55 protein-coding genes and 3 tRNA genes (2 of these 58 running past the window's edge) are annotated in these 57,289 nt (G+C 36.4%); 19 read left to right on the plus strand and 39 right to left on the minus strand.

Features of this window, described 5'->3' with window-relative positions; translation table 11 throughout:
- From AC27VX_RS08835 to AC27VX_RS08850, 4 genes are all read right to left on the minus strand, one after another.
- A protein-coding gene (locus tag AC27VX_RS08835; protein ID WP_300689142.1) for a M13 family metallopeptidase crosses the window boundary here: on the minus strand, positions 1-803 show its beginning. 1,294 nt of this gene lie to the left of the window's left edge; the window shows 803 of its 2,097 coding nt (coding positions 1-803); it begins with the start codon at positions 801-803; its stop codon lies off the left edge, out of view.
- A 228-nt stretch (positions 804-1,031) separates the two neighbouring features.
- Positions 1,032-3,089, minus strand: coding sequence for a M13 family metallopeptidase (locus AC27VX_RS08840; RefSeq protein WP_236857906.1), 2,058 nt, complete (start codon positions 3,087-3,089; stop codon positions 1,032-1,034).
- Positions 3,090-3,165: 76 nt separating this feature from the next.
- Positions 3,166-6,564: a trifunctional glycoside hydrolase family 18/polysaccharide deacetylase/glycosyltransferase family 2 protein gene (locus AC27VX_RS08845; protein ID WP_488695118.1), complete on the minus strand. Its 3,399-nt coding sequence runs from the start codon at positions 6,562-6,564 to the stop codon at positions 3,166-3,168.
- A gap of 89 nt (positions 6,565-6,653) precedes the next feature.
- Complete coding sequence (locus AC27VX_RS08850; protein WP_488695120.1) at positions 6,654-7,904, minus strand: CinA family nicotinamide mononucleotide deamidase-related protein; 1,251 nt, start codon at positions 7,902-7,904, stop codon at positions 6,654-6,656.
- 116 nt (positions 7,905-8,020) lie between these two features.
- On the opposite strand from AC27VX_RS08850, the gene AC27VX_RS08855 reads away from it, so the two are divergent.
- On the plus strand, positions 8,021-8,494 hold the full coding sequence (locus AC27VX_RS08855; protein WP_236857903.1) for a DUF7832 domain-containing protein: 474 nt from the start codon (positions 8,021-8,023) through the stop codon (positions 8,492-8,494).
- A 38-nt stretch (positions 8,495-8,532) separates the two neighbouring features.
- Here AC27VX_RS08855 and AC27VX_RS08860 read toward each other — a convergent pair whose 3' ends face one another.
- The 4 genes from AC27VX_RS08860 to AC27VX_RS08875 all read right to left on the minus strand — a co-directional run bounded on the left by AC27VX_RS08860 (position 8,533) and on the right by AC27VX_RS08875 (position 11,106).
- On the minus strand, positions 8,533-9,075 hold the full coding sequence (locus tag AC27VX_RS08860; protein WP_300689131.1) for a lipocalin family protein: 543 nt from the start codon (positions 9,073-9,075) through the stop codon (positions 8,533-8,535).
- 74 nt (positions 9,076-9,149) lie between these two features.
- Positions 9,150-9,884 carry a LytR/AlgR family response regulator transcription factor gene (locus AC27VX_RS08865; protein WP_488695123.1) on the minus strand — a complete coding sequence of 245 codons (735 nt, stop codon included), beginning with the start codon at positions 9,882-9,884 and terminating at the stop codon, positions 9,150-9,152.
- 95 nt (positions 9,885-9,979) lie between these two features.
- On the minus strand, positions 9,980-10,396 hold the full coding sequence (locus AC27VX_RS08870; protein ID WP_488695125.1) for a DUF6326 family protein: 417 nt from the start codon (positions 10,394-10,396) through the stop codon (positions 9,980-9,982).
- A gap of 11 nt (positions 10,397-10,407) precedes the next feature.
- Entirely contained in the window at positions 10,408-11,106 is a 699-nt protein-coding gene (locus AC27VX_RS08875; RefSeq protein WP_488695127.1) for a DUF4386 domain-containing protein, read from the minus strand.
- Between the two features lie 192 nt (positions 11,107-11,298).
- Between AC27VX_RS08875 and AC27VX_RS08880 the strand changes: the two genes are divergently transcribed.
- Positions 11,299-11,652, plus strand: coding sequence for a WG repeat-containing protein (locus AC27VX_RS08880; RefSeq protein WP_488695129.1), 354 nt, complete (start codon positions 11,299-11,301; stop codon positions 11,650-11,652).
- Between the two features lie 40 nt (positions 11,653-11,692).
- Here the strand turns inward: AC27VX_RS08880 and AC27VX_RS08885 are convergent, their stop codons facing one another.
- Entirely contained in the window at positions 11,693-13,498 is a 1,806-nt protein-coding gene (locus tag AC27VX_RS08885; protein ID WP_488695131.1) for a tetratricopeptide repeat-containing sensor histidine kinase, read from the minus strand.
- Between the two features lie 129 nt (positions 13,499-13,627).
- Here AC27VX_RS08885 and AC27VX_RS08890 point away from each other — a divergent pair, with 129 nt between their 5' ends.
- The 3 genes from AC27VX_RS08890 to AC27VX_RS08900 all read left to right on the plus strand — a co-directional run bounded on the left by AC27VX_RS08890 (position 13,628) and on the right by AC27VX_RS08900 (position 17,267).
- Positions 13,628-14,302, plus strand: coding sequence for an SIMPL domain-containing protein (locus tag AC27VX_RS08890; RefSeq protein ID WP_300689122.1), 675 nt, complete (start codon positions 13,628-13,630; stop codon positions 14,300-14,302).
- A gap of 152 nt (positions 14,303-14,454) precedes the next feature.
- Complete coding sequence (locus AC27VX_RS08895; protein ID WP_488695133.1) at positions 14,455-16,056, plus strand: DUF4139 domain-containing protein; 1,602 nt, start codon at positions 14,455-14,457, stop codon at positions 16,054-16,056.
- A 17-nt stretch (positions 16,057-16,073) separates the two neighbouring features.
- Positions 16,074-17,267, plus strand: a complete 1,194-nt coding sequence (locus tag AC27VX_RS08900; RefSeq protein WP_300689118.1) for a vWA domain-containing protein — start codon at positions 16,074-16,076, stop codon at positions 17,265-17,267.
- A 40-nt stretch (positions 17,268-17,307) separates the two neighbouring features.
- On the opposite strand, the gene AC27VX_RS08905 is transcribed toward AC27VX_RS08900, so the two are convergent.
- Positions 17,308-18,513 (minus strand): NAD(P)/FAD-dependent oxidoreductase, encoded by a 1,206-nt coding sequence (locus AC27VX_RS08905; RefSeq protein ID WP_236857895.1) that lies wholly within the window; start codon positions 18,511-18,513, stop codon positions 17,308-17,310.
- 115 nt (positions 18,514-18,628) lie between these two features.
- Here AC27VX_RS08905 and AC27VX_RS08910 point away from each other — a divergent pair, with 115 nt between their 5' ends.
- Positions 18,629-19,009 carry a SpoIIAA family protein gene (locus AC27VX_RS08910; protein ID WP_236857894.1) on the plus strand — a complete coding sequence of 127 codons (381 nt, stop codon included), beginning with the start codon at positions 18,629-18,631 and terminating at the stop codon, positions 19,007-19,009.
- Positions 19,010-19,078: 69 nt separating this feature from the next.
- Here the strand turns inward: AC27VX_RS08910 and AC27VX_RS08915 are convergent, their stop codons facing one another.
- Complete coding sequence (locus AC27VX_RS08915) at positions 19,079-20,281, minus strand: MFS transporter (RefSeq protein WP_236857893.1); 1,203 nt, start codon at positions 20,279-20,281, stop codon at positions 19,079-19,081.
- Positions 20,282-20,463: 182 nt separating this feature from the next.
- Between AC27VX_RS08915 and AC27VX_RS08920 the strand changes: the two genes are divergently transcribed.
- Positions 20,464-21,363: an AraC family transcriptional regulator gene (locus tag AC27VX_RS08920; protein ID WP_236857892.1), complete on the plus strand. Its 900-nt coding sequence runs from the start codon at positions 20,464-20,466 to the stop codon at positions 21,361-21,363.
- A 188-nt stretch (positions 21,364-21,551) separates the two neighbouring features.
- On the opposite strand, the gene lipA is transcribed toward AC27VX_RS08920, so the two are convergent.
- On the minus strand, positions 21,552-22,418 hold the full coding sequence (gene lipA / locus AC27VX_RS08925; RefSeq protein WP_236857891.1) for a lipoyl synthase: 867 nt from the start codon (positions 22,416-22,418) through the stop codon (positions 21,552-21,554).
- A 116-nt stretch (positions 22,419-22,534) separates the two neighbouring features.
- Between lipA and AC27VX_RS08930 the strand changes: the two genes are divergently transcribed.
- Positions 22,535-23,167 carry a hypothetical protein gene (locus tag AC27VX_RS08930; RefSeq protein WP_236857890.1) on the plus strand — a complete coding sequence of 211 codons (633 nt, stop codon included), beginning with the start codon at positions 22,535-22,537 and terminating at the stop codon, positions 23,165-23,167.
- Between the two features lie 200 nt (positions 23,168-23,367).
- On the opposite strand, the gene AC27VX_RS08935 is transcribed toward AC27VX_RS08930, so the two are convergent.
- Positions 23,368-23,928 (minus strand): RNA polymerase sigma factor, encoded by a 561-nt coding sequence (locus AC27VX_RS08935; protein WP_236857889.1) that lies wholly within the window; start codon positions 23,926-23,928, stop codon positions 23,368-23,370.
- Between the two features lie 156 nt (positions 23,929-24,084).
- Here AC27VX_RS08935 and tyrS point away from each other — a divergent pair, with 156 nt between their 5' ends.
- Positions 24,085-25,380: a tyrosine--tRNA ligase gene (gene tyrS / locus AC27VX_RS08940; protein WP_236857888.1), complete on the plus strand. Its 1,296-nt coding sequence runs from the start codon at positions 24,085-24,087 to the stop codon at positions 25,378-25,380.
- Positions 25,381-25,453: 73 nt separating this feature from the next.
- Here the strand turns inward: tyrS and AC27VX_RS08945 are convergent, their stop codons facing one another.
- Positions 25,454-25,876 (minus strand): hypothetical protein, encoded by a 423-nt coding sequence (locus AC27VX_RS08945; protein ID WP_488695139.1) that lies wholly within the window; start codon positions 25,874-25,876, stop codon positions 25,454-25,456.
- Between the two features lie 199 nt (positions 25,877-26,075).
- On the opposite strand from AC27VX_RS08945, the gene AC27VX_RS08950 reads away from it, so the two are divergent.
- Both AC27VX_RS08950 and AC27VX_RS08955 read left to right on the plus strand, forming a co-directional pair.
- Positions 26,076-28,049 (plus strand): tetratricopeptide repeat-containing sensor histidine kinase, encoded by a 1,974-nt coding sequence (locus AC27VX_RS08950; RefSeq protein WP_488695141.1) that lies wholly within the window; start codon positions 26,076-26,078, stop codon positions 28,047-28,049.
- On the plus strand, positions 28,039-28,677 hold the full coding sequence (locus AC27VX_RS08955) for a response regulator (protein ID WP_300689102.1): 639 nt from the start codon (positions 28,039-28,041) through the stop codon (positions 28,675-28,677). Before AC27VX_RS08950 ends, AC27VX_RS08955 begins: the two co-directional genes overlap by 11 nt.
- A 48-nt stretch (positions 28,678-28,725) precedes the next feature.
- On the opposite strand, the gene AC27VX_RS08960 is transcribed toward AC27VX_RS08955, so the two are convergent.
- Entirely contained in the window at positions 28,726-29,157 is a 432-nt protein-coding gene (locus AC27VX_RS08960; protein WP_236857884.1) for a hypothetical protein, read from the minus strand.
- A gap of 247 nt (positions 29,158-29,404) precedes the next feature.
- On the opposite strand from AC27VX_RS08960, the gene AC27VX_RS08965 reads away from it, so the two are divergent.
- From AC27VX_RS08965 to AC27VX_RS08975, 3 genes are all read left to right on the plus strand, one after another.
- On the plus strand, positions 29,405-30,043 hold the full coding sequence (locus tag AC27VX_RS08965; protein ID WP_236857883.1) for an alpha/beta hydrolase: 639 nt from the start codon (positions 29,405-29,407) through the stop codon (positions 30,041-30,043).
- 122 nt (positions 30,044-30,165) lie between these two features.
- Positions 30,166-31,485, plus strand: coding sequence for a PDZ domain-containing protein (locus AC27VX_RS08970; RefSeq protein ID WP_236857882.1), 1,320 nt, complete (start codon positions 30,166-30,168; stop codon positions 31,483-31,485).
- A gap of 3 nt (positions 31,486-31,488) precedes the next feature.
- The gene (locus tag AC27VX_RS08975; RefSeq protein ID WP_236857881.1) at positions 31,489-32,016 is read left to right on the plus strand and encodes a hypothetical protein; all 528 of its coding nucleotides are present in this window, start codon (positions 31,489-31,491) and stop codon (positions 32,014-32,016) included.
- Here the strand turns inward: AC27VX_RS08975 and AC27VX_RS08980 are convergent.
- The 23 genes from AC27VX_RS08980 to AC27VX_RS09090 all read right to left on the minus strand — a co-directional run bounded on the left by AC27VX_RS08980 (position 32,009) and on the right by AC27VX_RS09090 (position 51,738).
- A complete protein-coding gene (locus AC27VX_RS08980; RefSeq protein WP_300689093.1) occupies positions 32,009-33,037 on the minus strand; it encodes a L,D-transpeptidase in 1,029 nt (342 codons plus the stop codon). The two genes, AC27VX_RS08975 and AC27VX_RS08980, sit on opposite strands and share 8 nt — an antisense overlap.
- A 635-nt stretch (positions 33,038-33,672) precedes the next feature.
- Positions 33,673-33,746, minus strand: a tRNA-Asp gene (locus tag AC27VX_RS08985).
- Between the two features lie 32 nt (positions 33,747-33,778).
- Positions 33,779-33,852: transfer RNA gene (locus AC27VX_RS08990), tRNA-Asp, on the minus strand.
- A gap of 32 nt (positions 33,853-33,884) precedes the next feature.
- A tRNA-Asp gene (locus AC27VX_RS08995) sits at positions 33,885-33,958 on the minus strand.
- A gap of 126 nt (positions 33,959-34,084) precedes the next feature.
- The gene (gene trxA / locus AC27VX_RS09000; RefSeq protein WP_236857879.1) at positions 34,085-34,402 is read right to left on the minus strand and encodes a thioredoxin; all 318 of its coding nucleotides are present in this window, start codon (positions 34,400-34,402) and stop codon (positions 34,085-34,087) included.
- 85 nt (positions 34,403-34,487) lie between these two features.
- Positions 34,488-35,663 (minus strand): cysteine desulfurase family protein, encoded by a 1,176-nt coding sequence (locus AC27VX_RS09005; RefSeq protein ID WP_488695146.1) that lies wholly within the window; start codon positions 35,661-35,663, stop codon positions 34,488-34,490.
- A 2-nt stretch (positions 35,664-35,665) separates the two neighbouring features.
- A complete protein-coding gene (locus AC27VX_RS09010) occupies positions 35,666-36,133 on the minus strand; it encodes a hypothetical protein (RefSeq protein WP_488695148.1) in 468 nt (155 codons plus the stop codon).
- A gap of 24 nt (positions 36,134-36,157) precedes the next feature.
- Entirely contained in the window at positions 36,158-36,745 is a 588-nt protein-coding gene (locus tag AC27VX_RS09015; protein WP_236857876.1) for an HAD family hydrolase, read from the minus strand.
- A 4-nt stretch (positions 36,746-36,749) separates the two neighbouring features.
- Positions 36,750-37,475 carry an SDR family NAD(P)-dependent oxidoreductase gene (locus AC27VX_RS09020; RefSeq protein ID WP_488695150.1) on the minus strand — a complete coding sequence of 242 codons (726 nt, stop codon included), beginning with the start codon at positions 37,473-37,475 and terminating at the stop codon, positions 36,750-36,752.
- Positions 37,475-38,794, minus strand: a complete 1,320-nt coding sequence (locus tag AC27VX_RS09025; RefSeq protein ID WP_488695152.1) for an FAD-binding oxidoreductase — start codon at positions 38,792-38,794, stop codon at positions 37,475-37,477. Before AC27VX_RS09025 ends, AC27VX_RS09020 begins: the two co-directional genes overlap by 1 nt.
- Positions 38,791-39,678, minus strand: coding sequence for a decaprenyl-phosphate phosphoribosyltransferase (locus tag AC27VX_RS09030; protein ID WP_236857873.1), 888 nt, complete (start codon positions 39,676-39,678; stop codon positions 38,791-38,793). The genes AC27VX_RS09025 and AC27VX_RS09030 overlap by 4 nt, the downstream gene beginning before the upstream one ends.
- A 109-nt stretch (positions 39,679-39,787) precedes the next feature.
- Entirely contained in the window at positions 39,788-40,477 is a 690-nt protein-coding gene (locus AC27VX_RS09035) for a YiaD family glycine zipper/OmpA-like lipoprotein (protein ID WP_236857872.1), read from the minus strand.
- A 25-nt stretch (positions 40,478-40,502) separates the two neighbouring features.
- Positions 40,503-40,994: a lipocalin family protein gene (locus AC27VX_RS09040; RefSeq protein ID WP_236857871.1), complete on the minus strand. Its 492-nt coding sequence runs from the start codon at positions 40,992-40,994 to the stop codon at positions 40,503-40,505.
- Between the two features lie 124 nt (positions 40,995-41,118).
- On the minus strand, positions 41,119-42,804 hold the full coding sequence (locus tag AC27VX_RS09045) for a S8 family serine peptidase (RefSeq protein ID WP_488695155.1): 1,686 nt from the start codon (positions 42,802-42,804) through the stop codon (positions 41,119-41,121).
- 87 nt (positions 42,805-42,891) lie between these two features.
- The gene (locus AC27VX_RS09050) at positions 42,892-43,509 is read right to left on the minus strand and encodes a WbqC family protein (protein WP_236857869.1); all 618 of its coding nucleotides are present in this window, start codon (positions 43,507-43,509) and stop codon (positions 42,892-42,894) included.
- A gap of 11 nt (positions 43,510-43,520) precedes the next feature.
- Positions 43,521-44,195: a signal peptidase I gene (gene lepB / locus AC27VX_RS09055; RefSeq protein WP_236857868.1), complete on the minus strand. Its 675-nt coding sequence runs from the start codon at positions 44,193-44,195 to the stop codon at positions 43,521-43,523.
- Positions 44,195-45,838, minus strand: coding sequence for a signal peptidase I (gene lepB / locus AC27VX_RS09060; RefSeq protein ID WP_488695158.1), 1,644 nt, complete (start codon positions 45,836-45,838; stop codon positions 44,195-44,197). Before lepB (AC27VX_RS09060) ends, lepB (AC27VX_RS09055) begins: the two co-directional genes overlap by 1 nt.
- Before the next feature lie 134 nt (positions 45,839-45,972).
- A complete protein-coding gene (gene dapB / locus AC27VX_RS09065; RefSeq protein WP_488695160.1) occupies positions 45,973-46,674 on the minus strand; it encodes a 4-hydroxy-tetrahydrodipicolinate reductase in 702 nt (233 codons plus the stop codon).
- 60 nt (positions 46,675-46,734) lie between these two features.
- On the minus strand, positions 46,735-47,373 hold the full coding sequence (locus AC27VX_RS09070) for a DUF5683 domain-containing protein (protein ID WP_236857865.1): 639 nt from the start codon (positions 47,371-47,373) through the stop codon (positions 46,735-46,737).
- Positions 47,373-48,263, minus strand: coding sequence for a ParB/RepB/Spo0J family partition protein (locus tag AC27VX_RS09075; RefSeq protein ID WP_236857864.1), 891 nt, complete (start codon positions 48,261-48,263; stop codon positions 47,373-47,375). Before AC27VX_RS09075 ends, AC27VX_RS09070 begins: the two co-directional genes overlap by 1 nt.
- A 71-nt stretch (positions 48,264-48,334) precedes the next feature.
- Entirely contained in the window at positions 48,335-49,108 is a 774-nt protein-coding gene (locus AC27VX_RS09080; protein ID WP_236857863.1) for a ParA family protein, read from the minus strand.
- 167 nt (positions 49,109-49,275) lie between these two features.
- On the minus strand, positions 49,276-50,121 hold the full coding sequence (locus AC27VX_RS09085) for an energy transducer TonB (RefSeq protein WP_236857862.1): 846 nt from the start codon (positions 50,119-50,121) through the stop codon (positions 49,276-49,278).
- Between the two features lie 330 nt (positions 50,122-50,451).
- Positions 50,452-51,738 (minus strand): adenylosuccinate synthase, encoded by a 1,287-nt coding sequence (locus AC27VX_RS09090; protein WP_236857858.1) that lies wholly within the window; start codon positions 51,736-51,738, stop codon positions 50,452-50,454.
- Between the two features lie 397 nt (positions 51,739-52,135).
- Here AC27VX_RS09090 and AC27VX_RS09095 point away from each other — a divergent pair, with 397 nt between their 5' ends.
- The 3 genes from AC27VX_RS09095 to AC27VX_RS09105 all read left to right on the plus strand — a co-directional run bounded on the left by AC27VX_RS09095 (position 52,136) and on the right by AC27VX_RS09105 (position 54,102).
- On the plus strand, positions 52,136-52,534 hold the full coding sequence (locus AC27VX_RS09095) for a hypothetical protein (RefSeq protein ID WP_488695164.1): 399 nt from the start codon (positions 52,136-52,138) through the stop codon (positions 52,532-52,534).
- 58 nt (positions 52,535-52,592) lie between these two features.
- A complete protein-coding gene (locus AC27VX_RS09100) occupies positions 52,593-53,522 on the plus strand; it encodes an alpha/beta fold hydrolase (RefSeq protein ID WP_488695166.1) in 930 nt (309 codons plus the stop codon).
- Positions 53,523-53,583: 61 nt separating this feature from the next.
- Entirely contained in the window at positions 53,584-54,102 is a 519-nt protein-coding gene (locus AC27VX_RS09105) for a HEAT repeat domain-containing protein (RefSeq protein ID WP_488695168.1), read from the plus strand.
- A 151-nt stretch (positions 54,103-54,253) separates the two neighbouring features.
- On the opposite strand, the gene AC27VX_RS09110 is transcribed toward AC27VX_RS09105, so the two are convergent.
- Positions 54,254-55,843 (minus strand): ABC-F family ATP-binding cassette domain-containing protein, encoded by a 1,590-nt coding sequence (locus AC27VX_RS09110; protein ID WP_488695170.1) that lies wholly within the window; start codon positions 55,841-55,843, stop codon positions 54,254-54,256.
- Between the two features lie 195 nt (positions 55,844-56,038).
- On the opposite strand from AC27VX_RS09110, the gene AC27VX_RS09115 reads away from it, so the two are divergent.
- Both AC27VX_RS09115 and AC27VX_RS09120 read left to right on the plus strand, forming a co-directional pair.
- Entirely contained in the window at positions 56,039-56,593 is a 555-nt protein-coding gene (locus tag AC27VX_RS09115) for a phosphoribosyltransferase (protein ID WP_236857844.1), read from the plus strand.
- Positions 56,594-56,720: 127 nt separating this feature from the next.
- On the plus strand, positions 56,721-57,289 hold the 5' portion of the coding sequence (locus AC27VX_RS09120) for an adenylate kinase (RefSeq protein WP_236857836.1). The gene runs 10 nt beyond the window's last position; only the first 569 of its 579 coding nucleotides appear in the window; it begins with the start codon at positions 56,721-56,723; the stop codon falls past the right edge of the window.

The raw sequence follows: 57,289 nt of genomic DNA on the forward strand, positions 1-57,289 counted from the left end.
GGATTGTATCTCAGATTGGCATCTCTGTTCTGCTCAAGAGTCAATAAATAATTGGCAAGCTGTTTTTCAAAATCCACAACATTCTGTGCGGTCTGAGTTGAATTTTTATATCCTAAAACACCAAATAGCTTTCCAACATAGGCCTGGTATTCTGCTAACGTTTTAGTATTTGCTTCGTTTACTTTTTGATAATAATCTCTTCCTAAGCCAAGATCCGGACCTCCAAGATAAACGGCATTCATCTTAGAGTTTTTCATATCTGCGCCCACTCTCCATCCGTAGAAAGAGTTATCCCCTAATCTTGTAGCCTCTAAAAGGTATTTCTGAAGGTCGTTAAGATTTTTAATGGCATCAACTTTTGCAAGATCAGCCTTAATAGGAGCCAGCCCTTCTGCATTTCTTTTAGCTGTATCCATAAAAGAAGCATACAGATTCTGAATTTTCTGGCCTTCTGATCCAGCAGGGTATGATTCTGTAAGAATTTTGTTCAATATATCTAATGAAGCATCATCTACATTTTCTCTCAATGCATTGAAAGATCCCCAATTTGCTTTATCGGAAGGAATCTGAGTGTTTTTCACCCAATTTCCGTTCACATAGCTAAAAAAGTCATCCTGCGGACGGACGTTGGTATCCATATAGGATAAATTGATCCCCTCCTCTTTTACTTCTTCTTTCACAGGCTTTGCTACAGTTGCCGCAGCTTCAGTTTTATTCTCTGTCCCAGCAGTCTTTGCTGCACCACACGAATTAAGAAATACAATACCCGAAAGGGCAAGTATTCCAATATTTAGCTTTTTCATTAAAGATAATTTTTGATATTACACAAACTTACCAAATATACAAACTTTAAGGATATATGATGAAGGATAATTAAAAAGTGGAAAACTGAATTTGGAAAGTGGAAAATGATAAATGAGAAATTAGAAATTGTATGGCAAATTATGAGGCAGACTACCGTACTCTTAATCCTGACATATTTATATCTAAAAAAGCAAAAACCGTTCATTGCTGAACGGTTTTTATATTGATTACCAGATTTTAATTCTTTCTTCCGGTGTTTTGTATAATTTGTCTCCTTTTTTCACATCAAATGCTTTGTAGAAGGCATCAACGTTGATAAGCGGACCGAAACTTCTGAAATATCCAGGAGAATGCGGATCTGTTTTCACCTGATTGATCATATATTTCTCACTTGATAAAGTTCTCCAAACGGTTGCCCAGCTCAGGAAGAATCTCTGATCCTGAGTAAATCCACTGATTTTCCCAGGATTTCCTTTATCTTTCAGGTACATCTGAAGAGCATCGTAAGCGATATTTACCCCTCCCAAGTCAGCGATGTTTTCACCGTTTGTGAAGGTACCGTTTACGAAAGTTCCTTTTACAGGCTCATATTTGTCATATTGAGAAGCAAGCGCTTTTGTAGCTTTTTCGAAGTTAGCTTTGTCTTCCGGAGTCCACCAGTCAACTAAGTTACCATCTGCGTCAAACTGTGCCCCTGAATCATCAAACCCGTGGCTCATTTCGTGACCGATTACGGCACCAATTCCACCAAAGTTTACCGCTGCATCAGCCTTTGGATTAAAGAATGGCGGCTGAAGAATCGCTGCAGGGAATACAATCTCGTTATTTACCGGGTTGTAATATGCATTTACAGTTTGTGGAGTCATACCCCATTCTGTTTTATCAACTGGTTTACCGATTTTAGCTAAATCTTTATTGTACTGCCATTCACCGATGTTCTGAAGGTTTTTGTACAATGTACCACCTTTAGCTTCAGGAAGAATTACCAATTTTGAGTAGTCTTTCCATTTATCAGGATAAGCAACTTTTACAGTAAACTTATTCAGTTTCTGCATTGCCTTTTCCTTAGTCGTTGAAGACATCCATGCTAAATTATTGATATGAACTGCGAAACTTTTCTTTAAGTAGTCGATCAGTTCAACCATCTGAGCTTTTGCTTCAGCAGGGAAATATTTTTCAACATATAATTTTCCGAAAGCTTCTCCCAAAGAACCGTTGATCAACTCAAAACCTCTTTTGTTAAGCGCCCTTTGCTCCTGCTGTCCTCTAAGGTATTTACCATAGAAAGCAAACTTCATATTTCCTAAGTTTTCACTTAGATAAGAAGCACTTCCGTGGATCATGTGGAATTTCAGATAATCCTTGATCACCGGAAGATTCTGAGCATTTACCAATTTATCAAAATTCTTATAGAATCCTAATTCACTGATAATTACTTTATCTGTATTTACTCCTACTTTTTTAAGGTAACCAGGAAGGTCAACACCTTTTACCAAAGTGGAAAGTTCAGCCATCGTCTTAGGATTGTACTGAAGCGTATTATCACGGCTCTGCTCGTTTGTCAGATACGTATTTGCAATGCTTTTTTCATAGTTCACGATACCTTTTGCTGCTTCATCAGCATTTTTGTATCCTAATTCTTTTAGCATTGAAGCTACATACTTCTGATATTCAGCAATTGCTTCTGTATTTTTCTCGTTTACTTTCTGATAGTAATCTCTTCCTAAACCTAAAGAAGCATTTCCTAAGTAAACGGCATTCATTTTAGAATCTTTAAGGTCTGCATCCACTCCCCATCCGTAGAAAACGTTTTCACCTTCTTTTGTTACAGAAGCCAGGTAAGTCTGAAGATCAGCCATATTTTTAATCGCATCAATCTTATTCAGATTTTCCTGAATAGGCTTGATTCCGTCAGCATTTCTCTTCTCCATGTTCATGTAAGTAGCGTATAGATCCTGAATCTTTTTCCCCTCACTTCCGTCAGCAAATTTGTCTTTCAGAAGAGAATTCAGGATGGTCATGGAATTGTTATCCGTATCTTCAGCCAGTTTGTTGAAGCTTCCCCAAGTTGGTTTGTCAGATGGGATTTTAGCGGTCTTCATCCAGGTTCCGCTTACATAGTTATAAAAATCATCCTGTGGACGTACTGAAGTGTCCATCAAGCTAAGGTCTAAGCCTTTGTCTGCGTTATTAACTGCGGTTTTTACCGTTTTTGCTTGTGCGCTCATCGTATTCTGAGTACAGATCCCTGCTATTAAAAACAAAGAAAGCGTTATTTTTTTCATTATGATAACAATTTATATAATAGGTATAGTTAATTAACTATTTGTTACTTTTTAGAGAAACAAATTTAAACAAATATTAAGAAGTTGCTATCTCTTTTACATTTCCTGTTCTTTTCAGGAATCCCCAAGACTGCATTTCGCCTTTCAGTGCTTTTCTTAAACTTTTAAATAATACAATATACATCAGCCATCTATACCCGAATCTCTGCGGAATGATATACACAAGATTGGTGATTTTTTCCCTTTGCATAATAAAGGCTATTAAAGCCAGGGAAGCATCTACCAAAAGAAATATCAGATAATAGGTAAATATTTTACTTCCGTTTCCGGACAGGATTCCAAAAAACATGATCACATCTGCCAGCGGCGAGAAAAATGGTATGATATATTGGAATAATAAAATATTCGGCATTGCCCAAAGGCCCAATCCTTTATATTTGGGGTTAAGGAAAGTCTGTTTCTGTTTCCAGAACATCTGCATGATACCATAGGTCCATCGGAAACGCTGTTTTAAAAACTGTTTAACGGTTTCAGGCGCCTCAGTGACGGCAATTGCTTTATTTTCGTTAGCAATCGTATATCCTTCTCTCAATATTTTCACTGTAACATCACAGTCTTCAGCCAAAGTATCCGATGAGTATCCACCGACCTGAAGAACTACAGATCTTTTAAATGCTCCGATAGCGCCCGGAATTACTGTAATCGCATTAATATGTGCGTAAGCCAGCCTGTCAAAATTCTGACTTGTCGTATATTCTATTGCCTGCCATCTTGTAAGCCAGTTCACTGTATTTCCTACTTTCACATTTCCTGCTACTGCAGCTATTTTTTCTTCAGGACCTGAATTTAAAAACCTTGCTATAAGATATTTCACGGCATCCTGCTGTAATTTGGTGTCTGCATCTATACATACAACATATTCTGCATCGGTCTGCGAGATACCGAAATTTAAAGCTGTTGCTTTTCCTCCGTTTACTTTGGAGAAAATTTTCAGTTTCGGATGATCCGGGAATGCTTCTTTTGCCTTGGCATAGGTAGAATCCTTACTACCGTCATCTACCATAATGATGTTAAAATTCGGGTAGGTCTGCTTCAACAGATTATGCAGGGAAGAAACAATATTTACTTCTTCATTGTAAGCGGGAACAATAATGGAGACCTTAGGATAAGATTCCAGGATTGGAAACTCGCTTAGTTTTTTTTCTTTTTTTCTTTCTTTAAAAGCCCAGTAAGCCATTAATAAAAGTCTTATCAGTCCTAATACAATGAAAATGGTAAACAAAGCAACCAGAAAATGGCTTATTCCATAAATTGCTGTAGCCAATACCAGATTCAGCTGCATCACATAATAAGATCTCGTTTTGGGAACTTCAGGCATAAGCTCGTTTTTACTTTTATGAAGAATACTTCTAAGATTAGTAAAGTGATATCCCTGCTTCTGTAGAGTAGGAATTAAAACTTTTAAAGCCTTCACCGTTTCTTCTCTTGTATCACCTCCTGCATCATGAAGAAGAATGATGTTTCCTCTCTGCTGCTTGATACCCGCCATGACACGTTTTATAATTTCATCGGCTTTGATACCCGGCTGCCAGTCTTCGGGATCAATACTTTCACCGATATCCAGATAATTCTGCTGTCTTGCCAGTGCAACCGGAATGATCTCTTCTGAAGTAGTAGGTTCAGAATCCGCATTATAAGGTGCTCTGAATAGAATTGTACTGTGTCCGGTGATACATTCAATCAGTAATCTTGTAAGTTTCATTTCAAGTAAAGCTCTCTGCGGGCTTACTTTAGCCACATTTTCATGCGTGAATGTATGGTTTCCTATTTCATGTCCTTCACGGTAAATTCTTTTGACAAGCGGAAGGTTCTTTTCTGCATTTAAACCTACCAGAAAGAAAGCTGCAGGCACATGGTATTTAGATAATATATCCAGAACCTGCGGGGTATAAGTTTCATCCGGTCCGTCGTCGAAGGTCAGTACCAATTCTTTTTGAGGGGCACTTCCATATTTTTTTACTTCGTAAGAACTTGGATAGGTAATATAATTCTCGTCTGTAATAATTTTCTCTTTGGGATCAATCTCCAATTTGATTTTTCCATCGTGAGGAGTATTCAGAACATCCAGTACTTCCCCGTCTCCTATATAATCCACCATCGTCTGCCCTTTTACATTTTCCAGCGTTTTTAAATTCAGCTTGGAAAGGCCTGCAGAAGTAAGATCTTTATCATAGAAATTCCAGACTCTGCTGTCTTCACTCCCCAGTCTCCAAAGTGCAGTTCCCGCCAAAGGATATTCTGATGAGAAGCGCATCGTATTAAAGATAGAAGCGGCATCGTTGAAGAATACAGTATGCGTCAGATTTTTAGAATCCGTATAGGAATAATTAAGGTTAAAAGTATTGTCATTAAAATCAATAACCGCTTTGCTAGCACTGGCTTTTGTAATCGCCTGCATGTAGGTCACAGAAGTATTGTCATCTTTATTGGAGCTCCAGTCATAGCCATAAGCTCCTAACCCAAGAATAATCTTGTGAGGAGAAGTCTGTTTCACTATTTTACCGGTTTGAGCTTCTATCCATTTCTGTGAAGAAACAGGGCCGGCATCACTTCCCGCGGAATACTCATCGTAAGCCATCAGAACAAAGTAATCTACATAAGGATCTAATCTGGGAATGTTGTAATCATCATTATCCGTCATAATATCCATGGTTACCAGCAGCTGATTCTGTTTGAAAGTCTCAGAAAGTTCTTTCATAAAGGCAATCAGGTTGTCATCAGAATTCAGATTCATATCTTCAAAGTCAATATTGATTCCTTTGAAGTGGTATTTTTTACACTGCTGGGTAATTTTTTGAATCAGGGCGGTTCTTCTTTTCGGATCGTTAAGTACTTTTACCAATCCTTCAGAACGGAATTCTCTGTCTGAGTTATTACTCAGCATCGGCATTGCGGCAACTCCCGTTCTTTTGATGACCTTATATCCTTCGGGATCTACATTTGTTTTCAGATCTCCTGTTTTGGGATCAATGAAAAACCATTCCGGAAAAACAAGATTAACGTGTCTGATATTTCTTTTTAAAGACATCAAAGACTGAGGGTCCCATGCTACATAGAATGCAGAACGGATACCTCCGGGAAACTGAGCCCAGTTTCTGTTTTGATTTTTATATCTTTCTTCTCTCGCCTTTTCTATTTTGGCAAGACTTGTATGTATATTTTTTTCAGAAATAAAGTTTCTGAATCCTTTATATTCTTTGGAAATCTTATTCTCCTGAAGATAAGGTTTATTGGCAGTAATTACTGCTTTATAGTCTTCCTTAAAAGGAATTTTAGGACTTCTGTCCAGGGTCATCATCAGCCCTAAAGCAAGAAAAAGTAAAGCCGCAATAAAGATAAAAAAACGGCTGCTCCACTGTACGCTTTTCCAGCGTTTCTTGTTGTTGGTCTGAAAAATCTGTTTGGAATTTTCCACTATTTTTAAATTTTAATGAATGGTTCTCAAAAAGTGTGAAAAAGCGTATTAAAATTAATTAAAAAAAAATTAAAAAAGAAAAAAATAATCTAAGGATTTACCAAAAGACTCACAAGATCCTGAATCACCTTTTGAGAAACGAAATGCATAAAGTCCAGTCTTTCCAGATGAGGCATATATAATTTTGAAGTCACTGCCTTATCATTGATTCTCATGGTATAGAAAACTGTTCCCACATCATTGCCATCCTCCCCTTTTCCCGGTCCTGCAACACCAGTAGTAGAAAGAGAAATATTGGTTTCAAACAACTCCTGACAGCCTTTTGCCATTTCCTGTGCTACCTGCTCACTGACTACGGTAAACTGATCTACGGTTTCTTTGGAAACATTTAAAATTTTTATTTTTCTCTCTGTCGCATAAGGGACTATACCGCCAAGAAAGTATTTTGAACTCCCGGCAACGGAAGTGATCATTTTCGCCAGCTCTCCTCCTGTACAGCTTTCTGCTGTAGAAATGGTCAGCTTTCTTTCAGTAAGTATTTCTGCCAGAATATTTTCTATTTTATCTTCTGTTACCGCTATAACATGGTCCCCTAATAAAGGAAGCAGCTGCTGAATTTCATTTTCCGCCTGCTGCTCTAAAGCAGCTTCATTATCTCCTGATGCTGTAATCCTCAGCTTAACTCTTGTTCCTACAGGAAGATAAGATAATGCCAGATTTTCAGGAAGTGCAAGTTCCCAGTTTTCAATGGTATCTGCAAGAATACTTTCGGGAATTCCCACTACGGATACAATTCTGGTATGGATATATTGAAGGTTAAATTTTTCCTTCAAGTAAGGAATAATCTGATCTTTGATCAATGGCTTCACTTCGTAAGGAACTCCGGGAAGACTGTAGCACAGTTTCCCATCCTGTTCCATCATCATGCATGGTGCTGTTCCATAATGGTTTTGAAAAACCAAAGATTTTGTAGGTACAAATGCCTGTTCTCTGTTTCTTTCCAGAATATCAGCACGTCCCCTTCTTTCCATATATCCTTTCAGATGGTTAAAAGTGACCTCATCCAGCGCTATTTCATCATTAAAAAATTCTGCCAGCGCTTTTTTTGTTTTATCATCTCTGGTTGGCCCCAGTCCTCCCGTTGTAATAATAAGGTCTCCCAATTCGAATGCGGTGCTCAATGTATTTTTGATAGTCTCAATTTCGTCTGAAATTGTAAAGATTTGCGAAACTTTTATGCCAATATTCTTTAGTTCAGAGGCAATAAAATTAGAATTGGTATCTATAGTATTCCCGGAAAGGATTTCGTCACCGATGGTGATAAGAACAGCTTTTTCCATATATCAATTTGTTGAAAAAAATTCTCTGCAAATGACGGAAAAATAGGTGGCTGCGGCAACATAAAATGATTTTTTCTATTTTTGGATAAAATTGTTTAAAACTATAATTTAAAATTATGTCTAAATATGATGATGCTTCATGGCATTATGGTGGTGATTTCCCGGAAGGACTTCCTCAGAAAAACGGAGCTACACATACGGGTATGTTCCTGAACTGGTGTGTTAATAACGATCTTATTTCCGATGAAATGAAAGAGGATGCAGGGGAAGAAATTGAACAGCTGAAACGAAGAGAGGTAACAGGTGCGGAATTTATAATGGACTGCTGTGACGGGAAATTTGCTGAGCATGACCTGAATGATCTGGGAAATAGCTTTGCAAAAGATTATTATGCAGATGACACCGATTTTGGAAACAGATATAGCTCATTTGCTGACGACTTCGTTAATATTTTTGATGGTAAAGCAGAGGAAAACGACTACGAGTATGAAACTTTTTATCATATCGAAGATACCTACGAAAACTATGATCTCATGAAACTGGTGATTGATCACCGTTTTGAGGAATGGAAAGAATATATCAGAAGTTAAAAAAACTAATGACGAAAGGGCGCTTTTGCCCTTTCATTTTATCTATCATGCTTCACCCAGATCAGTTCTTTTGTATTGTATCCAATTTTTCTAGCTTTTTCCAGGAAACGCTGTCTGATGCTTTCGGGGATATTGGTCGTTCGGGATAAGATCCACATATATTTTAAACTGCTTCCTGCTACAAGGGCATATTGATAGTCTTCATCAATATCAATAACATTATAACCTGCCCAGATCGGTTTGAAAAATGAAACTTTCAATCTGGCTTCAGTTTTATCTTTTACAAACTGTGCTTCTCCAATGGCCTCATCCCATATTTTTTTGAGGTAATTGTACCCTTTATTTCTTACCTGGATAGTACCATCCGGATTTTCGGAATATTCTGCGGTAACATTATCCATATTTTTTTCGAACCTGTAATTGAAACGGGCTATCTCGTACCATCTTCCGAGATATTTTTTAGCATCGAAATTCTTAACTGCTACAGCACCCCGGGGAATTCTTACAGAATAGGAGTTGAAAAGGATTAGTCCCAGTGCTCCCAATGAAACAGGAAGTATGATTTTGTGAATGGTTTTCATAACAGAAAGTTTTGGTATGACTGTTATAAGAGCTTCAAAAATAATGCCTTTAAGATGTTAAAAAACAAAAAAGTCTATGAAAATACTTTTAGAAACCCATCTTTAAAACTGCCTGAAACTTCTATTTCCGTATCGTCAGCAAGCATTACGGTTCCACTTTTATGATATGATTTAACAAAAGCTGTATTGATGATATGGGAACGGTGAACTCTTACGAAAGGGCTTTCTAAAAGATCATCAAAGTGTTTCAGAAAACGGCATACCATTTTCTTTGAACCGTCTGTAAGATATACCTGCGTAAAGTTCCCATCAGCCTGAAGTCTCAGAATATCTTCCGTTTTTACCACATCAAACCCTTGTAAAGTGGGAAGGATAAGCTGTTGCTTTTCCGGCCTAAGTTTTAAGTTTTCAAGCAGGATTTTATTCCGGTTAAGTTCATCTTTTTTCTCCAGACTCTCAGCGACTTTGTTCACTGCCAGTATCAACTCCTGAATATCAATTGGTTTTAAAATATAATAACTGGCTGACTTATTTAAGGCCTGTAGAGAATATTGAGAAAAAGCGGTAATGAAAATAGTTTCGTAGGAAAAATCTTTGGTAGCTTCCAATACATCAAAAGCATTTCCAAAAGGCATCTCTACATCCAGAAACACCAGCTGTGGCTGCTTTTCGGCAATCAACGGAACTGCATCTTTAATATTTTCGGCTTTACCAAGAATTTCAACCTGTGGACAGTATTTCGTAAGATAGCTTCTCAAAACTTCTCGGGCTATGATTTCATCGTCTACAATTACGGCTTTTATTTTCATTACGATCAGATATTAGGTAGCAGATTGCAGGTGCAAATTAGGAATATTTGATCAGTAGTACAATCTTACTCTAAGACTTTCTAAATTTTCTGATCTTATATTTTCTTCCATTGCCAGGCGTACTTTACAATCATGATCGTTATAATACACTCCAATGCTGCGAGAAAAATATAAAACAAATACCAGTCCGAAAAAGAGGATATACCGATAAACAGCATGATCAGCGTGAAAAATATTCCAAACACAATATTAAGGAACCTGTTGATCACCGGTTTTAAAATAAGGGAAAGAAATATCATTGCTGCTGGTATTGCCAGAATTGCTGAGGCTGTAAGTAACTTTAAGGGAGAATTCAATAAATTTTCACCTTCTAGAAGTCCCCACGCTTTTCCAGGAGTATACAGTTCAAAATAGTCGCCATATAAATAACATAACGTAACTGAAGCCCACAGCCCTGCCAGAATGATTTTCACATTAATCTGTACGTCTTCCAATTTTGTAGAATTGTTCATGGTTATTATTTTTAATTATAATTTACTTTTTTATTCCCTACTCCAGCAAGCAGCAGCCATAGACAGGTTCCTATCTCTCCTATTGTTGCCGGTAATGTGATATAACCTGATACAGGATAGTCTGAAAAATCAGGAACAACAGTTCTTCCAAAAACATTAACCATATATCCCAAACAGCCCAGCATTAAGCAAATTCCCAAATTTTTCGGAAAAAAACCGGATTTATACACCAGATATCCCAAGGGGAAAAGCAATGCTCCCCAGAAAACCTGCGCAATTAAAAGTCCTTTGTTATAAGTGCTCAACAAGAACATTATTTGGTTCTGCAGCTGCTTTGCATCAAACACTTTTAAATAATCCGCTCCTTCAATAATAGTAAGAACAGAAAATTTGTTTTGAAGATTGATAAAAGAAATGGGGATACTGATAAGAGCAAGAATAACCATCAGTTTTGCATAGTTTCCATTGATATTTTTCAACAGCTGATACAACGTTAAAGGAAGTAAAGTGAAAGCACTATAACAGATGATACTGCCAGCAATACTCAGCCTGAACAATTGTGTAGAAAAAGAGATATTGTGAAAAGTCAAGGCAGGGTTTTCCCAGGTAATAAGTTTTGACGGAACATACATTAAACTGAAAAATCCGGTTACTATAACTATGAGATAAAAAAATCCCGCGAGTCTGGCTGCTTTGTTAGGAGAAGTCATTTTGAGTTACGTTTTTATCTGTTAAGACAATTTCTGTTTCAAAATGGTTACATCATTTTTCAGATAACAGAGTGCAGACACGAGGTAAAAAACATTATAAAAGTTAAATTTTCATGCATTTACGGGACTTTTATTATATTATTTATTAATTTAGGCTTTATTAAAACGATGACCATTTAAATTTGAAACAGTATGAAATCAAAACTTCTTATTCTTATCTGCATGAGTGTATTCAGCCTTTCTTTTTCACAGATGAAAATATCAGAAAGAGAGGATATCAGCAAGATCAATAAAAACTGGAGATTGACAAAAACCAATTCCGGAACGTATGGAATTTCAGATAAAAGCGGAAAAATTATCGTTCAGCCAGTATATTCCAAGATTAATACATTCGGAGAGTACTCAGATGATCTTGCACTTGTAAAAAATATAACGGGAACTTATGGTTTTATCAACCGCTCAGGAGCTGAAGTCATTCCGGCTTATTATGAACTGGAGGAGATTAAAACCAATTTTTCAGCTTTGAAGAAAAAGTATATTAAATAAATGAATTTAATTACCAATTTATAAATAAAATGCATTAACCTTAGTTCAGGTTAATGCATTTTATTTTTATCGTAACCAAAACTCCGCCAGCATTTTCTTTATCTTTTACAGAGCAGGTAATATCTTTTTTGTAAAGATCATTCAGCAGCTGAATTCTTTCGAGTGTATTTTTCATTCCACGCCCTTCTCTTGTCTTCTGATGTGTGGTTTTCTGCTTTTTACTTTCCTCAATTCCTATTCCGTTGTCTTCGACGACAATCTTCAGAGATTGTTTATCTTTTTCAAAGCTTAATTTTAAAAGCCCTTTTTCGGTTCTATAGCGGAGTCCATGCCAGATTGCATTCTCCAGAAATGGCTGTATAAGCATTCCGGGAATCTGCTGACTTTGCAGGTTCAGATTTTCATCTACCTCAATTTCGTAATCAAATTTATCTGCAAAACGTGTTTTTTCCAAAGCAAGATAGTTCTGGAGAAGATCCAGTTCCTGCTGAAAAGGGATAAAATCATCAGCAGAATTTTCCATGACACCACGCATTAGCTTGGAAAATTTTGTAAGGTACTGATTGGCTCCCAGTTCATTATTGGTTGCAATAAAATGATTGACACTATTTAAGCTGTTAAAAATAAAATGCGGATTCATCTCTCTCCGAAGCGACTGAAGGGCAATTTTTTTATTCTTAATCTGAACTTTCTTCAGAGTTCTGAAAATAAAAATAATCAACCCTGTTAAAATAATCAAAGCTCCTATCAAACCATAATTAAAAACATTTTTCTTACGGATGAGCTCGTCTTTCAGTTCTTTTTCCTTCTCCAGCTGTGAAATACGCTGTTCTGTGTCTTCAAGAACTTTATTATCTACAAGGCTTCTGTCTTTCGAAACCAGATTGGGAAGTTTTCCCAGGAAGTCTCTGTACAGCTGTACCGAAGCATTTGTGTTTCCAGAGATAGCATACAGACTGTCCAGCTTTTTCACACTTCTCTGAGCCTCCAAAGTATGTCCTTTTTCCAACGCAATTCCATAGGCATTTTTCAACAAAGTAACGGCTTCCTGCGGATCATTCTTCTTTATATAAATATCAGCAAGCTCCTGAATCTGGTTGACTTTCTCCTGTGAATTTTCTTTCACAAAGTCTTCTTTCAGAACTTTCTTTTTGGCTTCAATAGCTTTGTCAAAATTTCGGTTTTCTACGTAGAGATCAGCCAGTTTCTGATTAATTGCAAGCGCCTGCTGCGGAGCTTCCTTTTTTGAAATCTTATAGGCATTATTCAGATTCATTTCTGCCTTAGAAACATCTTTCTGCTGTATATTGACGTCTGCCAGCTGGCTGTAGCTTTCTGCCAGTCCGGCCTGTTCGCTTTCTTTTGTACTCAGGTTGATATTATTCTGGATGGCTTCTGCCTTTACTTCCGGTGCAGGAGAAGAAAGCCTTGCTACGTCATTGGAGTTCACAGCTTTGCTTTTTTTACTATAGCCCATCTGTGCTGCCGTACTGTAATTGCTGATAGCCGGAGAAATTTTATTCTGTTTTTCCTGCGACTGGGCTAATCTTCGGGTAGCTTTTTCAATATTGAATTTATCATTAAGCTTTTCATACAGCTTTTTGGCTTTCGTATAGTATTCTTCACTCTTTGAAAAATTCCCGCTATTGAAAAATGTTTCTCCAATATTATAATAAGAACCTGCCTGCGCCGGCTCATCTTGATTATCAATGGCTTTCTGCAACTTCTTAGTTTCTACCTGAACTTCCTCCACAGTAGCATTGGAAGGATTATTAGTATTTTGGGAAAACATCTTATTTCCCAAAACTACCAATACAAAGAGTATAAAAAGTCTGAACATTTTCATAAAGCAAAGATATACATATATATATCTGCGCAAAAACTATTCACCAAGTGAAAGCTTCATTTCACCAAGTCTCCCAATTTCCAGCTTCAGATCTGCGTAATTTTACTTCAGAATTTAAAACAGGAAATTATGAAATTAAAACATTTTTTATTAATCGGAGTCTTAACGTTAGGGAGCTTTGTAAATGCTCAGGAAGTAAAGAAAAACGCAATTGAAGTAACGGGTGTTGCCGAAATGGAAGTAGAACCGGACGAAATCATCTTCAGTATCGGGATAAAAGCAGATAACAAAAACGATCTGGCGGATAATGAAAAGAAATTATTTGAAATTTTAAAAAATGCCGGGGTAAAGAACGAGGATATCAAATTCAAGTCGATGTATCAGAATTTATATTCCAAAACGGCTAAGTTTTCAAAGAATTATCAATTTAAAGCCAGCACAAAATCAAGTCTTAGCAAAATATTTGAAGACCTGAACCAAAAATGGGTAAGCAGTCTGAACATCGCAGAAATCAAAAACACCAGAATTGCTGACTTTAGAAAAACAGTAAAGATCAATGCATTGAAAGCAGCAAAGGAAAAAGCTGATTATCTGCTGGAAAGTATGGGTAAAAAAACAGGAAATGCTCTTGAAATTGTAGAGATCGAAGATTATACCAGCGATATGATAATGCCGGCAGCCTATAAAACCAGAATGAACAGCGTACAGATGGAAATGGCAGATGCTCCGGTAGACTATTCTTTTGATAACATAGAAAATATTAAACTTAAATACAGTATCAAAACAAGATACGAAATCCTTTAAAATAACAGATTTAAAAAGACAGCTCTCAACGGCTGTTTTTATTTTTTCACCCGCTCTCACTTTCACCAAGTCAAACTGCCACTTCACCAAGTTGCCCGATTTTCAACCTTAAATAGGAATAATTTTACTTCAGGAATTTAAAATAACAAACGATGAAACGTTACTTTTTACTATTAATCATGTTTTCCGTCACTTTACTGAAAGCACAGGAAATCAAAAAAGAAATTGAAGTAAAACAGGCGACTGTCTATCTTCAGGGGGCAAAAGTCTTTGGAACGACCAGTGTAAACCTTCAGAAAGGAAGAAATACCGTAAAGATTGTCAACCTTCCCAATAATCTGGATGAGAATACCTATAAAATCAATCTTGAGAAAAATACAACGCTTCTTTCTATTACTCCCCAAAGTAATTTTTTGAAAAATGATGAGCTTTCAGACAGTGAAAAGAAGATCGCGCAGGAAACAAAAAAGCTTCAAAGACAAGTCGACCTGCTGAATATACAGATCAAAACCCTGACGGGAGAACAGAATATTATCAATGACAATTTAAAAGTTTCTACAAACGATAAATCTACGCCACAGGAACAGCTGATTAAGCTTACAGAATTTTACAGAAAGAGAATGCTGGAAATCGACAATCAGGTTTTTCTTCTGAAAGAACAGAAAGAAGTTATAGATGAATCTATTGCAAAATTTGACAAGCAATCCATAGAAGAGCAAACTCATAAAAACACCAATCGCAAAGAGCTTCTTCTTGAAATTATTGCAGATAATGAAACCAACCTGAATCTTGGAATAAGTTATATCGTTTCTGATGCAGGATGGGTTCCTTCTTATGACCTGCGTGCACAGTCTGTAAAAAAACCTCTTGAGATGGTCTATAAAGGTAGAATTTACCAGAACACAGGACAGGATTGGAAAAATGTGAAGCTTTTTGTCTCTACTTACAGACCTTCATATAATCAGGACAGACCTATTTTGTCTCCGCTTTATGTAGCTGAATACACGCTGTATAACTCTCAGATGGAAATAGCGGGGTACAAATCTAAAAAGGAAATTTCAGCAGCCAATGCATATCAGATGAGAGAAGATATAGATGTAAAACCAAGCCAGATTCCGGTAGCTGCAGTTTCTGACCGCCAGATGAATGTGATCTATGAATTGAATTATAATCAAACCATTATAAGCCAGGAAAAGGAACAATATGTTATTCTGGATAAAAAACAGATTGAAGCTGCTTATAAATACCATACAGTTCCGAAAATCAATAACCAGGTATTCCTGATGGCTTTTGTAAAGAACTGGCAGAGTCTCAATCTCATCAATGGGGAAGCCAATATCTATTTTGAAGATAATTATATCGGAAAAACAAATATTACCAGCAATTATGTCAAAGATGAATTTCCGATCTCTCTTGGGGTAGATGAAAGAATTGCGGTAAAAAGGATAAAACTGGAAGACAGAACTTCTCAAAAATCCATGAACTCCAATAAATGGGAAACAGAATCCTATCAGATCAGCATCAGAAATAATACAAAAGAAACTATTGAACTTGAAGTTCTTGACCAGCTCCCAATCAGTGAAAATTCAAAGATTATGGTAAAGCCAACGGATTCTGGAGGAGGCAGCTTTGATGAAAAAACAGGGAGTATTCTCTGGAATAAAAATATAAGTTCAGGAAGCTCAGACAAAATAAGCTTTTCATACGAAGTGAAATACCCAAAAGAGATGCAAGTTCAATATTACAGCAGATAACCCATAAAATAAATAGTATGACCATTTTAAAAACTTTAGCACTCGCAGCAGGAACCGCTTTTTTAAGCTCAGGTACTCTTTCAGACAGCCACTGCTCCAAGAAGAATCCAGACAAAAACAGTCTGTCTGTACAAAACGCCTCTGTAATTACCGCAAATACACTATCAAAGGATAATAAAATTCAGGTAGCACTTTTACTGGATACCTCCAACAGCATGGACGGACTGATTGATCAGGCAAAATCCAGGCTATGGAATATTGTGAATACCTTGACCACCCTGAAGTATAACGGACAGGCTCCCCAGGTTGAGATAGCTCTGTATGAATATGGTAATGACGGAATTCGTGATGAAAATTACATCCGTCAGGTTACTCCTCTTACGCAGGATCTTGATCTTGTTTCTGAGAAACTATTTGCTTTAAGAACTAATGGCGGGAGTGAATATTGTGGTGCTGTGATTCGTGATGCTTCTTCCAATCTCAACTGGGATCGTAATGAGAATAGTATGAAACTGATCTACATTGCAGGCAATGAACCTTTCAATCAGGGAAAAATTGATTATAAAGAAGTTATTTCAAAAGCAAAGAATAGAAACATCTATACCAATACTATTTTTTGTGGAAGCCGGGAGGAAGGGATTCAAAATTTATGGCAAAATGGTGCAAGTATAGGCAGCGGTAAGTACTTCAATATCGACAGCGACAGAAAAGTGCTCTATATTGAGACTCCATACGACATCAGGATTTCTGAGTGTAATGCAAAACTCAATGATACCTACATCTACTATGGCAGCCATGGTTCTGAATACAAACTAAAACAGATTGCCCAGGATAAAAATGCAGAAATACAGTCAGTCTCTAATCTTGTGGAAAGAACCGTCTCCAAATCCAAAAAGAATGCTTACAAAAATGAACATTGGGATCTGGTAGACAGAGCTGAAAAAGATGCAGGATTTATTGCTTCTGTAAAAGAAAGTGAACTTCCCAATGAGCTGAGGGGGAAAAGTAAAGATGAAATAAAGAAAGCTGTTGCCATAAAATCGGCAGAGCGTGAAAAAATTCAAAGGGAAATTGAAATGCTCTCTAAAAAGCGTCAGACCTATATTGATGATGAAATGAAAAAACGGGGAACTGATAATTCTGATGATCTGGGAAAAGCCATGGAAAGCTCTATTCTGGAATTAGCTAAGAAGAACGGATATAGCCTGTAATACAGAATCCACTGAGTTTTAAACTCAGTGGATTCTGTATTTATCTTCCAAATTTAAAATATCGGGATAATGGATGCTTTTTGTTTTTCATGAAAAGAGAAGCCATTTCCATTCCTGTTACAGAAAAGGTAATTCCATTGCCGCCAAAACCTAATACAAAATAAGAATTTTTAAACTTTTCGTGTTCTCCTATATACGGAAGTCCGTCTTTTGTTTCACCAAAAGTTCCGGCCCACACAAAATCTGTATAAAAGTCATAATCCGGTTTTATTTTTCGTAAGGTTTTTAAAATTGATTTTTCCTTTTTATCCAGTAAAGCATCACGTTTTTGAGCATCGTAAAAATCTTCATCTCCACCTCCTATCAGCAGTCTTCCGTCATCGGTAGTCCGCATATACAGGTAAGGATCATCTGTATTCCAAACCAGTGTACTGCCAATATTTTTAAATTTATTTTTATCAATCTCAGAAACAACAGCATAGGTACTTTTCAGATCTACAAAATTTTCCTTCAATAGATTTTTGCTTTCATACCCAATGCAGTAAATAATCTTTTTTGCTTTGATCTGAAATCCGCTGTCTACCGTAACTAGATTAAAGCCTTTATGTTCCTTTACTTTTACCATTTCGGTCTTATCAAAGATCTTCATCCCTTTCTTTACATTATGCATAAAAAGCTCATGCGCAAACTGAAAGGCATCAATACTAGCTCCTTGTTTTGATAAAATACCACCATATGTATTCTCAAATTCAAACTGTTCTAAAATTTTTCCTGATTCCAGCCACTGCACTTCAAATCCGTTTTCTTTTCTCGCTTTATACTCCTTCTTCAACCATTCTACATCTTTCTTTTTTGAAGCAAAATAAAGTGATTTTTTGCGTTTAAAACCAGCTTTGGATCTTATTTTTTCCGAAAGTTTTTCTATAGTATCAATGGCGTTACTGCAAGCTTTATAACTTAACACAGCCCCTTTTTCTCCTATCTTGTCTATAAGTTCATAAAGAGGAACATCTATTTCATACTGCAGCATTGAAGTGGTGGCAGAGGTACTCCCGTTACAAAGTTCCCGTTTGTCTATGAGAATCGTATTATACCCCTCTTCCATCATCTGATGAGCAACCAAACTTCCGGTAATTCCACCTCCTACAATTAAGACATCACATTTCTCATCTGATTTTAAAGAAGGATACGATGCCATCAATCCATTTTTTAAAAGCCAGAAAGGTTCATTTGATTTAAGATCCATATTAATATTTTACATTATAAATAACAATATTTATACCTATTTTAACAACTTATTATTAAATTATGGTGTAGTTCTTGTTAGTTAAACAAAATCAAACCACCAAAAAATATTTATTATGATAACAATTATTCCAGAAGCTCCAGAGAATGTTGCGGCATTCAGTGCAACCGGAGAAGTAACGAAAGAGGATTTTGAAAGATTGGTAATTCCGCGCGTAAAAGAGAAGGTTGATCAATTTGGTGAGCTGAATTACTTACTGTATTTAGACACCGATCTGGATAATTTTACCATGGGCGCATGGCTCGAAGATTTGCTTTTAGGTTTTAAAAACCTGGCCAATTGGAACCGGGCAGCGATTGTTACTGATAAAGAAGGCATACAGAATTTCACAAGTATTTTCAGTGTTCTGATGCCTGGAGAGTTTAAGTCTTTCCCTAAGGAAAACCTATACAACGCCCTCTACTGGTGCAAAAATGGCGATGAAGTAGAGGTATAAAATTTATTTTGTAAAAAAGAGCCTGTTTCATACTTTGAAACAGGCTCTTTTTTATAGTAGTTGATTTCCTTATTTATCACAAGGAGTATATTCTGTTGTGGATTCCTCTTCATTCTGCTCTTTTGAACCATACAGATACATATATCTTATGCTGACTACCACTCCAATAAAAGTCATCCCCACTCCTACCAACGATGGATAGTTGAAAGGTAATCCATATTCTAATGGAATTCCTCCCAGAAAAGCCCCCATTGCATTGGCGATATTAAAACCTGCCTGCATAAAAGCAGCAGCCATCATTTCGCTTTTCGGGGCAGCTTTCATCATCATAATATTAATAGGTGCTGCAATAGACATGGATAATGCTCCGCACATAAAGGTCAGCACAAGAGCTATATTCTGATGTTCGGCAAGAAAGAATACTCCTCCCAGAGAAATCATCATTAGAAAAATCAGCAATGCACAGGTTTTCTCAGGTCCTAATTTATCTGAAATAAATCCTCCTGCCAGATTTCCAACTACCATACCGGCTCCTGCCAGCACCATGACATAGGCCATCTGACTGCTCTTAATGCCTGCCACGACGGTCATCAGAGGCGTTATATAACTCAACCATGTGAACAGTCCTCCAAATCCTATTGCTGTAATAGCAAGTACAAGCCATGACTGTTTGTTTTTAAGGAATTTCAACTCTTCCAGGAAGTGTGTATTCTGGTTAGATTCTGTTGCCGGAAGCCACAGTTTTAAAAACAAGATAGCAAAAAGGCCAATGACCGCTACAATAGCAAAGTATAATCTCCAATGGAAAGTATGCCCGATATAGGTGACCAGAGGTACCATCGCCAGATTGGCTACTGTGAGCCCCGTAAACATCATGGATATATAGAATGCTTCTTTCCCTTTTCCTGCCATTTTGGATGCTACTACCGTTCCTACTCCAAAGAATGCCCCATGAGGAAGTCCGGACATGAAACGTATGATCAGCATACTGTCATACCCCGGAGCAATAGCAGAAAGGCCATTAAATAAAGTAAAAAGAATCATAAAAGCTATCAGAACCTTTTTGGGTGGAAACTTCACAGAATAGCCTATAAGAATCGGTGCACCAATTACCACTCCCATTGCATAAGCAGAAATTAAATGCCCTGCCTGCGGAATCGTGATCTGTAATGTTTTAGCAATATCAGGAAGCAATCCCATGACGGTAAATTCTGTAGTTCCTATTCCCAAACCACCAATAGCCAGTGGTATTATTCTTTTATCAATCTTCATTGTATCTAAATCTTTTTTCTTAATTATTTTTTCATCAAACTAAAGCCGTTGCCGAGCTTTATTTTGAAAGTGCAAAAATCGTCAGAAAGTTTGAATTTCACTTCTCTTTGAATGATAAAAATTTGCTCCATATTAACCTTTTTACTTAATTTTAAATTCAGAAACAATCAAATTAGAACAAAATGAAAATTCAGAAAGAAATTATTGAGTTTGAAAATGGGAAATCATTCAAGCTGTTTGCTCCTTCGCTGAAAAATTGTTTTTTCTGGCATTATCATCCTGAAATTGAGTTGGTGTATGTAGAAGCCGTGAATGGGATCCGGCATGTGGGAAAAGATATTTCCGGCTTTACAGACAGTGATCTGCTGCTAATAGGAGCCAATGTTCCTCATCTGAATTTCGATTACGGTATCCAAACAGAATGTAAACAGCTTGTCTTGCAGATGCGGGAAAATTTTCTTCAGGATATTATTCTGCCTGTTCCCGAGTTCGAAAATATTAAAACCCTGTTAGAACGCTCATATCTCGGTTTGTCATTCTCCGGAGAAACAAAAAAAACAGTGGTTGAACGACTCAGGATCATTAAAGATAAAAACTCCTTTGAGTCATTGGTAGGACTGATTGAGATTCTTCAGATTTTGGCTGATTCAACAGAGGTAAAGGAACTCAATAAGGAAGATACAAGAATCAAATGGTTTCTTAATGACAAAATAAGAATGGGAACCATCTATGACTATATCCATGATAATTATGATAAAAAGCCCAACGTGAATGATATTGCCCGAATAATAGGACTAAGCACCCCTGCTTTCTGCCGTTATTTTAAAAAACAGACCAATATGACCTTCACAGATTTTGTCAATAACTACAGAATCAATCAGGCTAAGATTTTTCTGTTAAAAGATTATTCAATAACAGAAGTCTGTTTTCAGGTTGGTTTTGAAAGTCTTTCTTATTTTAATAAGTTATTCAAGCAGCATACCGGTGAAACACCTTCTGAATTTAAGAAGAAACATTTCAGACCAATTGAAATAAACGGGCGAATTGGTGTAATGAACAGAGATTCTTTATATCATAAATAATAGATTGAGTAGAATCAGGTTTTGCACAAAGCCGAGTCAAGCGGAATTTATATTTAATTAAGCGCACTAAAGCCTTTTTCTATTTATTTTTGAATTATTCCGTTCATTTTATAACTCCCGATCATGAACCTCTGGCTCGGCAGCTCTTAAAAACAAAAAACCGTTCATTTCTGAACGGTCTGTATTTTCTAATGAATATGTTTTTCTGCGTGGTAAGAACTTCTTACAAGAGGAGAACTTTCAACGTGTCTGAAGCCTAAACTTCTTGCAAAATCTCCAAACTCATCAAACTCTTCCGGAGTAATGAACTTTTTTACAGGAAGGTGTTTTTTGGTTGGCTGAAGATATTGTCCAAGCGTGATAACATCTACATTAGCATTTCTGATGTCTTCAATTGTTTGGAAAACCTCATCTTTGTTTTCTCCCAAACCAAGCATTACACCTGTTTTTGTTCTTCTCTGCCCCGCCTCTTTTAAATATCTTAATACGTCAAGGCTTCTTTCATATTTTGCCTGAATTCTTACTTCCCTCGTCAAACGTTTTACCGTTTCCATATTGTGAGAAATTACCTCTGGGGCTACTTCTACCAATCTGTCTATATGTTTTGTAATTCCCTGGAAATCCGGAATCAGCGTTTCCATGGTAGTTCCCGGGGAAATTCTTCTCACAGCATTCACTGTTTCTCCCCAAAGAATAGATCCCATATCTTTCAGATCATCACGGTCTACAGAGGTAAGAACGGCATGTTTGATCTTCATTAATTTAATTGAACGGGCTACTTTTTCAGGTTCATCCCAGTTTACATCAAGTGGTTTTCCTGTTTTTACTCCACAAAAGCCACAGCTCCTCGTACAGATATTCCCAAGGATCATGAACGTTGCTGTACCTTCTCCCCAGCATTCTCCCATATTCGGGCAGCTTCCGCTTTGGCAAATTGTGTTTAGTTTATATTTATCAACCAATGTTCTCAGCTCTCTGTAATTCTTTCCGGTAGGAAGTTTTACGCGGATCCATTTTGGTTTTTGAACGGTAGTGTCTTGAACTGAATTTTCCATTTCTAAAATTGAAGTTCAAAGTTAAGGAATTTTTAATGGAAACCATCAACCAGAGAAATTGATGAAATTGATAATTCAAAATTTCATTGTACATTTATGTTTTCAAAATTCTTCCCATGAGAAAAATAGTTTTCCTTTTATCTGTTGCATCCAGTACACTTTTTTTTGCTCAAGAGCAATTTCAACCTGCAGGTTCTACCCTGCTTGAAACCATAGACGGAGATCTGGATGGTGATAACATTCCTGAAAAAGTAATGATCTATACGACAAAAGATGAGGGCGAACTGGGCAAAATCCGTGAAATTCAGATTTTGAAAAAAAACAATGGAAAGTGGACCTTGCTTGAAAAATCCAGAAATGCAGTTATGGAAAGCAGTGCCGGAGGAATGATGGGAGATCCTTATCAGAGTACTGAGATCAAAAAAGGAATTTTGATCATCATACAGGCTGGTGGAAGCAGCTGGAAATGGGATGTTACCGATAAATACAGATTTCAGAACGGACATTTTGAGCTCATAGGTACCTCTTCGTCTGCAGGAAGGCCGGGAGATTACTGGAAAGATACAGATTTCAATCTTTCTACGGGACAGCTTATCTTTAAAAAAGAGGTGGAGAATACTGCTGAATATGGTAAATCTCTAAGTGAAACGTATATTCATAAAGGTTTAAGGATCGATCTTCAAAATAGAAATCAGGAAAAACAGCGAAAAATCACGCTTCCCAAGACGAAAGAAGAAGTTTATTTCTAATGAATGCCTTTGAAAATTAAGCTTTGGCTCAACCCCGGTTTTGAATTTTGTCCTTCTGACGAAGGAAGAATCTTATTGATGAACAAATTTATGAGATTCTTCACTACATTTCTGAACTACGTTCGTAGACCTTCAGCCTGTGTTCAGAATGAAACTTTTGAGATAACTTGTTTTATTAAATAACTTGATATTTCTGACGCTTAATTATCATCAAACTCATTATTCTTCAATAATTCTGCAAGAACCTTTTTGGCTCTCATTACCCTTACTTTAGTATTGGCCACCGAAATCCCCAATTCTTCGGCAATTTCTTTAATACTTTTTTCTTCAAAAAACCTCAGCTTGATAATATCCTGATAGTTGGCATCCAGAGATTCTATGGTTTTGATGATTTTCTTTTGCTCTTCTTTAGAAATCAGAAGTTCTTCGGGAGATTTTGCAAACTGATTTTTAACTTCGTCAAGATTTTCAATGGAGTCTTCATTTTCGCGGCTTTTTTTCCGCCAGAAATCAATAACTGTATTCTGAGCTATGGTGAGCACCCACGTTTTAAACTGAAAATGGGGATCAAACATATCCAGTTTCGACAATACTTTAGAGAAAACATTTACGGTAATCTCATCTGCATCGTTTTCATCTCTTACCTTTTTCATAACAAAAGAGAAAACATCCACCCAAAAAATATTAATGAGTTTAGTCTGGGCCTTCTGATCTTTGTCTTTGGCCTTCTGGATGAGCAGGAATAGCTGTTCGTCGTTCATTAATAACAAATATAGAATATTTGGGGCAGAATTGCAAAGGGATAAAAAGTCAAAAAAGCTAATTTGAACATTAGCGGAATCCCTTTCTTTACTTTGTGCTGTCTTCCTTCTGAATTTATTATCTTTGCACCATAAAAATTTTAAAGTAAAAAATCAATGAATTCCTTTATAGAAGAACTGAAATGGCGTGGTCTGTTTGCCGATATGATGCCAGGAACCGATGAACAACTGAATAAAGAGGTAACTACTGCATATATTGGTTTTGATCCAACGGCCGATTCTTTACATATCGGAAGTCTTATTCAGATAAAAATTTTAGCGCACTTCCAGCAACATGGGCACAAACCTATCGCTTTGGTGGGAGGTGCTACAGGAATGATTGGAGATCCATCCGGGAAATCGGCTGAAAGAAATCTTTTGGACGAGGATACTCTTTTACATTATGTTGACTGCTTAAAAAATCAGCTTTCAAAATTTTTGAATTTTGAAGGAAATGAGCCGAATAAAGCTGAATTGGTTAACAACTATGACTGGATGAAGAATATTTCATTCCTTGATTTTGCTAAAAATATCGGAAAGAACATCACGGTTAACTACATGATGGCTAAAGATTCTGTGAAGAAGAGATTCTCCGGAGAATCTGGTGCAGATGGAATGAGTTTTACAGAATTTACTTACCAGTTAATTCAGGGATATGATTTCCTTCACTTATATCAAAATAATAATGTAAAGCTTCAGATGGGAGGCTCTGACCAGTGGGGAAATATCACCACAGGAACAGAATTGATCCGTAGAAAAGCACGTGGAGAAGCATTTGCATTAACGGTTCCATTGATCACAAAGGCTGACGGTTCTAAATTTGGAAAATCTGAAAGTGGAGAAAACTACTGGCTAGATAAAAAGAAAACATCACCTTATAAATTCTACCAGTTCTGGCTGAATGCTACAGATGAAGATGCTGAAAGATTCATCAAATTCTATACATTCCTTGGAAAAGAAGAAATTGAAGCTTTAGTGGAAGAGCACAAAACTGCGCCCCACGAAAGAAAGTTACAGAAGAAACTTGCTGAGGAAGTAACCGTTTGGGTACATGGAAGAGAGGAATATGAAAAAGCGCTAAAAGCTTCGGAAATTCTTTTTGGACGTTCTACCTCTGAAGATTTAATAAGTCTGGATGAAGAAATCTTCCTTGAAGTTTTTGATGGCGTTCCTCAGAAGGAAGTTTCAAAAGCTGATGTATTGGGAGTTAATATTATTGATCTTCTTTCTGAAAAATCAGGATTCTTAAAGTCTAAGAGCGAGGCGCAGAGAGAAATAAAAGGTAATTCAATTTCCGTGAATAAGGAAAAAGTAAATGATACTTTCTCTGCCAATGAGACTGATCTTATTGATGGAAAATTCCTATTGCTTCAAAAAGGTAAGAAAAGCTACTTTATTGTGAAAGTAAACTAAGCTTAAGCACCATATAAAAACTGGCGCTGAGATGAATCTCAGCGCCAGTTTTATTTCCTAAAATGACTTAATATTAAAATGTATAGCTTGCAGAAGCAGATAAATACTGCCCGCTGGAAGTTCCTTCTTTTTTCAATTCTCCGTCTACCCAGATCTGAACCTTCAACGTAGAAGAAGCGTTTGCCCCGATTGCATTTACAGCGACATTAGCATTATATGCTCCCGGCTCTGATGTTATCTCAGGACTGGACCAGATTGTTCCGCTAAGGCTTGAAGCTGTTGTAGGATTACCATCAATTCCGTAAACCGCTACATCAATATTACTTCCCGAAGAAGCGATAGCTTTAAAAACTACTTTATGGCTTTTTCCTGCTCCGTTCACATGGTTATCATCGTCATCATCTTTACTGCATGAAGTCACCAGCCCTATAAGCATTGCTGCCATTACGGCAATAAATGTTCCTCTTAACAGCTGACTCATTTTCATTTTTTTCATAATCTTTTTGTTTAAATTTTAGTTACTATATTGAATATTCTATGATTAATGATTTGATACCTGCAAAGCTATGGGAGTCATCAATTTCTATCAATCCTTAAAAACAGGTAATTTTTTCTACCTAAATTCAGGTATTTTTTATACTGAAATTTTTAATTAAATTGAACTTTTAAAAAATATCCTACAGAATTGATATCCAATGAAGAGATTACTTATCCTATTAAGCCTATTGTTGTCATTTAATTTACAATCCCAGCAAATCATTCCGCTTAATGAGAAATCTTATGTAGACAGCTTACAAAATATTACAAAAAAAAGTCTTCCTGACCCTTCAAAAGCAACAGCACTTTTTCTTCTGTCTAATTATTACAGAAACATTGATTCTCTTTTGAGTAAAAAGTTCCTTGAGAATGGGAAAATACTCGCCAAAAACGATCCTTTAATTTCAGCAAAATATTATTACTACGAAGGACAATATTATCTTGACCGGAACAGGACGAAAGCAGCAGTCTCCTATGAAAAGGCTATTAAAGCTTTATCTAAGTTCAGGAATGAGGAATCGGATTTCTTTCAGGCATTGGCCTGGTACAGCTATGGAGTTTCTCAAAAAAATAAAGAGGGTTATCTACCATTGGTCAAGATTATTCTTGAAAAGAGTCTTCCGCTTGTCAAAAAATATGAAAACAGCAGAAATCTAGGCTTTTTATACACACAGCTTGCTGTTATTCTTACTTATAATGCCCAGTTTAAAAAGGCAGAGAACTACAATAATAAAGCGTTAGAAATTCTTGAAAAAAAATTTCCAAATTCTGCAGAATTATTTTTCACTTACCTCAACTCCGCTAATAATTTCTGCTATCAGGCTAATGGAGATGAAGCTCAAAAGTATCTTAACAAGGCGGAAAAGTTAATTGAGCCTTATCCGGAATCTTCATCCAATGCTTTCTATTATTATAGCAAAACCCTTTTTTATATTACGAGGCAAAGGAATTCAGAAGCGCTCCCTATTATTGACAAAGGAATCTTTTACGCCAAAAAATTCAATCAGAATCTTCTCGCACAAATGTTTTATTTCAATAAATATGACATTTTAAAAAAGCTTAAAAGATATCATGAAGCCAAGAGCACTCTAGAAGATGTTTTAGCAGAAAAAACCTTAGCCATTGATCTCAATAACAGAAAAACCTTCTATAAACAACTCTCTTTACTAAATGAGGAACTAGGAGATACGAAAGAAGCACTGAAGTGGGAGCAAAAGTATTCCAAACTCAATGACAGCCTGAATATTGAAAATGTAAAACTGGAGATCAATAAACTTGAATCTAAATTCAACACTGCAGAAAAAGAAAGAAAAATAGCCACCTTAAACGCAGAGAAAAACCAAAAAGATCTGGAAGTAAATAAGAAAAATTCCTATTTATGGGGAATGGGACTCGTCCTGTTGCTGGCGTTGAGTCTCTTAGCTTTCTTTTATATTCTTTTCAGGAAAAATAATAAAATAAACACGCAAAAAATAAACGATATTAAGCAAAAGGAGGAATTATCACTCACCAAAGCTATTCTTGACGGTGAAGAAAGAGAAAGAGAACGTATTGCTCGAGACCTTCATGATGGTCTAGGGGGAATGCTGGCCGGTGTTAAAATTAATTTTTCGACCTGGTCTGCCAACCATTTACAGCCTGAAAAAGATGAAGAATTTTATAAGATTTTAGGACAGCTGGACAGCTCTGTAAGTGAACTCCGCCATGTAGCACGAAATTTAATGCCGGAATCACTGCTTAATTTTGGGCTCGAAACGGCCTTGGATGATCTTTGTGAATTCTATACCAGGAAAGATCTTGAAATTGATTTCCAAGCAATTGGCATTGAAAAAAAAGTGCCTTTAAATATTCAGCTTAATATTTACAGAATTGTACAGGAGCTTTTAGCAAATGCAGTAAAGCATGCACAGGCTACCAGTATCTTACTTCAGTGTTCCCAATCGGGAGAAAATTTTCTCATCACTATTGAAGATAATGGAAAAGGATTTGAGAAAGAGGTTGAAAAGACGACTAAAAGTATGGGACTTCATAACTTAAGAAACCGTGTCAACTACCTGAAAGGAAAAATGGAAATAAACTCTGACCATCAAGGGACAACTATTAATATAGAGCTTAACATTCATGGAGAATAGAAAAATAAGTATTGTCATTGTAGATGACCACCCTATTGTCATCGAAGGATTAAGAACCATGCTGAACAGCCAGCCATTTTTCAATGTTACCGAAACCTTCACTTCGGGTTCAGAAGTGATCAACTTTATCCGGTCCCATACTGTGGACATTATTTTTCTGGATATTACTTTACCTGATACCAATGGTACAGAGCTCTGCAGAGAAATTAAAGCTATTTCACAAGAAACGTCCGTGATCATGTTCAGTAACCGTTCTGAACGAAGTATTATTATTCAGTCGATACAAAACGGAGCAAGCGGCTATATTCTCAAAAACACTTCTATTGACGAGCTTGTCATATGTATCAAAGGGGCCCTTTCAGGAGATATTGTTTTTTGTAATGAGACGAAGCAAATCATCAGTCGGCCGGCTCACAACATTCTCCCTATTCCAAGGCTTACCAAAAGGGAAAAACAGATCCTGCAGATGGTAGCTCAGGGAAAAACAAGCAACAGGATTGCTGAAGAGCTTTTTCTAAGTCCGCTTACTGTAGATACCCACCGTAAGAACTTACTGCAAAAGTTTCACGCAAAAAATTCAACAGAGCTGATTAATCTTGCTGTACAGCAACATATGATTGAAGAATAAAAAAAACCGCTGTTAAAGCGGTTGTTTTGTATATCGGTATCAATTTTTTTAAGGTTCCAAGAAGCTGTAATCAAGAGAAGCGACTAATACTCCTTTACCTTTTTTCTTAACGGTTCTGGCAACTTCCCCATCTATATAAAGGTTAATAGTCAATTCTGAATTATCATCCGGCATCGTTGCGTTTGCATCCAGATTAAGCTGTGCCTGGCTAGAGTTTACAAAGAATTCTCCGCTTGTCCAAGGTGATGTTACAGGTGATGTTGGAGTGTTATAAATGGTATTCTGAGAAGTACCCACTTGAGTTATAACGCTTATGATCTTACCTCCGGTAGTAGTTTTCACTTCAAACTGCACCACATGATCCTGAAATTCATCATCATCATCTTTTTTACAAGAGCTGACCACGGTAATGACAGAAAATAATAAAACGAATAAAAAAGAAAGTCTTAGTAAACTTTTTGAATTGTAAAATTGCTTCATTTCTCCAAATAGATTTTTTAATGTTTCAAATATAAGTTTTTTATTAATATAAAAATAACTTTTATGAAAAATTTCCAACAAAGATTTACAAATAATATCAAATCGACAAAAAATACACACAGGCTCTAAAACACAATAATACAGCTCAAATAATCAATCGTTGAACATCCGCCAGTCTATCATTAAAGTTCATTGTACACATAACAAAAGTTGATTTACAATGTAATTTATTAATTATATTTGCTGTATGAATTTAGATTATATAGTAAGAGAGCCGGAAAACATTACCCCCAGCACCCCTGTTCTTTTTATGCTTCACGGCTACGGCAGCAATGAGCAGGATCTTTTCAGTTTCAGGGAAACCCTTCCCGCCGACTGGCTTATTATCAGCTTCAGAGCTCCCAGAGATACACAGTTTGAAGGATATTCATGGTATGATATCAACTTCAATGATCCTGAAAACTTTATTGACGTACCTCAGGCGAAAGAATCTTTAAATGCTGTATTAGAAAACATCTTGAAACTGATCAACCATTATGGTCTTACTGAAAGCAGAGCACATTTGTGCGGCTTCAGCCAGGGTGGAATACTATGTTATGCTTTAGCTTTAAAATATCCTGACCTTTTTAATTATGTAGCCTGCCTTAGTGCTTATCCTGAAGATAAAATCCTGGACGGTGTCATAAAAGATAAAAAGAAACTTGAAAAACTGCGTTTCTTCATTTCCCATGGTACAGATGATGCTGTCATCCCGCTTGACTGGGGAAGAAAAGGGGCCGATCTTCTTTATGACCTTAGCTGCTATTTCACCTTCAGAGAGTATATGAGCGGTCATGGTGTGAATCAGAAAAATTATATGGACCTGATGGAATTTTTCTCCAAATAGTACATGGTACGATTTTAAAATAAATTTAACATTTCACACTACTTTATTGTAGTTTATATAAACATTCCTGCATTTGGAATGTTTTTTTATTACCATAACTATAATTTCAGTAAATTCAGTAAATGAAAATTAGGTTTCTTATACTGGGATTATTATTAGGCATTATTGTAAGTGCCCAAAACTCTTTTGAGCTGATCAATACAAAAAAAGCAGTCATCCCTTTTAAGTTTATCAACAATCTTATTTTTATCCCTATCAACGTTAATGGTGCGGAACTCACTTTTCTATTAGATTCGGGTGTTTCCGAGACTATTCTTTTCAGCCTTGAAAATAAGGAACTCAGGCTGGAAAATATTGAAAAAATCAAATTTTCCGGGCTTGGAGGAAGCTTAGATATTGACGGATTAAAATCCAACCGAAATTTGGGCAAAATAGGTGAAGTTCTTGTTAATACATCTATGTCTTTTTATATTATTATTGATGAAGACTTTAATATCTCACCCCATGTCGGAATTCCTGTAAATGGAGTTATAGGATATTATTTCTTCAAAGACCATCCTATTTCTATAGATTATGTTACAAAAAAAATAACAGTTTATGAAACCCTTGATCCTTTAAAAAAGAAGATCAGAAAGTTTGAAGAATTCCCTATCACTATTGAAAGAGACAAGCCTTATCTTCATGCTGATGTAGAGATGACGGCAGAAAGGAAGGATTCAAAACTTCTCATTGACCTTGGAAACAGTGATGCCATATGGCTCTTTCCTGCTCTCATTAAAAACTTTGTGTATAACAGACCCAATATTGATGATTTTCTGGGCCGTGGATTCAATGGAGATGTTTATGGTAAAAGAAGCAGAATCCATAATTTTTATCTGGGAAGCTTTAAGTTTGAAAAGCCGCTTACTGCTATGCCTGATGAGTTTTCTATCCAGCACGTCAATCTCGTAAAAGACAGAAAAGGCTCCGTAGGGGCAGAAATTATCCGCAGGTTTACCGCTATTTTTGATTATCCCAACAAAAAGCTATATCTTAAAAAAAATAAGTATTTTGATGATCCTTTCCATTTTAATATGAGTGGATTAGATTTCATGCAGGACGGCTTAGAATGGTCGGAAGACAAGTTAAAAATTGAAACCCAAAAATCATCAGCTGTAATAGCTGAAGTTTATAGAGACTCTTTTCAGTATAAATTCAGCTTGAAACCAATCTTTTCTATTGCAGGGGTAAGAAAAGATTCTCCAGCCTATAAAGCGGGTCTTCAAAAAGGTGACAAAGTACTAAGCATTAACGGCAATAAAACTGCTGATATGACATTGGAAAAAATTGTAGAACTTATGAGATCAAATGAAGGCCGAACCATTACGATTGTTGTTCAGAGAAAAACCGAGCAACTGACTTTCAGATTCAGTTTAGAAGATCCCATTCCTTATCAAGAATAGCATATGAATACCGAAGAAACCACCTTAGACAGAATAAGAACCAGACCCAGATTCAAAATGTTTACACATCTTACCAAGGAAGAGTATGCTGAGAACCTGAAACAATACTTTACAGAGCATAAAGATGAATTTGCCGGGAACATCAACAAAGAAGTAGCTACCATCTGGGTAGAAACCAAGTATGACAATTATTGGAAACCCCGCCTGGCACTGCGTGTAGAGATGGAGGATGAACATACGGTAATACGGGGAGTATTCGGTCCCAGCTCGGCAGTGTGGACGTTTTTTATGTTTCTCTATTTTTCCTTTTCTATTCTCTGGATGGTCTTCTTCACGATGTACTATGTAGAAAAACAAATAAAAAGCGCAGAATACCCGTGGGCACTGAGCGCTTCTTTTGTAATGTTATTTTTTATTCTCCTCACTTATATTGCAGCAAGGTTTGGCCAGCATAAAGGGAAGAATGAAATGCTTAAACTGAGACGTTTTGCCGAAGAATCTACTTTACAATTTGAAAAGTTCATTAATTAGATAGCGGTTCTACAGGCTTTTCATTTTGTACAGGAGCCGCCATTGCTTTTGCAGCTTTTATTGAATCTGCTACTCTTTCTCTGTTGCTTTGTTCTTTCAGCATTTTTGGAACATCCGGTTCCAGCAGTTTCGTAAGTTCTTCCACTGAAATATTATTGGCATTGGGATCATTCAGAAGCTTTTTCCAGGGTCTTCTTCCGCCCCAGTTATAATCTCCGAATACCATTACGGCTGTACCCCGTGCTTTTGTAGTTGCTCCTCCAGGGTTTAGAATCCATGTATCTGCATAAGAATACAGCCATTGTGCATCTTTTCTGAGCAGTCTTAAACAAGAGTGTGAAGCCGGATATCCCGGAAGTGTATATTCATGCCATCCGATACCGCCTATATTATGGATATTAAAGTTATAAGGAAGCTTCCATTCACTGCTGACAGTAGAAATAGACAATTTCTTTTTCCAATTCGCAAAGGTAAGCCCCCTTGTTGTCTGAGCCGCCTTTTTCCCCATACTGGTTGGTCCCCATTTTACAAGGCTACCGTTGGAATATACAGCATAGGCCTGAATAGGATATGAAAAGATGACAAACTTTTTTACTCCGCTCAGCACATCCAGCTGCATTGGAAATGGTGAATAAGCCATCAGTGTAGTATCTATTTTTGCAGGAACTACCAAAGTATCGGCATTCCATTTACTTTTAGAATCTAACCTGTTTAAAGCTAAAATAGCAGTACGTTCCTGCTCATTATATTTCTTACTGAACTGCGCGTATGCAGAATCTCTTGTTTTCTTATCTTTTGGAATCACAAAAGCATTATAAAACCCGTTCTCCTGCATCACCGGTGGTTCAGATTCTTTCTTTACAACCGGCACGGAGTCTTTTTTTATAGAATCTTTTTCTGCTTCCGGCATTTCAGAGGCAGCAACTGTATCTTTAAAAGTATCGCTTATTTTTTCTATTTCTTTTTTACAGGAAACGAGAAATACACCACATAAGCATGCATATAAAAATGATTTTTTCACAGATATGTTTTTCATAAATAAATCGGCCGTTTAGTTTGGCTACCCAGTACAAATATCAGACCTAAAATTGAATAACAAAAGACATTGATTAAAATACCGTAAAAAAACGGAGTTTTCAATTTATATCTTAAATTCACCGGAAACTTCAAAAACACAATTCCTGTTGTAAAAAATAAAGTCAAACAATAAAGCTTTTTAAACTATTTTAATTATTATAAATTACTATATCAGCAGGGTTAAAATCATAACCATCACCTTTTTCATATAATAATCAAAAATAAGACCTCCACAAGTGAAGGCCTTTATTTTTATTTCAAAATTTTTATGTTTTCAGAATACTTTAATACGTTTATCAAGCCGCATCGTTGGGAACTTTAAACTTGACGATGGCAAAAGTATGGATTAATATAAGACACTAAAAATAAACGACATAGAATATTATCAGATACTTTATAGAATTAGTTCTATATCACATCCCTCTAATATTCTTCTGGCTCGACAAAGCAAAACATTTTACATTCTTTCTGAAAAGGTATATTGGATCAGTCTCAAAAGTTGGGGGCTAAGCAAAAGTGATTGTATTAAAAAACAAAAAACCTGTAAAGAGACTTTACAGGTTTTTATGATCTTAGCTGCGATCCGGACGGGACTCGAACCCGCGACCTCCGCCGTGACAGGGCGGCATTCTAACCAGCTGAACTACCGGATCAATTTTTTTAAAGTAAATTGATAAAACTTATGCGATCCGGACGGGACTCGAACCCGCGACCTCCGCCGTGACAGGGCGGCATTCTAACCAGCTGAACTACCGGATCAATTTTTTTGAAGTAAATTGACAAAACTTATGCGATCCGGACGGGACTCGAACCCGCGACCTCCGCCGTGACAGGGCGGCATTCTAACCAACTGAACTACCGGATCAAAAATTTAAAGAACTTCGTTTCTTTTTCGTGGTTGCAAAATTACAACTTTTTTTATTCCCTGCAAATTATTTTCAAAAAAAAGCCTCCCAATCGTGGAAGGCATTCATTATCAAACTATTTTTTTTTATAAGTGAGCGCTTAATTTTTCAGCGATTACCTCTTTTGGAGTTACTCCAACTAATTTGTCTACAACTTCACCGTTCTTAAAAATAAGAACAGTAGGAATATTTCTGATACCATACTGCATAGAAATCTCCTGATTGTTGTCCACATCTACCTTTCCTACTACTGCTCTTCCTTCAAAATCTGATGCTACTTCTTCGATGATTGGTCCTAAAGTTCTGCAAGGTCCACACCATACTGCCCAGAAGTCTACTAATACTGGTTTATCTGATTTCAAAACCGTATCCTGGAATGAGCTGTCTGTAATTTCTAAAGCCATGTTTGTCTCTTTTATTTTAATTAATATTATTCTCTTGTTTTTATCTCTATTGAGTCCTCAAAATTACGACTTTTACATCATAAGACTATCTATGCTCAACATTAGTTTTTTCTATAGTGTAATCACTTGATATTTCTTTCAAAGCGTTCACCAGGGTATCGATATTCTCTTTGGTAGTCATATGGCTGAAAGAGATACGTAGTGGTGTACAGTGATCCATTTCATCCTCAGAAAGCACCATCATCATCACCATAGATGGTTTAGATGCCCCGGAAGAGCACGCACTTCCCTGCGAAATAGCAATTCCTTTCATATCCAGCTGAAGACCTATCAATGGATTTTTATAAGGCAGTAATGCGCTTAAAACAGTATAAAGGCTGCTTTCCTTCTCTGCGCTTCTTCCGTTGAATTTAATGCCATCTATTTCTGCAGAAAGCCTTTCAATGGCATAGTCTTTAATCTCCTGCATATGATGGGTATATTCATCCATATGAGCTAAAGAAATCTCCAATGCCTTCCCTAGTCCTACAATACCCGCTACATTTTCTGTTCCGGCTCTAAGACTTCTTTCCTGAGGCCCTCCCGTGATAATTCCTTTTAGGCCTGAAGCTTTTCTGATAAAAGCAAACCCTGCTCCTTTAGGCCCATGAAATTTATGGGCACTACATGAAGCGAAATCTACAGGAATATCTGAGAAATCCAGGTTCATATGAGCCATAGTCTGTACAGTATCTGAATGGAAAAGAGCATTATACTCTTTGCATAGCTCGGCAACCTTTTTCAGATTGATAAGATTTCCTATTTCGTTATTGGCATGCATTAAACTTACCAATGTTTTTTTATCTGAAGCTTTTAATAATTCTTCTAACTTATTAAGGTCGATATCTCCCTTTTCGTTAGGACGAATGTAACTTACTTCTACTCCTTTTCTGGTTTTCATATCCAGAATACTTTCAGAAACACATTTATGTTCCATAGGAGAACTGATGATTCTCTGTACTCCAAGATGTTCTACGGAGGACTTAATGATCATATTGTTTGACTCGGTTCCACAAGAAGTAAAAATGATTTCAGCAGGACTTACATGAAGATAGTCTGCAACCTGTCTTCTTACATTTTCAATAAGGATCTTTGCTTCCTGACCAAAACTGTGAGTTGATGACGGGTTTCCGAAATTCATTTTCATAGTGCCCACCATTGCATCTATAACTTCATCTGCAAGCGGAGTGGTTGCGGCATTATCTAAATATACTTTATCCATTATTATTTTGAATATTTTAATTCTACAGAGGTAAACTGGTAATCTGCAGGAACAGTAAAAATAAACCAGGGATTTGAGATCACCTGAATTTCCATTCCACCGGAAGGTTCTCCGGCCGGAACTTCTACATACAGAATTTTATTATTTACAGAAATACTTTTGATTTCTGAAATAGTATGGCTTCCTGACCTGAAACTACCTAAATTGTAAAGAACAACTTTTTTATCCTGAGGAAATGGTGGATATTTGATGTAAGATTCCGTTGCCAGACCCGCCAGACCAAAACTTCCTCTGATGGTGCTGCGAAAATCTTTTTCATCTTTAATAATTCTGAATCCAGCCTTATCTGCTCCTCCCTGTGATTCAGAGACAAGCAGTTCAGTCTTTTCCTTTATGGTATCTGATTGATGAGACGGCGCGGATGCACAGCTCATAAAAATTATCATACATACCGATAAAAGGCTTTTCATTTTCTACAATTTTATCTCCCAAAATTAATGAAAAAATTGGTAATGTCCCTCATTTGCCCATTTCAACATTGGCCGATCACCGGAAGTATCACCAAATGCGATAATTTTATCGTATTTAGAATCGTTAATTTCTTCTTTAATTCTTACTAATTTCTCGGGTCCGTTACAGTTTTTACCCACAAAGTTTCCTGTGAAAACACCGTTCTTAAACTCTGCCCGCGTAGAAACAAGCTCCATTTTAAGTTCATCAGCAAAAGGCTTCACCCAGATATCCAGTGAAGCAGTAACCAATAAACTTTGTGTATTATTCCTATCGATATTTTTTATAAAGTCTAACGCATTCTCCCTCACAATTTCAGGATAATGATGTTCAAAAAACTGCTTAGATTTCATTTCAATCTTTTCCTGAGTCTGCCCTCTCAAAATAGACCCGATAAAGCTTTTTTTTACTTTTTCTGTTTCAGCCAGTTTTAGCTTCAGCAGAATAAAGAGCGGTACATGTCTCAAAAATTGTATCCGGTATTTTGTAGAATTGTAGAATTTAAGATACATAAACATAGTATCTTTGTAGGTAAGAGTCCCATCAAAATCAAAACAATACAATTTTTTCATTTTTTTAAAGCTTTAATTTTTTAAATATAAATTCAGGAATATTTCTGATAATCAACATGATAATACTCCAAACCGGCAAAACATATGCCACATTATTTTGTTTTTTGAAGGCTTTGTAAATACAGGCTGCTGCCTGCTTGGGACTGGCAGTCAATTTAGGGTTTAATGGCAGACCTTCCGTCATTTTAGTGGCCATAAATCCGGGTTTTATGGTAAGAACATGTACTTTTTTATCAAAAAGATAATTCCTTAAACCACTTAAATAAGCTGTAAAGGCTGCTTTTGCACTTCCATAGATAAAATTACTCTGTCTTCCTCTGTCTCCTGCCACTGATGAAAGCCCAATGATTGTTCCTGATCTTCTGTTTTCAAATTTATGGGCAAAATAATTCATTACAGGAACCAGCTTGGAATAATTGATATCAATAATACGCTGTGTATTCTTATTATCATACAAACCTTCTTCAGTTCCTTCTCCCAGATATCCTACGGCACAAAATAATACATTTGAATTGATCGTATCAAATCTGTTGTAATCAATTTCTTTTGTCAGATCCAGTTCAATCACTTCAGACTGCTGGAGAAACTTTACATCAATATGTCTTGCAAATCTCTCTGTAGTTTCTTTATTTGAGGTAAAAAGATAGATTTTTTCAAATTTTTCACCTTCCTGAAGTGCTTTTTCCACAAAAGCCTGTGCTACTTCAGATGTACTTCCGAGAACTATCATTATGAGTTGTTATTTATGATTCTTTTGTGCTGTAAAGACACAAATTTGGAACTTCTAATATTTTTCAGGTAATTGGTAAGCGATGATCTGCTCATGCTGTCCTTGGTAAGGTAAATTCTCCCTCCAAATTCCTGTACAATGCCATCAAGCTGGTCTACCAATTTCTTTAGCTTTGAATTCACTTTAAAATCGAGTGCCAGGGTGTATCCTTCCATAGGAAATGAATTATAGGCATCGGGATTATGCTTTCCAAAAAGTTTTAAAACAGCTAAGAATGATCCGTTTCCGCTTTTGGCGATCGTCTCGAGAATTTTTTTCATTCCTTCTTTTCCGGCTTCTTTAGGGATGACCATCTGATATTGTATAAAACCAGATTTACCATAGATTTTATTCCATTCATTCACGGCATCTAAAGGATAGAAGAACGTCTCATAATCAATAAAGTTTTTAACTTCTTTTTTAGATTGCTTTTTATAATATAACCAATTGAAGAGTTTTACTGTCAGGGCATTCAATACAAATCCAGGAAAATAAAAGGGAACAGTTGGCTGCAGTTTTTTCTTTAATCGTAAAGGTGTTTTTCCAAGATTTTGAGGAAGCTCATGTTGAAAGGCATGTTCCCCTCTCATCAGAATACTTCTTCCGATATCCTTTCCTTTCTGAAGACAATCAATCCAGGCCACTGTATAAGTCCAGCTTTCACTTTCATCAAAAAGCTTAAAAATCTCGTCCAGATTTTCTGCCTTGATACTTTCCTGACGGATGTAGGCAGATTCTATATTTTTAAGTTTAAATTTTGCAGTAAGAATAATTCCTGTAAGTCCCATTCCTCCGATTGTAGACCAGAACTTATCTGAATTTTCTTCTCTGGAGCAGGTAATAATATCTCCGCTCTCAGTCATTAGCTTGAACTCAATAACATATTCTGAGAAACAACCTTCGGCATGATGGTTCTTTCCATGAACATCAGATGCAATAGCGCCCCCTACAGAAATAAACTTGGTTCCGGGAGTCACATAAAGGAAGTATCCTTGGGGAACTGCTATTTCAAGGACATCCGAAAGCAATACTCCGGACTCACATTCTATAATGCCGTTTAAACGGTCAAAACTGATAAATTTATTTAATTTTTTGGTAGAAAATATAGATTCTCCTAATGAGGCATCTCCATAACATCTTCCATTTCCTCTTGCGATAATTTCGTTGTGATTGAGTACAAAATCTTTTATTTTTTTGAAGCTGTCTTCAGATCGCATTTCTTTTTCTACTACCGGGTAATTACCCCAGTTTGTAACTTTTTGTGTGAAATTCGGCTTCATTTTTTAAAGTAAATTTGAATTAAAAATGTGGCAACCCAAAGCAATAGAGTAACCTGTATATAACGGTCTCTGTATACAATTTTGGTAGGAGATTCTGTTCTGTTGTAAACTAATGTCTGCTGAAGATATCTCAGCAAGGCAAATACTACAAAAACTACGGTATAAAAAACCCGTTGATGGAATCTTGCCTGAACTTCCGGTGACAGGGTAAACATCAGATAACAAACGATAGCCAGTGTAATGGAAATAGATAATGCAATATCTGCAAACTGAACATTATACCCATCCAGAGATCTCCTTGTCTTTCCTGATATCTGTGCATTAATAAGCTCTCCTCTCCTTTTACCGATCGCCAATACCAGCGCCAATACAAAAGTCAATAAAATAGCCCATTGTGAGATGCTGATCCCCGTAATATACCCTCCGGCAAGTACCCGCAGTACAAATCCGATTGCAATGATAAAAATATCAATAATCGGAACGTGCTTAAGCCTGAACGTATAGGCCAGATTCATTACGACGTAAAAACCTATGATGACAGCAAATTTCCATAAGGGCTGCTGAAAATAAAACTGTGCTAAAAATACGAGAATGATATCTGCTACCACCAGCCCTATAAGAATTCCTATAGCATTTGGTTTTGAAATAGCTCCGCTTGCCAGAGGTCTTCTTCTCTTTTCCGGATGTTTCCGGTCTGCCTCAATATCATTATAATCATTCAGGATATAAACAACGCTTGCTGCAAGCGAGAAGATAGCAAAAGCGAAAATGCTTTTAGCAAGCAGATCAAAGTTGGTGATATTACCAGAAAAGAACAGAGGGACGAATACAAACAGGTTTTTCACCCATTGCTCCACACGGAGCAGTTTTAAATATTTCTTCATTTATGTTGTTTCAAATGCAAAAATAGTAAATTCAAAGTTTTCCAAGGATAAAAATACAAAAAAAACCGCCGGAGCGGTCTTTTACGAAAATATTTATATGTTAAATTACTTACTGCCCTTGTTTGGCATCGTTAATCATTTTCTCATTTGCAGTAATTGCGAATTCAACTCTTCTGTTTTTAGCTCTTCCTTCATCAGTATCATTACTTGCAACCGGCATATTTTTACCTTCACCTTTTGTAAACATTCTTGATGAAGCAACTCCTTTACCTGATAAGTAAGATTTCACAGCATCGGCTCTTCTTTGAGAAAGTGCCAGATTATAAGCATCTTTACCTACGCTGTCTGTATAACCGTAGATATTAATGTTGGTATCCGGGTTATCTGCCAATACCTGAGCCAGCTTATCAAGGTTAGTTTGGGCCACAGAAGTAAGGTTTGAAGAATCGAAAGCAAAGTTGACAATACTCTCGTTCATTGTTACTTTGATACCGTCTCCTACTCTTTCTACCTGAGCTCCCGGCAGTGTTTCTTTAATATCTTTAGCCTGCTTATCCATTTTGTTACCGATAACATTACCCGCAACACCACCGATAATACCTCCAAGTACAGCACCAATAGCACCATTTCCTCCCCTACCTACATTGTTACCAAGGATACCACCAAGAACGGCTCCTGAAGCAACACCTACAGCAGTTCCTCTCTGTTGGTGATTCGAATTCTGAACCGCTTCACAACTTGTCAGTAATAATGCTGATGACAAGAAAAGGGCTCCTACGTATGTTTTAGTAAATTTCATTTTTTTGATCTTTTATGTTGATAAATTATTTCATTCCTGCTCTCTGGAAGTTGTAAACAACTTTTACATTTCCTCCTTCAAACGGAACATCTTGCTGAAGTGAAAACTGATCTGTAGTCTGGTTAATCAGCGTCAGGGTATATCCTGCTGTATTTTGTTTTGCTTTAGTACCATCAGCAATTTTTTTAAACATAAACGTATTACCGTCTTTTACTTCAAATTTGATGGGTTGTGTAAATGCCGGGCAATTTCCACCACCGTTTAAAGTATACGCGCCTGTCCAGTTGTTCGGAATCAGTCTCCAGTGGCTTCCTACAAAACATTGTGCATCTGCACCTTCATCAAAGGGTTTAATTTTGAAACCTTTGTCGTAATCTACACTCACGATCTGCCAGTCTCCTTTCATTTTTAGAAAGTCTGCTCTTTGATTTTGAGAGGTAGCTGCTTTATTCGCAGAGGAACAAGACACTGCAAAAAGTGATGTTCCTAACATCCCTGCAAGTAGTAACTTTTTCATTTTGTTGTTTATTATTTTGTTACTATAAAGTTACAAAAAACCGTGCCAAAATTCATAATAAAAAATAAAAAGTCCGAAAAAATTCGGACTCTTTATGGTTTCTCCTTAAAGACAGGAAGATAAATTATTTTTTAACAGCCTTTTTTACGGATTTCGAAGGCTTCACAGTTTTGGTTGGTGCTTTACCATTATAAAAATGGGTATAAGCATATTCTGCTGCTCTTTTTACATCAATAACCCCTCCGGCCTGCGAATACTCTGCGAAACCATTGGCCGTACTTGGGTTGCTGCTTTTAACAAGGGATTCAATAATCTGGTAAGGCTTCAGATCCGGCATATATGCCAGTAAAACCGCCGCGGCCCCCGCGGCAACAGGTGAAGCCATCGAAGTCCCCTGAAGATATTTATACTCGTTTTTAGGAACGGTAGAATAAATTTCTTCACCCGGAGCGAATACATTAACCATTTTCTTGTTATAGTTAGAGAAATCGGCTCTTAATGCACTATTTTTATTAGTACTGGCACCTACTACCATTACATTGTTTACAAATGGTTTTTCATCTGTAACTTTTTTAAAGTTGGTAGGATAAGCCAGATGTTCTGCAACATCTTCATTTTCGTTACCAGCTGCTTTTACCAAAAGAACGCCTTTATCTTCAGCATATTTAAAGGCATCCCAAACTACGTTTTTACCTGGTGAAACAGGTTTTCCGAAGCTCATGTTAAGAATTTTAGCTCCATTATCAACTGCATATCTAATTGCATTAGCAACATCTTTGTCTCTTTCATCTCCATTGGGAACGGTTCTTACAGACATTATTTTTGCTACTTTGGAAGCCACTCCGTACTGAATTTCATTTCCCTGAGGAAGACCGGCAATAATTCCTGCTACGTGGGTTCCATGCTCCGCATCAGCACCTTCGTAATGGTTATTTCCATAGATTTTCTCAGAGTAATCATCATAATTATCTCCTACGATTTCTTTTCTTGTGTCATAACTTAAGTCATATTGCTTAGCCTGAGGAGAATAGTAATCAATGGCTTCTTTCATTTGATCTTTAATCGCTTTTTCAAACTCTTCGGAAGATTTTCCTTTAAATTCCGGGCTCTGAGATACTCGCCCCAGGATATCTAGTGCGATAGCATCTTTTTGATCTGTAGGAGGTTTTATAGCGGCTATAGTTTGTGCATTAACTGGTTTTCCTCCTAATAATTTCACCATATTAGGAATCAATTCGTTAATCATTGTATAGGTCTGAAGGCCCTGTTTTGCTTCTACACTTTTCTTATTGAAAAGTTCTTTAGACTTCATATACATTGCAAATTCTTCCGGCATTTTGGCCTGATTTGCTTTATTTTTTGTGGAATCGTCACCTTCAAAAACAGGTTTATATTTGGCAACTACTCTTGTTACCTCCATATTATCAATATCAACATCCCCGTTCTTTCCTCCCAGGAAATTCCAGCCATGTACATCGTCGATATATCCGTTCCCATCATCATCTTTACCATTTCCTGGAATTTCGTTAGGATTCGTCCATAGATTATTGATCAATCCCGGATGATCCACCTGTACTCCACTGTCCAAAACCCCAACAATTACAGGTTTAGGCTTTAGTCCTTTAGATTCCAGATATTTATAAGCGTTTGCGGTATTCACTCCATATACTTTTGAAGTGGAAAAATCTTTATGATACCAGGTCATAAGATCTTTATCTTCCTTAGGGTCAATACTTTTAGTTTTAGTCTCCTGTGCAAAAGAGAAATTAAAACCTGCTAAAAAAACGGCAGCTAATAATACCTTTTTCATATGTTGATATTTAATTTTTAAGGTAATATATAATCGCCACATTCATCTGTCTTACTAATGAAGAGTTGTAATTGCAACGATTTTATACTAATACAATTGTTTTATTTTTTTTATGTAGACCAATGATTCAGGCCCTTTGTTACAAACAAGGTCAAGAATCGATAAATCTTTCAAAAATCCGAATTTGTCTGAGAAAGTCTGATAGTATTCATCCATTTCAAATTCTGAAGGATTTTTTGCCGAAAACTTTTCTCTGAAATTGATCTCATCAGGATTTCTGATATATTCTTCATTCAAAGAGTGTGCCTTTTCTGTTTTCAGTATCTGTTGGATCACTTCTAACCCTTTAAGGTTAAAATCTAAAAGAAACTTTTCTTTGAGATCAAATATTTTCCTGAACTTATCTTCGTAATATTCAAAATAAGGAGAGCTCTGATAAGCTGTTTTAATGGACTTCCAGTGAAGATTTCTCCAGTCTTCTCTGTAAGAAATCTCAATATCTTTCGTCTCTCTCTTCCCATTATGATTTATAGGAATGATTAATGATAATTTTCCGTTTGCACCATAGATATTCGCTCTGTTTCTATAGGTTTGTTTTGGAAAACTTTCAAACTGTTCAAATACAATTTCCTTTTCAGCATCTAAAAACACTGAAAACCATGAAACCGGTGGCATATAAAATACCGGTAATAAAATATTTTGCATAATAATATATTCTAATTTTTAGGATAAAATACCCTTCCTACAATATCTTTCTTATCCACAAATCCCAAAAAACGGGAATCCATGCTCGCATTACGGTTATCTCCTAAGAAAAACATTTTTCCCTGCGGAATTCGCAGAGGTCCGAAGTTATCTGCGGTCCAGTTCTTGTGATACACTTTATTAATATCCTGATCGGGAGCCTGATTGATAAATCTTTCGTAGGTAAAACTGTTATTAAGTTCTTTATCACTCAACTGGGTAATGAAGTCGTTTTCATTCATTTGAAATATCTCATGATCATCAAGACCTTTTAGGGTAAGATCATTGGCATATGCACGATCTATTTTATAGGAATGTTTAACGTTAAATTGATCTATTAAAACATTATTAATGTATAAATTCCCATCTTTAATCAGGACGATGTCATTCTCCTCTCCTATCAGTCTCTGCAGATATACTCCTCCGGGATAGTTCTGGTTATTCTGATTGTAGGCAAGCATGGTCAATTTCTCATAAGGCAGAATATTACTCATGAAAACGAACGACTTTCTTTTGATGGTAGGTTCGTTTCCCGCCTGGGGTACAAAAGCATATTGCAAAACCCCGGAGAGTTTTGCAATAATAAAAAGAGTTACAATAAAGCTTCCTGCTAAAAGGACTCTATTAAATATTTTATTTTTAAACACTATTCTTCTGTGTTTTTCTTTTTAAATAACTTCATGAAATATTCCCATCCGAAGAATAGTATCAGAATCATTGCTGCAATCCACCAGTAAGAAGTTTTATTTGCTTCTCCTGTATTGGTTGCTTTAAACATTCTTTCCCAACGGATTTTGAACGGAGCCTGATAAGTAGAACTGCTGTCTGCAAACGCTCCCTGAATACTCATCCATGTAAACATCGGCTTTCCTACGATATTTTCTTCCGGAACGAAACCAAAGAATCTTGCATCTAATGACGCATCTCTGTTATCCCCGATCATCATATAATAATCCTGCTGAATTGTATATTGATTGGCTTCTTTTCCGTTGATAAATATCTTTCCGTTCTTTTTCTCTAAACTGTTGTGCTCATATTCGGAAATAACCCATTGATACATTGGAAGAGTTTCGTTATTGATAGCAACAACATCTCCTTTCTTAGGAATTCTAAGCGGCCCGTACCAATCCTGATTCCATGGCTTGTTGATTGGGAAGATAGATTGGGTTGTATCAATTTTTGTTTTAGCCTGATCTCTGTAATATACAGCAGCTTCTCCTTTTACAGAAATATCTTCTGTCATGTTGGTCACATGAGGAATTTCTTTAATTTCTTTAGCTACTTTATCTGTTAACCCCTGAAAACCATAAACATAACTTCCGTTATCCTGTTGAAATTCCTGAACTGGTAAAAAACCATAGGCCTTATATAATGAAGGAATATCTAATTGGCTGTCCGTTGTTACAATATATCTGTGCTGAACCTCCTGATCACCTAAAACTACTTCCGGCTTTCCGTTTACGAAAAGTCTTCCGGCTCTCATTTCAAAAGTATCACCTGCTGTAGCCACACATCTTTTCACATAAGGATCTTTTCTGTCAATCGCTGTATGAACGGAATCCTGAGGATAGTTGAACACAACTACATCATTTTTTTGCGGTTTATTGAATTGTAAGATTCTTGTATAAGGTAATTTTACTGCGTCTACATAAGATTTCGGATCATCTTTTGGATTTCCCTTCTTCCCAGTATCCATAATTGTTCCCTGAAGGAAAGGTATGGCTACGGGACGCATTGGCAATCTGTATCCGTAGCTCCATTTGTTTACAAAAAGGAAATCTCCTACTAATAAAGTTCTTTCCATAGATCCTGTAGGAATCCCGAAAGGCTGTGTTACAAAAACGTGAATGATGGTTGCAAAAACGACTGCAAAAGTGATAGATCCCAAAAATGTATCTTTCTTCTGATCGCTTACCTCTTCATCGGTAAGAAAAAGATTTTTTGTATTTTCATCTTCCAGTTCTAGATCTTTGGAATAGTTGATAACCGCCATATAAATAAATGGCAGGATCACGGTAAGAATCTGATCTTTAAAAAGAGTTTTTCCAAATTTCTTCACCAGGTAAAGATGGAAAACAGACATCATGATTGGTCCTACAATCGGAAGATATGAAAGAATCGCCCACCATTTCGGATGTTTGGTTTCCTTCAGGATAATGAAATAGTTGTAGAAAGGTATAAAAGCGAACAAGGGGCTATACCCCATTTTCTTGAACAGCTTCCAAGTTGAAATCCCCATTAATACGGATAAAATGAGGACATACACTGTATACGTTAAAAAATAATTCATAGTTTTTTTGTGCCTATTCTTATGATATAAATGATAAATGATGAGTAATAAATGATCACAGCTTTCGCTCTATTTACAATTCACTATTCATCATTTTCTGTTATTGGTATGCAATTTAAAGATTTTGTTACAAATTAAAGCCCCAAAACGTCTTTCATTCCGAAGTTTCCTTTTTTATCTTTAATCCATTCGGCAGCAACTACGGCTCCTAATGCAAAACCGTTTCTGTTGAAAGCGGTATGTTTGATTTCGATTTCGTCTACTTCACTTCTATAGTATACGCTGTGAGTTCCGGGAACTTCATCTTCACGTACGGCAAAAATACCTAGCTGCTTCCCTTCTGTTTCTGCCAGTTTCCAAGCATCAAATTTCGGATTATTCTGAATAATGCCTTCTGCTATGGAAATAGCGGTACCACTTGGGGCATCTTTTTTATGGATATGATGAATCTCTTCCAGCTGGCAATTGTATTCATCAACGTTTTTCATAAGACCCGCAAGCTTTTCGTTTAAGGCGAAGAATAAATTGACCCCTAAGCTAAAGTTTGAACCATATAAGAAAGCTGTATTATTTTCTACAGCCAGTTTTTCTATTTCTGCTTTTTGCTCCAGCCATCCTGTCGTTCCACAGATTACAGGAATTTTATTTTCAAGACAAGCTTTAATATTTTCAAATGCAACTTCCGGCAGCGAGAATTCAATCACAACATCCGGGTTGTTAAGATTTTCAGCAGTTGGAGTCTCCTTCAGGCGGGCCACTACTTTATGACCTCTTTTTTGTGCGATCTCATCAATGATCTTCCCCATTTTACCGTAACCAACTAATGCTATTTTCATATGCTCTTTTCTTTTATAATTGACCGTACAAATCTTACGGCTACCTGTTTAAATGTTTAACTAAAATCTATAGCTTAAACTAAATCCTGTTTTTGGCGCATCATATCCATACTGATCCTGAATAATGGATGGTTTAAAACTAAGATCCGGATCATGACGGCTTTCGTAAAGGTGTGCATCTACTACGGCGTCTACAATATTCAAAATATAAATTAATCCTGTAATTGCTATAGCATAGTCTCTCTGCCTTTTGGATCTGTCCTGTGCATTTCCCAAAGCTACTTTATCCAGCCAGGGGTGGCTGTCTACAAATTCATTGGGCGTACCATTCAGTTTCGCTACATAGTATTCACGATACTTTTTATACTGGTTATCATTCCAAATTGCAATTCCTACTCCGGCTCCTACAGCTCCCCAAACGATTGGAATCTTCCAATATTTTTTATTGTAGAACTGTCCTAATCCTGGGAAAACAGCTGAGTATAATCCAGCTCTGGTAGGATTAAGCTTTACCGTTTTCTTAGTAGGCCCATTGGCTTTTTCGAGATCTGCAATAATCTTGGATTCTGTTTTTCCCGGTTTTAAAGCAGGGATTTCCTCTTTCGGAGGGACCGGCATCCGAACAGTATCAATTGGCTTCACTTGTGAGTAGGCCATTGCGGCAATACACAAGAAAAATGTGAAAAATATTTTCTTCATTATTTAATATGAGATAAAATATACTCCAGCTCCTCTTCATTTTTGAAGTCCAGAACAATTTTACCTTTTTTACCGTTTCCAGAAGCTTTGATCTCCACTTTTATATCCAGGATATCTGCGATCGTCTTCTGGGCTCTTTTATAATTGTTAGAAAGCTCCACGTTTGCTTTTTTACCAGCCGGAGATTTAGGGTTCTTCAATGCAGCAGCAGCCTGCTCTGCCTGACGAACGTTTAATTTTTCTTTAATAATCAGACCAAATAAAACCTGCTGATCTTCTTCACTTTCAACACTGATAATTGCTCTTCCGTGTCCGGCAGAAATTTCGCCGCTTCTGATAGCATTCTGAATATCCGGATTCAATCTTAATAATCTGATTGAATTGGTAATCGTACTTCTGTCTTTTCCTATCCTCTGGCTAAGATTCTCCTGAGTAAGCCCGATTTCTTCCAAAAGTCTATGATAAGTCAGGGCAATTTCGATAGCATCAAGGTCTTCTCTCTGAATGTTTTCAACAAGAGCCATCTCAAGAAGTTCCTGATCGTTTACTAAACGGATATATGCCGGAATAGTTGTAAAGCCTGCAATTTTACTTGCTCTGTAACGTCTTTCCCCTGATATAATTTCGAATTTCTCACCGTCTTTTCTTAAGGTAATCGGCTGGATCACTCCTAAGTTTGTGATAGACTGTGCAAGTTCGTTTAATGCTTTTTCATCAAAATAAGTTCTCGGCTGCGTCGGATTCGGATAAATATCTTCAAGCGCAACTTCGACAATGTTTCCTACAAACTTATCTGCTCCCTCATCGGTAGCTGAATTGACCGTTGCTTTGGATTCTGCACTTAAAATGGCGCCCAAACCGCGTCCCATAGCTCTTTTTTTGTCCTTCATAGATATAACTGATAAATGATGTTTGATAAGTGATGGCTAACATTCACTTATATTGGCCATTTATTATTAATTTAATTTTTTACTAAATTTTCGTTCCTTAAAAGAACCTCTTCAGCTAACTGAATATACTGAACAGCTCCTTTACTTTCGGCATCATAATTCAGGATGCTCTCTCCAAAACTTGGTGCTTCACTCAACCTTACGTTTCTGCTGATAATGGTGTCAAAAACCATCTCCGGGAAGTGTAAATTCACTTCTTCCACAACCTGGTTAGACAATCTCAATCTGCTGTCATACATGGTAAGAAGAAGACCTTCTATTCCAAGATCTTTATTATGGATCTTCTGTACGTTTTTAACGGTATTTAAAAGTTTCCCAAGTCCTTCTAATGCAAAGTACTCACATTGAATGGGAATAATCACAGAATCTGCCGCAGTAAGTGCATTTACTGTAATAAGACCTAAACTCGGCGCACAGTCGATGATGATATAGTCATAATCATCTCTTACACTGGCCAATGCTTTTTTAAGCATATATTCACGGTCTTCCTTGTCTACCAGTTCTATTTCTGCCGCCACAAGGTCAATATGTGACGGAATAATATCCAAATTGGGAGTCGTAGTTCTCTTGATGCAGATTCTGGTATCTGCACTATGCTCCAATAGATTGTATGTAGAGTATTGAACATCTTCCACGCCCAGACCTGATGTAGCATTCGCCTGAGGGTCAGCGTCGATGATTAATATTTTTTTCTCCAATACTCCTAATGCTGCTGCCAAGTTTACGGCGGTAGTTGTCTTACCAACACCTCCTTTTTGATTAGCAATACCTATGATTTTTGCCATTATTCGAACTTTAAGTTTCAAAAATACACTTTTTTCTTTGCTCCCGATGAATGGTGAAAATTAAAATTGAGTTAAAATACTGTTAATAAGCATTTTAACTATTAAAAAAATTATCCACAAAAAAAAATCTTTGTGGATAACTATTTAATTTTTGTTTTCAGGATCAATTAATCAAACTTCATAGAGATCGGAAATTTAAAATAACTTCTTACAAACTCGCCTTTTTTATTTTTGGCGGGAGTCCATTTTCCCTTGTTAGAGATTGATTTAATTGTTCTTACCGCCTCATTGTTAAAGTCGGCATTAGTTCCATTAGCTTTTACCCCTGATATCGTTCCGTCAATTTCTACAATAAATGTAACGGCAGTTTTCACCACGTCTTCTGATTCAAATCCTGAAGCATCAAAGTTATTCATCACTTTACTTCTGAAGGAGTCTATTCCCCCTGCAAAACTAGCTTCAGACCCAAGCTCTCCAGGTTCTGCAATTTTATTTTTATCAACTGGCTGCGGAATTACCGGAGGAGGCGTAGTAATTACCGGTCCTGTTCCTACTGATACATGGGGAACACTTGGTGTATTAGGTATTACCGTTTCTCCTTTAAAGTGGTCTGTAAAGCCCGCGACAGCATCATCAGGAACGGGATCTTTTTTCAAATTATCCTTGGCCGTACTTGATGGTGTAGGAACTGTACTATCAAACGTTTTTACGGCGGGAGGCGGAGGAGTCGGCTTTACAACTTGTAATGGAAGTTCTTCTGTTTTGTCAACATCCTTGAGATCAACAGGCCCTGGATATTCACAAATTATGGTAGATCCTTCTGTAGTTTTGAATGCAGAAATCACAAACGGCGTAATGGATATTGCAGCCATTAAACTCGCTCCTATAAAAAGTGCTTTGGTTAATATTCTATCGGATTCGTTTCTTAATGCATAGGCACCATATTCTTTGTTTCGGTGCTCAAAAAGAACTTCGTTGAAGCGAAATTCTTGATTTTGGTTCAGGTGTTTCATCACTACTACTATTTAAACTGTTAAAAAAAAATAGATTATTAATCTGTTAGTTGTTATCGATAAGCAATGTTTCAATATCAAAACATCTGCCATAATTTTACCAAAACAACATAATATTAGAAAATTTTATGATAAAGTTTAAAATTTAACATTTTTAAATAGAGAATTATGTAGTAAGTATCTGTTTTTTGTTTTTAATTCTTTAAAGGAGAAATTATAATCATCTTTAATGAGGGCAGGTCAGGAATCACAGAATTCTTACTGGGGTTTTAAACAAAAAAAAGAGACTATCATGTGACAGTCTCTTTCTTATTTTATTTTCTAAGAATATTAGAATAATTCTTTTCTGATGATGTTCTGGCTTCTTTCCGGTCCTACAGAAACAAGATATACATTAATTCCTAAATACTTCTCAATAAATTCGATGTATTTCTGCGCATTGTCCGGAAGTTCATCATAGCTTCTAGCTTTGGTGATATCTTCATCCCAACCTGGAAGATCCTGATAGATTGGTTCGTAGTTGTATAATTTCTCTGTTGATGAAGTGAAATAATCAATAATTTTTCCATCTTCAGTTTTGTAATGAGTAACGATTTTAAGGTTTTCAATTCCTGTAAGAACATCTAATTTTGTAATGACAAGGTTATTGATCCCGTTAATCATACAAGCGTGCTTTAAAGAAACCAGGTCTAACCAACCTGTTCTTCTCGGTCTACCGGTTGTAGCTCCGAATTCACCACCAATTTGTCTGATTTTCTCGCCTAGTTCGTTATCCAGTTCAGATGGAAAAGGTCCGTTTCCTACTCTTGTACAGTATGCTTTTGCAACACCGATCAGGTTCTGAAGTGAAGTTGGCGGAACTCCTGCTCCTGTACAAACTCCTCCTGTAGATGGAGAAGATGAAGTAACGTATGGATATGTTCCGAAATCGATATCCAGCATTAAAGCCTGCGCTCCTTCAAACAGAACGTTTTTACCATCTCTGATGGCTTCGTTCAATTCTAATTCAGTATCAACGATTCTGTCCTGAAGCTCTTTTCCGATTGCTAAGTATTCGTTGTAGATTTCTTCAACGTCTAATGTTGGTTTTCCGTAATATTTTTCAAAAAGAGAATTCTTAACTTTTAAGTTTTTCTCAATTTTATCTCTTAAAATTTCAGGATTTAAAAGATCTACCATTCTGATTCCGACTCTTGCGATTTTATCTTCATAACAAGGTCCGATTCCTTTTTTGGTAGTTCCTATCTGAGTTCCTCCGTGTTCTTCTTCACGGTAAGTATCCAAAAGGATGTGGTAAGGCATGATCACATGCGCTCTTCTGCTGATAAAGATATGATCTGATCTTAAGCCTTTGCTCTCAATCTGACCAACTTCTCTAATAAAAGATTTAGGGTTTACCACTACTCCGTTCGCAATGATACATTTCCCTTTGCATTGAAGAACTCCTGAAGGAAGAAGGTGTAGAACGAATTTTTCATCACCTACATAAACCGTGTGACCAGCGTTGTCTCCACCCTGGAAACGCACTACATAGTCTGATTTAGCTGATAAAACATCCGTGATTTTTCCTTTGCCTTCATCTCCGTACTGAAGACCTACAACTACATAAGTTGACATATTTTACTTTTGTTTTTAGATTCATGCAAAATTACTCTGAAAAAAAATGACGGCCAAATTATAGGGGATATTTATTTTTAGTCGGGGTGAAAATCACTTTATATTCTTATAAAAATTACATTATATTTGATCTATAGACAACTTTGTAATTATGATATCAAAATTTATTATTTAGGCTATTGCAATCAGGTGTTTGACTATGATAAAGAAGTTAAAGATTTATTGCATGAAAAAGAAAAGTATTAATATATTATTCTCGTTTTAGGCCTCTATTTTTTATCACACCTATTTTTCTGAATAAAAATAGTGACATCAATTATTTTTAAATTTACTATTTGCAGTGATTAATAATTACCTTAATACTTTCTAAAGAAACTTAATACAATTTAAAATTCCAATGAAAAATATTTATCTTCTTTTTTTTATATTTATTCTGGGAGTTTCTTTGAGTTTTTCACCCAAAAGAATAGAAAAACGAAAATATAAGCTAACTGGAAAAATAATAAGTAATATATCTTCTCATCCAGGTTGTGGGTATATCACTTATGCTACAGTTATGGAATTTGAAATTATTGACTCAGACCTAAAAAATTATACGGATAAAAAAATTCCTATTATAGTAAAATGTCCTGATTTTTATGGTGATCACTTTTTTGAAAAGGATAAAATTTACACGTTACAACTTATTGATAAAAACCAGACTGATTTTGGTTGGACTATTACAAATTTAAGTGTAGAAAAGAAATATAATATGGATAAAAGATTATGGGCAATATCAATAAAAAAAGAGGAATAGTTTCTGTTCATCACAATTCCTTATTCCCTATCTTTGATTAGCATTTAAAAAAGTTCCTATGCCAATATCCCAAACATCATCATACCTTCCCTCAAAAATAAACAGTGATTCCCAGCTTTTCTATACTCTGTTTTCACCTGAAACAGCCAAAGCCACGCTGCTCATTGTTCACGGTATGCAGGAACACAGCGGAAGATATGCAGAAATAGCTGCCTATTTTTCTAATCATGGAATTGCTGTATTAACGTATGATCATCTTGGGCATGGAAAATCTGTAAAGGATAAAAAAGACATTGGTTTCTTCCAGCTTGAAAAACCTGATGAAAGGCTTATTTCAGATGCCGAAACAATGGCTGATTATCTTGCAAAGCAATATCCGGATGTTCCACACTTCATTCTTGGCCACTCAATGGGTTCTTTTATTACCCGATGTCTTCTGCAAAAAGCAAGCGGTAAATTTTCAGGAGCTATCATTACAGGAACCGGCGGACCTATACCGGGTATTGACCTATTAAGAGGCTATTTATCATTAGCGAATAGCATAGCTCCTAAATACCGTACTTTCTTAAATTCTGTTTTCACCACGGTCAATAACAAACATTTTAAAAAGGACAAAAATTTCAGTGATACCAGCTGGCTCAGTATAAATCCCAAAAACAGAAAAGCTTTTGAGCAGGATAAACTTTGTGGAATTCCTTTTACCAATAATGCTTTTTATACTTTATTCACGATTTATAAAAGGGCTACGGCAAAAAATTGGGCTACTTCTATTTCTCAATCTTTTCCCTTCCTTTTTGTAAGCGGACAAAATGATCCGATCGGCGATTTTGGAAAAGGCGTAATGCATACGGTCAATAATCTAAAATCTGATGGTTTTCAAGATGTAGAGATACATATGTATCAGGAAATGCGCCATGAGATTCTGAATGAGGAGATACGGGAAGAAGTTTTGGATGGAATATATAAGTGGATTTCTAAGCATTTCTAAATACACTTTTACATTTAAAAAGAATTCTAAATTAGAGTGCAGGAAAATCAAAATAACCATCATGACCCTAGAAGAACTATTTAAAGACAAAACAATAAAATCAAAGGAAAAAGCTAAAGTCATGAGCCAGTGGATCATAGAAAAATATTTACCAACTGATGAATTAATTGCTTTCGCAGAGAAGTCAAAAGATCCAGTGAAGGCTGCATGCATCGAAGCTTTAGAATATGCAACAAAAGAAAATCCTGATCTTGCCGATGAAAGTGTATTCTTATTCGTAATCAATTCTCTTACTGAGAAAGCACCCAGAATAAAATGGGAAAGTGCAAAAGTAATCGGCAATACGGCCCATTTATTCACTGAAAATCTGGATCAGGCAATTAAAAACCTTTCTTCCAATACAGAACATGAAGGAACTGTGGTACGCTGGAGCGCTGCTTTTGCATTGGGTGAAATTTTGAAATTAAAAACATCACATAATACGACACTGCTTTCTGCTCTTGAAAACATCAGTGAAAAAGAAGAAAAAAACAGTATTAAGAAAATCTACCTTGATGCCTTTAAGAAAACAAAGAAGTAAACAATTTAATCATAGAAATAAAAATCCCGGTCAGTCTAAATTACTTTCCAGAATTTGTTTTTTTAAGCTTTGGGTCAGAGTCCGCTCATATTGAAATAAAAAAGTGTATTAATAAGGGTCCAACAGCCACATTGTACGTCCACATTTAAAATTAGACCAACATCACTTCCCTATCTATTCCAATTTCCTCCAGAAACTTCTCATCATGCGAAATCACCAGCAGTGTCCCATGATAATCTTTAACAGAATTTGTTAGAATTTCCACATTTTGCAGGTCAAGGTTATTCGTAGGCTCATCAAGAACCATCATATCCGGTGCTTTATTACTGATGGAAAGTCCGCACAGCAATAATCTCAATCTTTCCCCTCCACTCAGTACTCCGCATTTTTTATCCCAGGTATCTTTTCCAAAAAGAAATCTTGATAATAAAGTTTTCACATCGGATTCCTGCATTGCACTATCATTAAAAGTCTGTACAAAATCGTAAAGAGTTGAATCATTATCTATGAGGGAATATTCCTGATCAATATAAATACTGCTGAATTCTGCTTTAGTCAGATTGCCTTCAGAAGGATTAATACTTCCCAGCAAGAGTTGTATCAAGGTAGTCTTCCCGGATCCGTTGGCCCCTTTAATCCAAATTCTGTCACCGCTCAAAATCTCAAGACTAAGATTATTCTGCCAAAGCTTTCCTCTTCCATAACTGAAATTAATATTTTCAGCTGCAATTAAAATTTTACCGGAATGTAAACCCGAATCGCTAAAATTCACTTTCATCTGATCAGCATTCTTTAAAGAAGAACGCAGTTCCCTGAGATCACCCGAAATACCACTTATTTTATCAGCATGAACGCTTTTCAGTTTTGATGTATTTTTTTCAGCATTGTTCCGCAGAGTATTCATCATAATTCTCGCTACTCCGGATTTCTCCTGCTTTTGCTTTCCTTTTACATCCAGCTTCTGCTTGCGTTCCAGAGTTTCTCGTTCTTTCTCTTTTGCTTTTTTCAGTGCCCGTTCTTTTGCGTGGATATTACTATGTAAGGCTTCCATCTCCACTTCTTTTTGTTGCGCATAGAAATCATAATTTCCACCATAGGCTGCAATTCCCTGATTGCTTAATTCAAACAGGCTATCAACAAGATTGAGCAAAGTTCTGTCATGGCTTACGATAACAACGGTGGCATCTGTTTTATCAATAAGATCGTATAATAACTTTCTTCCTTCAAGATCAAGATGATTGGTTGGCTCATCTAAAATGACGATATCAGGCCGATTGATCTGAATTCCCGCAAGAAAAACCTTGGTCTTTTGTCCGCCACTTAAACCTTCAAGGGTTTGGTTCAACTGAAAATTTTCAAGTCCCCAATGTTCCAGAGCATTCTGACAGCGTTCTTCGATATCCCAGTGATCATTTAATATTTCAAAATAAATTTCATCTGCATGTCCACTTGTAATTTTTTGGAGTGCGTTTAGTTTTTGATCTATTTTTAAACATTGAGCTATGGTGAGGACATTAAAATTTCCAAACATCTGAGGTACATAGAAGATATCCCCTTGAACATTAGCGGTTCCGCTTAATGGCTGTATTTCACCGGCAATAATTTTCAACAGGGTAGATTTTCCCATGCCGTTACTTCCTACCAAAGCGGATTTGGTATGAGATTGTATTGTTAAATTGATATGATTGAATAGCAGGTTTCCTCCCGGAAACCCAAAGGACATATTTTGTAGTAAAATCATGATTTCTTTCTCAGTAATAGTTAAACATCAATAACTCTTTGGCTATCGTTTGATCAAATCTGAAAGAAATTATATCCTACATGTCTGTATTTTTGGGTTTTGAAAGAACAAAGATAGCACAAATCAAGGATTAAACACAAAAAGATTTTAATCAAAAATCAAAAATCCGTAACTTTGCCAACTACTAAAAATTTTATGGAAAGCATTAAAGTTCACGACAAAACTTTCGTTCCTTATTTAGAGGATGCCGAAATTCAGGAAATTGTAAAAAAGACAGCGTTAAGAATTTATGAAGATTACAAGGATGAAGTTCCTGTTTTCATTGGCGTTTTGAACGGAGTAATCATGTTCTTCTCAGATCTTTTGAAGTACTACCCGGGTGAATGCGAGATTGCTTTCATTCAAATGAGTTCTTATGTGGGAACTGAATCCACGGGAATTGTTTACCAGAAAATGGAACTGACAAAGGATGTAAGAGACCGTCACATTATTCTTGTAGAAGATATCGTTGACACAGGAAACACTGTAGAGAGTCTTTTTAAGTATTTCAAGGAAACACAACGTCCTAAATCTGTAAAACTCGCAAGTTTCTTATTGAAACCTGAGATTTACAAGAAGGATTTCAAACTGGATTATATTGGGATGGAAATTCCAAACAAATTCGTACTTGGATATGGATTGGATTATGATGAATTAGGAAGAAACCTCCGAAATTTGTATCAGTTGGAAGACGGACAAATCAATCATTAATTCTTGTCATTAGCTACTGGCTTTTGGCTGTTAGCTTTAAAATTTAATCGAAATAAAAGTAAAATATTAACTTAAAAAAGCTAAAAGCCAACAGTATATTGCTAAAGGCTGGCAGCGAATCAAACTTATGATAAACATCGTTCTGTTCGGCCCTCCAGGAAGTGGAAAAGGAACACAAGCTCAGAATCTAATCGAAAAATTCAATTTAAAACAGGTTTCAACAGGTGATCTTTTCAGATATAACATGAAAAATGACACGGAACTTGGAAAATTGGCTAAGTCTTATATCGATAAGGGAGAATTGGTTCCGGATCAGGTAACAACAGATATGCTGATTGATGAGATCAAAAAGCCTACTGATACCAACGGTTTTATCTTTGATGGATATCCAAGAACGACTGCTCAGACAGAAGCTTTGGAAACTATCGTTAAAGAGGAATTGAATGACAAGATTGATATCTGTCTTGCTTTGGTGGTAGATGATAAAATTTTGGTGGAAAGACTTCTGAACAGAGGTAAAACCAGCGGAAGATCTGACGACAGCAATGTAGAGATCATCGAAAACAGAATTAAAGAATATTATACTAAAACAGCAGAAGTAGCCGAGCTTTATAAGCAGCAGGGGAAATATGTAGAGGTAAACGGTGTAGGGGAAATTGATGAAATTTCCCAGAAACTTTTCGCTGAGGTACAGAA

Source organism: Chryseobacterium sp. 14P4.3.2 (genome assembly GCF_057799275.1).

What these genes read in the sequence shown, in the direction of transcription:
- AC27VX_RS08840 (WP_236857906.1), bottom strand. Translation starts at nt 3,089, where the DNA reads ATGAAAAAAATAACGCTTTCTTTGTTTTTAATAGCAGGGATCTGTACT.
- AC27VX_RS08850 (WP_488695120.1), bottom strand. Translation starts at nt 7,904, where the DNA reads ATGGAAAAAGCTGTTCTTATCACCATCGGTGACGAAATCCTTTCCGGG.
- AC27VX_RS08855 (WP_236857903.1), top strand. Translation starts at nt 8,021, where the DNA reads ATGTCTAAATATGATGATGCTTCATGGCATTATGGTGGTGATTTCCCG.
- AC27VX_RS08860 (WP_300689131.1), bottom strand. Translation starts at nt 9,075, where the DNA reads ATGAAAACCATTCACAAAATCATACTTCCTGTTTCATTGGGAGCACTG.
- AC27VX_RS08865 (WP_488695123.1), bottom strand. Translation starts at nt 9,884, where the DNA reads ATGAAAATAAAAGCCGTAATTGTAGACGATGAAATCATAGCCCGAGAA.
- AC27VX_RS08870 (WP_488695125.1), bottom strand. Translation starts at nt 10,396, where the DNA reads ATGAACAATTCTACAAAATTGGAAGACGTACAGATTAATGTGAAAATC.
- AC27VX_RS08875 (WP_488695127.1), bottom strand. Translation starts at nt 11,106, where the DNA reads ATGACTTCTCCTAACAAAGCAGCCAGACTCGCGGGATTTTTTTATCTC.
- AC27VX_RS08880 (WP_488695129.1), top strand. Translation starts at nt 11,299, where the DNA reads ATGAAATCAAAACTTCTTATTCTTATCTGCATGAGTGTATTCAGCCTT.
- AC27VX_RS08885 (WP_488695131.1), bottom strand. Translation starts at nt 13,498, where the DNA reads ATGAAAATGTTCAGACTTTTTATACTCTTTGTATTGGTAGTTTTGGGA.
- AC27VX_RS08890 (WP_300689122.1), top strand. Translation starts at nt 13,628, where the DNA reads ATGAAATTAAAACATTTTTTATTAATCGGAGTCTTAACGTTAGGGAGC.
- AC27VX_RS08895 (WP_488695133.1), top strand. Translation starts at nt 14,455, where the DNA reads ATGAAACGTTACTTTTTACTATTAATCATGTTTTCCGTCACTTTACTG.
- AC27VX_RS08900 (WP_300689118.1), top strand. Translation starts at nt 16,074, where the DNA reads ATGACCATTTTAAAAACTTTAGCACTCGCAGCAGGAACCGCTTTTTTA.
- AC27VX_RS08905 (WP_236857895.1), bottom strand. Translation starts at nt 18,513, where the DNA reads ATGGATCTTAAATCAAATGAACCTTTCTGGCTTTTAAAAAATGGATTG.
- AC27VX_RS08910 (WP_236857894.1), top strand. Translation starts at nt 18,629, where the DNA reads ATGATAACAATTATTCCAGAAGCTCCAGAGAATGTTGCGGCATTCAGT.
- AC27VX_RS08915 (WP_236857893.1), bottom strand. Translation starts at nt 20,281, where the DNA reads ATGAAGATTGATAAAAGAATAATACCACTGGCTATTGGTGGTTTGGGA.
- AC27VX_RS08920 (WP_236857892.1), top strand. Translation starts at nt 20,464, where the DNA reads ATGAAAATTCAGAAAGAAATTATTGAGTTTGAAAATGGGAAATCATTC.
- lipA (WP_236857891.1), bottom strand. Translation starts at nt 22,418, where the DNA reads ATGGAAAATTCAGTTCAAGACACTACCGTTCAAAAACCAAAATGGATC.
- AC27VX_RS08930 (WP_236857890.1), top strand. Translation starts at nt 22,535, where the DNA reads ATGAGAAAAATAGTTTTCCTTTTATCTGTTGCATCCAGTACACTTTTT.
- AC27VX_RS08935 (WP_236857889.1), bottom strand. Translation starts at nt 23,928, where the DNA reads ATGAACGACGAACAGCTATTCCTGCTCATCCAGAAGGCCAAAGACAAA.
- tyrS (WP_236857888.1), top strand. Translation starts at nt 24,085, where the DNA reads ATGAATTCCTTTATAGAAGAACTGAAATGGCGTGGTCTGTTTGCCGAT.
- AC27VX_RS08945 (WP_488695139.1), bottom strand. Translation starts at nt 25,876, where the DNA reads ATGAAAAAAATGAAAATGAGTCAGCTGTTAAGAGGAACATTTATTGCC.
- AC27VX_RS08950 (WP_488695141.1), top strand. Translation starts at nt 26,076, where the DNA reads ATGAAGAGATTACTTATCCTATTAAGCCTATTGTTGTCATTTAATTTA.
- AC27VX_RS08955 (WP_300689102.1), top strand. Translation starts at nt 28,039, where the DNA reads ATGGAGAATAGAAAAATAAGTATTGTCATTGTAGATGACCACCCTATT.
- AC27VX_RS08960 (WP_236857884.1), bottom strand. Translation starts at nt 29,157, where the DNA reads ATGAAGCAATTTTACAATTCAAAAAGTTTACTAAGACTTTCTTTTTTA.
- AC27VX_RS08965 (WP_236857883.1), top strand. Translation starts at nt 29,405, where the DNA reads ATGAATTTAGATTATATAGTAAGAGAGCCGGAAAACATTACCCCCAGC.
- AC27VX_RS08970 (WP_236857882.1), top strand. Translation starts at nt 30,166, where the DNA reads ATGAAAATTAGGTTTCTTATACTGGGATTATTATTAGGCATTATTGTA.
- AC27VX_RS08975 (WP_236857881.1), top strand. Translation starts at nt 31,489, where the DNA reads ATGAATACCGAAGAAACCACCTTAGACAGAATAAGAACCAGACCCAGA.
- trxA (WP_236857879.1), bottom strand. Translation starts at nt 34,402, where the DNA reads ATGGCTTTAGAAATTACAGACAGCTCATTCCAGGATACGGTTTTGAAA.
- AC27VX_RS09005 (WP_488695146.1), bottom strand. Translation starts at nt 35,663, where the DNA reads ATGGATAAAGTATATTTAGATAATGCCGCAACCACTCCGCTTGCAGAT.
- AC27VX_RS09010 (WP_488695148.1), bottom strand. Translation starts at nt 36,133, where the DNA reads ATGAAAAGCCTTTTATCGGTATGTATGATAATTTTTATGAGCTGTGCA.
- AC27VX_RS09015 (WP_236857876.1), bottom strand. Translation starts at nt 36,745, where the DNA reads ATGAAAAAATTGTATTGTTTTGATTTTGATGGGACTCTTACCTACAAA.
- AC27VX_RS09020 (WP_488695150.1), bottom strand. Translation starts at nt 37,475, where the DNA reads ATGATAGTTCTCGGAAGTACATCTGAAGTAGCACAGGCTTTTGTGGAA.
- AC27VX_RS09025 (WP_488695152.1), bottom strand. Translation starts at nt 38,794, where the DNA reads ATGAAGCCGAATTTCACACAAAAAGTTACAAACTGGGGTAATTACCCG.
- AC27VX_RS09030 (WP_236857873.1), bottom strand. Translation starts at nt 39,678, where the DNA reads ATGAAGAAATATTTAAAACTGCTCCGTGTGGAGCAATGGGTGAAAAAC.
- AC27VX_RS09035 (WP_236857872.1), bottom strand. Translation starts at nt 40,477, where the DNA reads ATGAAATTTACTAAAACATACGTAGGAGCCCTTTTCTTGTCATCAGCA.
- AC27VX_RS09040 (WP_236857871.1), bottom strand. Translation starts at nt 40,994, where the DNA reads ATGAAAAAGTTACTACTTGCAGGGATGTTAGGAACATCACTTTTTGCA.
- AC27VX_RS09045 (WP_488695155.1), bottom strand. Translation starts at nt 42,804, where the DNA reads ATGAAAAAGGTATTATTAGCTGCCGTTTTTTTAGCAGGTTTTAATTTC.
- AC27VX_RS09050 (WP_236857869.1), bottom strand. Translation starts at nt 43,509, where the DNA reads ATGCAAAATATTTTATTACCGGTATTTTATATGCCACCGGTTTCATGG.
- lepB (WP_488695158.1), bottom strand. Translation starts at nt 45,838, where the DNA reads ATGAATTATTTTTTAACGTATACAGTGTATGTCCTCATTTTATCCGTA.
- dapB (WP_488695160.1), bottom strand. Translation starts at nt 46,674, where the DNA reads ATGAAAATAGCATTAGTTGGTTACGGTAAAATGGGGAAGATCATTGAT.
- AC27VX_RS09070 (WP_236857865.1), bottom strand. Translation starts at nt 47,373, where the DNA reads ATGAAGAAAATATTTTTCACATTTTTCTTGTGTATTGCCGCAATGGCC.
- AC27VX_RS09075 (WP_236857864.1), bottom strand. Translation starts at nt 48,263, where the DNA reads ATGAAGGACAAAAAAAGAGCTATGGGACGCGGTTTGGGCGCCATTTTA.
- AC27VX_RS09080 (WP_236857863.1), bottom strand. Translation starts at nt 49,108, where the DNA reads ATGGCAAAAATCATAGGTATTGCTAATCAAAAAGGAGGTGTTGGTAAG.
- AC27VX_RS09085 (WP_236857862.1), bottom strand. Translation starts at nt 50,121, where the DNA reads ATGAAACACCTGAACCAAAATCAAGAATTTCGCTTCAACGAAGTTCTT.
- AC27VX_RS09090 (WP_236857858.1), bottom strand. Translation starts at nt 51,738, where the DNA reads ATGTCAACTTATGTAGTTGTAGGTCTTCAGTACGGAGATGAAGGCAAA.
- AC27VX_RS09095 (WP_488695164.1), top strand. Translation starts at nt 52,136, where the DNA reads ATGAAAAATATTTATCTTCTTTTTTTTATATTTATTCTGGGAGTTTCT.
- AC27VX_RS09100 (WP_488695166.1), top strand. Translation starts at nt 52,593, where the DNA reads ATGCCAATATCCCAAACATCATCATACCTTCCCTCAAAAATAAACAGT.
- AC27VX_RS09105 (WP_488695168.1), top strand. Translation starts at nt 53,584, where the DNA reads ATGACCCTAGAAGAACTATTTAAAGACAAAACAATAAAATCAAAGGAA.
- AC27VX_RS09110 (WP_488695170.1), bottom strand. Translation starts at nt 55,843, where the DNA reads ATGATTTTACTACAAAATATGTCCTTTGGGTTTCCGGGAGGAAACCTG.
- AC27VX_RS09115 (WP_236857844.1), top strand. Translation starts at nt 56,039, where the DNA reads ATGGAAAGCATTAAAGTTCACGACAAAACTTTCGTTCCTTATTTAGAG.